This window comes from Streptomyces sp. NPDC028711 (genome assembly GCF_055565415.1).
In genome coordinates this window covers 167,661-223,840 of record NZ_JBVHUJ010000011.1, presented here as the reverse complement: position 1 = coordinate 223,840, position 56,180 = coordinate 167,661, and the positions used below count along the sequence as shown (strand labels likewise).

The window sequence follows — 56,180 nt, the reverse complement described above, 5'->3', positions numbered from 1 at the left end:
GGCCGGCCGTGCTGCGCGGGCTGCCGCATGAAGGTCTGCCAGGCACGCAGGTCGCCCTCGTGCTCGATGATCTCCTCGACCCGCTCCGTGCCCAGCGCGCGGATCAGCTCGTCCTCCAGGTCCGCCACGCACACGAAGAACCCCCCGGACGAGGCCCGGGCCCTCCGCAGGGCGCGGTCGTAGTAGCGCTGCTCGCGCTCGTCGCACAGCCCCGTCAGCCGCAGGCCGAGACCGGAAGGGCCGAGCAGGTCGGCGTACCGCCCCACGCTCATCGCCCCGCCGATCGACATCACGCACACCCCTTCGGCGGCGAGGTCCCGGCCGCGCCGCGCCGCGAGCGCCTCGACGGCCGCGAGGTCGCTCGGACCCTCCAGCATCACCGCTGTCCGCAGCCCCAGCCGCACCGCCGCCTCGTCCGCCGGTTCGCCGGGACCGCCGGCCGCCCAGCCATCCACCGCGTCCCGGAACGCAAACATGTCCACCATGGAGCGAGTCTCCCCGCCCACCGGCCGCCGCACCAGGGAATATCCCCCGGTGCGGCGGGCGGACGCGGCTCCCCGGCCGCCACGGGAACGGCCGGGCGCGCAGAGCATCACCACGCGTCGCCGCCGTGGAAGTGGGCATACGCGCATCGTCCCTGTCTCGCATCCGCTCACGGCCCCCGGGGCCGGCCGGCACCGCGGGGCTTCCCACGCAGAACAGGAGCGTCGATGCGCACGGTAGGTGTCGAGGAGGAGCTGATGCTCGTCGAGGCGAGGACGGGAGAGCCCCTCGCCGTCTCGTCCGCGGTACTGGCGTCAGCGGCCCTCCGGGGGGACGAGGCGGGCGACACCTTCGAGAAGGAGCTGCACCAGGAACAGCTGGAGTTCTCCACCCGGCCGATGACCGGCATGGACGAGCTGCGGCACGAGATCGTCCGCCTGCGCGGCGAGGCCCTGCGGTACGCCCGGGAGGCCGGCGCGCTCGTCGCCGCCCTCGCCACCTCGCCGCTCCCCGTGGAGCCCTCCCGCCACATGGGGCTCAGATACCGGTGGATGGCCGAGCAGTTCGCCCTCACCACCAGGGAACAGCTCACCTGCGGGTGCCACGTCCATGTGGCCGTGGACTCCGACGAGGAGGGGGTCGCCGTCCTCGACCGCATCCGGCCCTGGCTGTACCTCCTCAACGCGCTCAGCGGCAACTCACCGTTCTGGCAGGGGCAGGACAGCGGATACAGCAGCTACCGCAGCCGTGTCTGGAACCGCTGGCCGTCCGCCGGACCGTACGAACTCTTCGGCAGCGCCGAGCGGTACCACGAGCAGGTGGAGGACATGCTGGCGACCGGGGTCCTGCGCGACCCCGGCATGATCTACTTCGACGCCCGCCTCTCCGCCAGCTACCCGACCGTCGAGATCAGGGTCGCCGACGTCTGCCTGGAACCCGCCACGACCGTGCTCGTCGCCACCCTCGCCCGCGGCCTGGTGGAGACCGCCGCCCGCGCCTGGCGGAGCGGCGAGGCTCCCGCCCGCATCTCCGCCGGGCTCCTGCGGCTGGCCTCCTGGCGCGCCGCCCGGTCCGGGCTCGGTGGACCGCTCGTCCACCCCGTCACCATGCGGGAGACCAGCACCGAGGCGGCGTTCGACGCCCTCCTGCGGCACACCGAGGAGGCGCTCCGGGACACCGGAGACCTGGACGCGGCGCGCCAGGGCATCGCCGCCCATCTGACCCGCGGCGGCGGCGCGGACCGCCAGCGGGCGCTGCGCGACGAGGGCCTGGCCCTCGACGAGGTCGTACTGGCCTGCGCCCAGCTCACGACCGCCGCCCCCTGAGGTACGAGGGGCCGTACCGGCGAAGGGCGGGCCGGGGGCGCCGCCGCCCACCGGTCCCGCCCTCGACCGCAGAACGTCAGGCCCCGTCGTTCACGCCACTCACCCCGCTCGTCCCGCTCCCGTCGCCCCTGTCGCTCGTCCCCTTCCCGTCGTTCCCGTCGTTCCCGGCGTTCCCGAACCGGTCGACCGTGACCGCGAGCTCCGCGACCGTACGGGAGGTGAACACCGCGCGGAGGCTGATCGCGATCCGGAACCGGTCGCGGATCCGGGCGACCAGGCGGGTCGCGGCCAGGGAGTTCCCGCCGAGCTCGAAGAAGTTGTCGTGGACACCCACCCGGGGCAGCTCCAGGACCTCGCACCAGAGGGCGGCCAGCCGTTCCTCGGTCGGCGTCCGTGGCGCGACGAACCCCGGCGCGTCACCGGCCTCCCTGGGGGCGGGCAGCGCACGCCGGTCGATCTTGCCGTTCGCGCTGAGCGGCCAGCTGTCCACGGTCAGCACGTGGCCGGGGACCATGTGCGAGGGCAGCCGGTCACCCAGCCAGGCCTTGAGCCGCTCGGCGAGCGGCCCGGCCGGCTCGGCGGACGGCGCGGTGACACCCGGCACAGGCGCGTCGCGGTCCACACGGCCGCCGAGCAGGGAGTGCACGAGCACCTGGTTCTCGCCCAGCGCGAGCAGCGGCCCGACCGGCTCGAAGGAGAGCGCGCCGATCGGGCAGAGGCCGATCGTGGTGCCCGCGACCCGGTCCATGAGCAGCTGCCCCATGTACCCGGCTTCCAGCAGACAGAGATCGCGGGCGTTCCGGCCGTACATCGGCTCGATCGCGTCGAGGTCGGCGACGAGGAAGAGGCCGAAGCCGGCGGCCTCGAAGACGGCGCGGTTGTGCGCCGCGTGGATCCCCGCGTCGAGCGTCGCGCCCTCGTCGAGGGTGACCAGCGCGTTCTCCCTCGGGTCGAGGTAGTACGTCCCTCCCGGAAGCCCTGCCACCGCACCGGCCTTCGCATACAGATACGTCTGGACCGGATAGAGCCCGCCGCCCGACGGATAGCGGCACTTGACAAGGCCGTCCACCTCGTCCTGGCGCAGGGCGCCCAGGCAGTCGACCAGTTCGGCGAGGCTGATCGGCTCGGCGAGGAACACCCGGTCGCTGCGCCGCCGCCGCGGCTCGTCCGCCACCCGGGGGAGGACGAGCCGGGCCCGGTCCGGTTCGTGACGCAGGCCGTGGCGGGCGAGCTTGAAGGAGGCGCGGGCCAGGGGGTCGAGCAGGGTGACACCGTTGCGGCGGGCCTCCTCGACGTCGGTCGTGTCCGGCTGTGCGGTGCCCGCCGGCGGCCCGGCGATCACATAGGCGACCAGGCCGTCGTGGCCGGGCCCTTCGGCGCGGCCGGTGGCGGTGACGACGGCCGAGGCGACGGAGGGGTGTGCGAGCAGCGCCGTCTCGATCTCGCCGAGTTCGACGCGCCGGCCCCGGATCTTGACCTGGAAGTCGGCCCTGCCCATGAACTCGACGGTGCCGTCCGGCCGCCATCTGCCGAGGTCCCCGGTGCGGTACATCCGTTCCCCGGTGCCGGGACGGGAGAGGAACACGGCGGCGGTGCGCTCGGGGTCGCGCCAGTAGCCGTCGGCCAGGGACATGCCGGAGACGTACATCTCGCCGGTCACCCACTCGGGGCACTCCTGGAGCCGCTCGTCGAGCACGTGGTACCGGACGTTGGCGAGGGGCGTGCCGTACGGGATGCTCCGCCAGGAGGGGTCGATCTCGGTGACGGGGTACCAGATGCTCCAGACGGTCGTCTCGGTCGGCCCGCCGACGGACACGACCTCGACGCCCGGCGCGGCCGCGGCGAGCCGTCGCGGCACGGCCAGCGGGATCCAGTCGCCGCCGAGCAGGGCGAGCCGGAGCGAGGCGAGCGAGCCGTCGTCGCCCGCGGACTCCAGGAGCATCTCCATCATGGCGGGGACCGAGTTCCACAGCGTGACCCGGTGCTTGGCCACGAGCTCCGCCCAGTGCGCCGGTTCGCGGCGCTCGGCGGCGGCCGGTACGACCATCGCGCCGCCCGCGGCGAGCACCCCGAAGACGTCGAAGACCGACATGTCGTGGTGGAGCGAGGTCACCGCGAGGCAGCGGTCGCCCTCGCCGACACCGAACGCCTCCACGGTCTCCCGCAGACAGTTGACGACCGCCCGGTGGTTGACCATCACCCCCTTCGGATCGCCCGTCGACCCGGAGGTGAACATCGTGTACGCGAGGTCGCCCGGGTCGCCCCCGGAGGGGAGCGGTGTGTCGGTGTCGGCGGGCAGCGGCCGGTCGAGGCAGAGCCGGAGCGGTCCGGCCGGCCAGCCCAGGGTGTCGTCGAGCCGGGCCTGGGTGAGGACGAGGTCGACCTCGCCCCTGTCGAGCAGATGCCCGACGCGGGCGCCGGGCAGGTCCGGGTCGACCGGCAGGTACGCGGCACCCGAGAAGAGCACCGCGTACGCGGCGACCGCCTGTTCCCAGCCCTTGTCCATGACGATCGCGACGAGCCGGCCGGGACGGGCACCGTGCGCGCACAGCCAGCGGGCCACCCGCCGGGCGGTGGCGTCGAGCCGGCCGTAGGAGAGGGTCAGGTCCGGGGCGATCACGGCGGGGGCGTCGGGGCGGACGGCCACCTGCCGTGCGAACAGGTGCTGCACCTGGAGGTCGGGAACGGCGCGGACCTGGCCCGCGCTCGCCGCGCGCCGCTCCGCCTGTGCGGTCGGCAGGGCGATCGGATCGCTCCGCGACCAGGTGTCCTCGTCGGTCGCGAGCCGGTGCAGCAGCGCGGTGAGCGCGGCGAACATGTCGTCGACGAGCCCGGCGGGAAAGAGCTCGTCGACCGCGTCCCAGTTCAGGAGCAGTGCGCCCTCCTCTTCCTGCACCTGCTGGTCGAGGGAGACCTGAGGGGTCTGCGAGACGGCGAAGACGGGGGTGAGCAGTTTCTCGAGCGGCGTCTTCCCCGGGGTGGCGAAGGCGAGGTTGCTGGTCATGACCACCGGCATGAGCGCCTGGTCGAATCCGCCCTGCAGCCGCATCAGCTCACGGAGCACCTCGACGCCGCCGACGTCCTGGTGCCGCAGGTCGGTCAGCAGGCGCCGCTGCAGCCCGCGCGCCCGGTCGCGGAAGGTGGAGCCGGTGCGGAAGTCGACCTCCAGGAGGGTGAAGGACGCGAACTGGCCGATCACCTCGTCGTATCCGGGATCGTGCACGGGCCGGGTGAGGCGCGGCACGTTCAGGGTGAAGTGCCGTCCGGCGCTCCAGGTGGCGAGCACCTCGGCGTAGGCGGTGAGCAGCAGCCCCGTGGGCGTCAGACCGGCCAGGCGCGCCCGCTCCTTGAGGCCCTGCCACAGCTCGGCGGGCAGGGTGGTCTCCCGCCGGGTGAACCGCGGCCGGTCGACCGAGCGGGCGCGGGCGGCGGCGGGCAGCCGCGGCGCCGGGGGCAACTCCGGCAGCCTGCTCCACCAGTAGTCGCGCGAGCGCCGGTACGCGGCCCCGTCCCGGCGGTCCGCCTCGGCCCGCACATGGTCGCGGAAGGACTTCTCCGGCGCCGGCGGCCGGGCGTGCGGCTGCTCGTAGAAGCGGGACAGGTCGTCGAAGAGCAGTCGCCCGGAGGAGAAGTCGGCGATCAGCGAGTCCACGCTGAGATGGACGCGCAGGCCGTCGTCGAGCCGGGTGGCGGCGACCTCGAACAGCGGCCACCGGTCCGCCGGGCGCACCTCGTGCGACAGCCGGTCCCGGGTGGCGGCGAGCTCCGCCTCGGCCTCGTGCCGCGGGCGGCCGCGCAGATCGGTCACCCGGATCTCGTACGGCGGTACGTCGGGGAGGATCCGCTGTTCGTTGGTGTCGGGCAGCATGACGGCCCGCAGCATCTCGTGGCGGTCGATCACCCGCCGCCAGGCGTGCTCGAAGCGCGGCAGGTCGAGCGCGGGGGCGTCGAACTCCAGATAGACGTGGGTGGAGACGTTCCCCAGCTCGAAGGCGCCGGTGCGTCCGAGGCAGTAGGCCTGCTGGGTGTCGGTCTGGGGGAAGGGCGCGTGCGGGGCGGGGAGTACGTCGGTACCGGCGGCGGGAGCGGACGCGGTCGGGCTTCCGGCGTCCTCCGCTCCGGCGTCCGCTCCGGTGGTCGTCGCGGTGCCGGCTACCGGCGCCTCGGCCGGAAGCAGCTCGCCCCCGGCGGTGAGGGGGACTCCCGTCGGCCGCCGGTCGACGATGCCGACCGCGAGCGAGGCGATGGTCGCGTCGCCGTCGAACACGGCGTCGGAGACGTCCACGCCCAGGTCACGCTCGATCCGGCCGGCGAGCCGGAGCGTGGTCAGCGAGTCCATGCCGAGGTCGAGCAGCGGGCGCTCCCGGTCGGGGGCCTCCGCGCAGTCCGTCACCAGGGCCGTCACCAGCTCGCTCAGGTACGCCTCGACGGCGGGCCGGCGCGGGTCGCCGGGGGACGCGGCCGGGTCCGCGCCCGTGTCCGTGCCACCCGCGTCGTCCCTACCGTCCCCACCGTCCGTCCACTCCCCGACGATGGTGAGCGTGCCGTCGAGGAGGGCGTCCAGGGCGGCCCGGCGCCGGATCTTCCCGCTGGACGTCTTGGGGACGGTGCCCGCCCGGACGAGGACCAGACGGTGGAGGCGTACGTCGAACTCCGCGGCGATCGCCCGGCCGATGTGCCGTACGACCTCCGCCACCGGCGGCAGGTCCGCCCCGCGCCGGACCTCGGCGATGAGCACCAGCCGCTCCGCCCCGCCGTCGTCGACGGCGACCGCGGCCGAGGAGTTGGCCCCCAGGGCCGGGTGAGCCCGCTCGGCGCGGCGCTCGATGTCCTGCGGGTAGAGGTTGCGGCCCCGGACGATGATCAGGTCCTTGCTGCGGCCGGTGACGAACAGTTCACCGCCGCGCAGGAACCCCAGATCGCCGGTGCGGAGGAACGGCCCCTCGCCGCCGTCCAGTTCCGCCTCGAAGGAGGCCGGGCTCTCGTCCGGCCGCCCCCAGTACCCGTGGGCGACGTTCGGGCCGCCGACCCAGATCTCACCGACCCGGTCGGGGCCGCAGACGGTCCTGGTGGCGGGGTCGACGACGAGGAGCCGCTGCCCGTCGACGGCGGAGCCGCAGCCGACGACCTCCCGGCTCCGGCCGGGTCCGGCGTCGGCGGTGCCGGGGACGACACGGTGCGCCTCCAGGGCGGAGGCGTCGACGGTGACGGCGGTCGAGCGGCTGAGGTGCTCTCCGCAGGACACCATCAGGGTGCCCTCGGCGAGCCCGAAGCTGGGCCGCAGGACCTCCCTGCGCAGCCCCCAGCGCGCGAAGTGCCCGGCGAAACGGTCGAGGGTCGCGGCCCGTACGGGCTCCGCGCCGACGACGACCGTCTCCAGGGTGCTGAGGTCCAGCGGCTCGTGGACGTCCGGGTCGACCCGTTCGACGCAGAGGTCCAGGGCGAACGGGGGAGAGGGGGAGGCCGTCGCGCCATGGGTGGAGATCGCGCGCAGCCACTGGACCGGGTCCAGGACGAAGGTGCCCGGCGCCATCAGGATGCCGGGGCACCCGGCGACCAGGGGTTGCAGGATGCCGCCGATGAGCCCCATGTCGTGGTACGGCGGCAGCCAGCTCACGCAGACGGACTCCTCCGAGGTCCGCGTACGCCGCTGGATCTGGGCCGAGTTGTGCAGCAGGTTGCCGTGCGAGACCATCACGCCCTTCGGCGCGGCGGTACTGCCCGAGGTGTACTGCAGGAACGCCAGGCTGTCGGTGCCGACGAGCGGATCGGTCCACCGCCCGGCACCCACGGTGAGTGCCCCGGTCGGCAGCCAGGTCACGTCCCGTAGCTCGGGCGCGTCGAGAAGCCGCCCGCGGACGCCGGGGCTGATCCGGTCACCGGTCAGCGCGACGGTGGGTGCCGCGTCCGCCGCGACGGCCCGCAGCCGGGCCAGGTTCCGGGCGTGCGGCGGATAGCACGGGACGGCGACCGCGCCCGCGTACAGGCAGCCGAAGTACGCGCTCAGGTAGTCGGGGCCCGGCGGGTGCAGGATCAGGACCCGGTCCCCGGTCTTGGCCTCCTCCTGGAGGTTCGCTGCGACCACCTGGGCACGGTGGTCGAGTTGCGCGTAGGTGAGCCGGGACTCCTCCGCGCCGTGGCTGTCGAGGAAGACGTACGCGAGCCGGTCGGGCTGCCGTGCGGCCCGTGACCGCAGCAGGTCGACGAGGCTGCCCGGACGCCGTCCGTGTGCCCGGGGAAAGGGTGCGGAGAGGGTCATGACCGCAGCTCCCCGTCCAGGTCGTCGTCGTCTGGCTCGGCGGCGGGCTTCTCCGCGCTCACAAGCAGCGTCCGGACCCAGGGCCCGGACCACCACATCCGGGGGCCGGCATCGGTGCGGCGGACGTGGACGGCACCCGCCGCACGGAGGACGTCGACGTAGCGGGCGCCGTGGAAGACGTCGGCGACGAGCAGCCGCCCGCCCGGCTTGAGGACCCGGTAGGCCTCGCGCAGGGCGGCCTCACGGCCCCGCGCGTCGGTGATGTTGTGGATCGCCATACTGGACACCACGAGATCGAACGCGGCGTCCTCGAAGGGGAGTCGTCGCATGTCGGCGGTCACCAGGGCGACCTGGTCGGCGACCCCCTCGCGTGCGGCGTTACGGGCGGCGGCCAGCTCGTTGTTGCCGGACTGGTCGACCGAGCGCCAGACGTCGACCCCGGTGACCCTGCCCTTCGGCACCCGGCGCGCCACCGCGGTCAGCACCGCTCCGCGCCCGCAGCCCAGGTCCAGGACCTCCTCGTCACCCCGCAGGCCGAGCGCGTCCAACCGCTCCTCCCACACGAGGAACTTGCCCCGTGCGGAGGCGTGCAGATACAGCCCGGCCGGGGCCGCCACCATCGGCGGGACCCGCAGCAGCCAGCGGGGCGCCCCCGCGGCGACCGCGACCAGCGGAGCCACGACCCCGCCGCCGAGGGCAAGGAGCCAGCCCGGTCCGTCGACGCCGTAACGCCCTTGTCGTACCGCTTTGTTGCTCACGAATGACATTCCTTGACTCATCATGGACAGAACGGATGGGGTGCGGATCATCAGCGGGAACCGCAGGCGGCCGACACGAGGGAAAGGACCTGTTCGGTCGACTCGAAGGGGAAGAAGTGGCCGCCGGGGAGGACCCGGACCGTGACGTCGGTGCCCAGCTCCCGCCAGCGCTCGACCTCGGCCGGAGGGGCGGCGGGGTCGTCGGCGCCGCCAAGGGCGATCAGACGCACACCGGCCGACAGCGTGCGCCCGGTCCGGTAGGTCTCGGCCGCCTCGAAGTCGGCGCGAAGCGGCGGCAGGAAGAGCTCCAACCACTCGTCCTCGGCGAGCAGCTCCGGCGGGATCCCGCCCAGGGCACCGAGACGGACCCGGAACTCCTCGTCCGGCAGCAGGTGCATCGCAGGGGTGCGGCGGGGCAGGTGCGGCGGGACGCTGCCGGAGACGACCACCGCCGCCGGTGGCCGCGGGCCGTCCTGGAGGGCGAGGCCCAGTTCATAGGCGAGCAGAGCCCCCATGCTGTGACCGAAGAGCACATACGGAAGGCCCCCGGCCCGGCGGGCGACCGGCCCGGCAAGCCGCTCGCCGAGCCGGACGACCGACCTCTCGGCCGGCTCCTCAAGACGGATCCCGCGTCCCGGCAACTGGACGGGCACGACCTCGATCCCCGGCCCGACCCCGCTCTGCCACGGCCGGAACACCGATCCGTCCGCCCCTCCGTGCGGGAGGCAGAAGAGCCGGGCACCGGCACCGGCCAGCGGGCGTACGGGGGAGAACCACAGGTCTGGGGAGGTGGTGACACTCACGGACGGTACGTTCCTTCGACTCGCTGGTGACGGTTGGTCACCCCAATGGATCTTGGAGTGCAACGAACCACCCGGACCCGAAGAAACGGCGATCATCCGCCATGCACCGGCTGGTTCCCGCTCACACCGGACAGCGGAGCGTCCGGTGCGCGTGACGCTCGACGAGGCCCTGACCCGGCCGCCACCCGGGCGGCGGTCCCGGGCAGACTGGGCGGATGGAGACATGGACCCCGTCGCAGCGAGAACCCGCCCCGACCCTGTACGGGCGCCTGCGCGTCGAGACCGCGGACCTCGGGGCGGCCCAGTGGCTGACCGAACGCCGCGCCGGGCACGGGGACTTCGGCACCGTGGCCGGTGTCGCCGCGCCCGGCTTCCCGGCGTACGCGCGGGTGCTGCACCCGGCGGCTCTCGACGAGCGCCCGGTCCGCTGGGACAGCGTCGCCGCCGCCTGCGGTCGGCGGGTCGAAGCGCTGACGGACTGGCACGAGGTGATCGGCGTCGAGCGGTTCTACCAGAACGACGCGGAGTACGGCCTGCCCGGAGTCTGGGACGAGCACCCCGCCGAAGGCCCCACGCCCGGCGGGGTCGCACGCGCTCTGATCCCCGTCCTCGCGCGGCACACGGGCACGGCGGAGCGGTGCTGGTTCGGACTGTGGCACGGGTACGGCCGCTGGGAGTGGGACGGCGTCCCGACCTTCCCCACCCCGGAACGCGAGGAGATCCTGCTCTCGGGACGGCTGGCCGACGCCGTCTCTCCCGAGCTCCTGGACGCGTTCGCGGAACTCCCCGATCTGTGGTGGCCGCAGGACCGGGCCTGGTGCGTGGGCGGTGACGTCGACCTGGTCAGCACGTACGTCGGGGGCTCCGAGGCACTGATCGCCGAGCTGCTCGCCGCCCCCGGCATCGAGGCCCACCGGGTGGCGGCGACCGACGCGGTCGGCTGACCGGACGCCTGCCGCCCAGCGAGACGCCCCGGTCCTCCCCGTCGGGGGAGGCCGGGGCGTCAGGTGGCCAGGGGGTCAGGCCAGGAGGACCGGGAGGTCGAACAGGTCGTTCTGCGTGACGACCGGCTTGTTGCGGAGTTCCTCGCGCGGTACGGCGAGCCGGAGCACGGGGAAGCGCGCGTACAGGGCGGGGAGGGCCACCGAGGCCTCCAGGCGCGAGAGGGCCGCGCCCGGGCAGACGTGCGGGCCGTGGCCGAAGGAGATGTGACGGTTCGGCGTGCGGGTCACGTCGAAGTCGCCCGCCGTCGGTCCGTACTGCACCTCGTCCCGGCCGATCGCGCCGAACGACACGATCAGGGCCTCGCCCTTCGGCAGCACCCGGTCACCGACCTCGATGTCCTCGGCCGCGAAGCGGATCAGCACGTGCGAGGTGGGCGTCGACCAGCGGAGCGTCTCCTCGATGACGTTCTCCCACGGCACCTCGCCCTTGAGCACCAGCGCGCGCTGCTCGGGGTGGGTCTCCAGGGCGACGACGGCGTTCACGATCAGGCTGATGGTCGTCTCGTGCCCGGCCGCCACCATCAGCTGGAGGGTGTTGGTGATCTCCTCCGTGCTGAGCCGGTCGCCGTCCTCCGACGCCTCGATCAGCGCGCTGGTGAGGTCGTCCCCCGGGTTCTCCTTCTTGCCCGCCACGATGCCGGCGAAGAGGGCGCCGAGGTCCGCCATCATGCCCGGCACCTCCTCGGGCGGCGTCTGCGTCGAGAAGAACTTGTCGAACAGCGTCTTCATCCGCGGGTGGTCGGCCGCGTCGACGCCCATCAGCTCGCCGACCACGTTCATCGGCAGGGGGTACGCGAACTCCGCCTTCAGGTCCACGACCTCGCCGGCCGGGCGCTCCGCGAGCCGGTCGAGCATGCCCTCGGTCAGGGCCTCGATGCCCGCGCGCAGGCGCTCCACCCGGCGCGCCGTGAGCGCCTGCGCGACCAGGGTGCGCAGCCGCCGGTGCTCGTCGCCGTCCACGGTCAGCATGGACTTCCCGGGGTTGGCGAGGCCGATCAGCGGCCAGTCGAGGGGTATCTCGCCGCGCTGCCACGCCCCCCACACGTCGATGTCCTTGACGAGACGGGAGTCGGTGAGCAGCTTCCGCGCCTCGGCGTGCCGGGTGACGGCCCAGCAGGGCACCCCGCCGGGCAGGACGACACGGGCCAGCGGACCGGCCTCGCGCAGCCGCGCGCTCTCCCCGTCGAGGTCACCGACGAAGGGGTCCAGGGTGATCACATCGGTGCCGGACGAGGCGGTGTGGTCGTACGGGCAGCTCATGCGAAGGCTCCAAGGGCGGGGGTCGGGGTGTAGGTGACGGGGAGCGCGGTGAGGCCTCGCAGCCAGGGGGAGGGGCGGCGGGTGAGGGCGTCCTCGGCCACCGCGAGGTCCACGTCCGGCAGCCGGTCGAGCAGCACCTCGATCCCTGTCCTGGCGATGGTCTCGGCGACCTCCTGCGCGGGGAAGGGGCAGCGGTGCTCGCCGTGCCCGAAGGAGAGATGGGCGTTGTTGCCTCCGGTGAAGGCACCGGAGTCGGCCCGTACGTGCGGATCGGCGTTGGCGGCCGCGAGCCCGAGGAGGAGCAGGTCGCCCCGGCCGATCCGGCGGCCGCCGAGACGGGTGTCGCGCGAGGCCCACCGACCGGCGACGTTCTGGGTGGGGGTGTCCTCCCACAGGACCTCGTTCATCGCCTCGCCGACGCTGTGCCGGCCGCCGGAGAGGGAGGCCGCGAACCGGTCGTCCGTGAGCATCAGGCGGAGCGAGTTGCCGATCCAGTCGGCGGTGGGCTGGTGGCCGGCCGCCATCATCACCATGAGGTCCTGGGCGACCTCTTCGAGGGTGAAGCCGGCGGTGTTGGCGACCATCCGCGAGGCGACGTCGTCGCCGGGCGCCGCGGCCTTGGCCGCGAGCAGCGCGAACATGGACTCGGCCAGGTGGCGCTGGCCTTCGAGCGCGCCCTCCTGACCGTTGATCATGTCGTTGAGGGCGGTCACAAGTCCCGGCCCCTGCTCGTCGGCGAAGCCGTAGACGCTGGCGAGGACCCGTACGGGCAGCAGCATCGCGTACTCGGCGATGATGTCGCAGGCGCCCTTGCCGCAGAGGGCGTCGATGAGTTCGTCGGCGAAGCGCTCGGCCCGTTCCTTCAGGACGAACGGGTCGACGGCCTCCAGCGCGTCGGAGATGACCCCGGCCCGCTCGCGGTGCCGCTCGCCGACGGTGTAGAGGATGGACGGCTGCTTGCGGCCGATCATGGGCAGTAGCGGCCAGTCCGCCGGGATCGCGTCCCACTGGTTCCACAGCTCGGAGTCGCGCGAGAAGAGGACCGGGTCGCTGGTGACCTGGTGCAGTTCGCGGTAGCCGAGGACGAGCCAGGCGGGCACGTCGCCGTCGAGCACGACCGGGGCGACGGCGCCGTGCTCACGCCGTATCCGCCGGTACAGCTCCACGGGGTCGGTCTGGAACCGGGGGCCGCTCAGCGGGACGGGCTGGGGCTCGGGGTGGGTCACGGGGTGGGCTCCGGTATCGGCTGCGGGTCCGGGGCGACGAGGGTCTGCAGGTGCTCGACGAGCGAGATGAGGACCTGCTTGCTGGACTCGCGCGACCGGGCGTCGCAGAAGACCAGGGGGACCTCGTCGGCGAGGTCGAGGGCCTCGCGGATCTGGGCGGGGGTGTGGGCGGGGCCGCCGAAGTCGTTGCAGGCGACGACGAACGGGGTGCCGTGGTGTTCGAGCCGGTCGACGGCGTACCAGGAGTCGGCGAGCCGCCGGGTGTCGACGAGCACGACGGCACCGAGCGTCCCGGAGAAGAGCCGGTCCCACAGGAACCAGAACCGCTCCTGGCCGGGGGCGCCGAACAGGTACAGCACGTTGTGCGCGTCGAGCGAGATCCGGCCGAAGTCGAAGGCGACGGTGGTGGCCGTCTTCGCGGCGACACCGACCGTGTCGTCGATGTGCTCGCCGGCCTGCGTCATCGTCTCCTCGGTGTTCAGCGGACGGATCTCGCTGACCGAGCGGACCAGGGTGGTCTTGCCGACTCCGAATCCGCCGACGACGACGATCTTCAGTCCGTTGTCGGCGGTGCTGCGCAGGGTCTGGCGCTGTTCAGAGGCTACGGAGTCCAACGAGCACCTGCTCCAGGATGTCGTGATCGGGAAGGCGGTACGTGGGGCGGGGGTGGCGGGCGCTGATCCGGCCGGTGGCGTGCAGGTCGGCCAGGAGGATCCGGGTGATCGACACGGGCAGGCCGAGCTCCGACGCCACCTCCACCACCGCCAGGGGGAAGCGGCACATGCGCAGGATCGCGGCGTGCTCGGACTGCATGCCGGGGACGGGATCGCTCTCGGCGACCACGAGCGTCACCACGTCGAAGGCGTCGGATCCGGCACGGCTGCGACCACCGGTGACGGTGTAGAGGCGGTCGGGGGAGTCGTCCCGGCCCGGCCTGACCCGGCTCATCCCCGGGGCCTGGCGACGAGGTGCTCGCCCAGCTGCTCCACCAGTTCCGTCATGTTGTGACCGACGAGTCCCGCGTCGGCCTCCTCGTCGGCGACCAGGGCGAGGTGCGCACCGTCCCCGGCCTCCACGATGAACAGGATGCCGCCGTAGAACTCGGCCATCGCGGAGCGGACCCCGCCGGTGCCGTCGCCGAACTCCATGGAGGCGCCGTGCGAGAGGCTCTGGATGCCCGCGGCGATGGCGGCGAGCTGGTCGGCCTGGTCCACGGAGAGCCCGGAGGTACGGCAGAGCTTGAGGCCGTCACGGGAGAGCACCAGCGCGTGCCGGGTGGCCGGGGTGCGTTCCAGCAGGCCCTCCAGGAGCCAGCTGAGCTTCTCGTCGGTGGTGGTGCCGGTCATCGCGGATTGCCTTCCGAATACGGGGGGTTCGAGGACGGCGACGGGTGCGGTGCGGCCGCCGGGTCCTGCGGGTCGGACGGTACGGGGAGGTCGGCCGGGCGGTCGCCGGCCGTCCGGTCCTCCGGGGAGTCGGCGGGACGGGCCGCCTGGCTGACGGGGGTGTCGGCGGGGTCGGTCGCCCGGGCAGGGGTGTCGGCGGGGTCGGCGGCGGGGTCTCCGGCGCCGGGGCCGGTCGACGCGGGAGCGTCCTCCTGCGCGGTGCCGGCCGCGCGTACGGCCCGGTGGAAGCTGCCGAAGCGCGGCGGGGTCACGGCCGCACCGGTACGGGGAGCCTCCTCGCGGGGCTTCGCGGGTGCCTCCTCGTTCTTGAGCTGGGAGGCCAGGGTCTCGCCGCGGCGACGGCGCGGCAGGATGATCATGTCCGCCTCCGGCTCCGGTACGTCGCTGCCGTCGGCCACGGTCTCGTGCACGGCCTCCGGCTCGGCCGGCCGGGCCGGGGCGAGGGCGGACCGGGCCGAGGGCGTCCGGCCGGTGGCGGGGGAGGTCACGGCACGGCCGGAGACGGGGAGCGCCGGTGCGCCGGAGGCGCCGACCGGCTCCGCCGTGGCGTGGCTGACCAGCTCCTGAGGAACCATCAGGAGAGCGCCTGTACCTCCGCGCGCGGAGGGGCGGAAGGACACGGTCAGACCGTGCTTGCGCGCGAGGCGGCCGACCACGTGCAGGCCGAGGCGGGTGCCCGAGAGCCCGGCGAGGTCCTGGGCCGACGCGCCGACGGCGGCCTCGGCGCGCCTCAGCTGGACGTCGCTCATGGCCAGGCCGCTGTCCTCGACGGTGATGACGATGCCCGCGGGGACCTCCTCCACGTAGACGTGGACCTCCGCGCTCGGCGGGGAGAAGTTCGCGGCGTTGTCGAGGAGTTCGGCCAGCGCGTGCATGACGCCTTCGGCGGCGTGGCCCGCGACCGCCGCCTCGCTGCCGGAGTGCAGCCGCACCCGCTGGTAGCCGCCGATCCGGCCCATGGCGCCGCGCAGGATCGACTCCATGACGATGGGTCGCGCCCAGCGGCGGCCGGAACGGGCGCCGGTCAGCACCGCGATGGAGTCGGCGAGCCGTCCCGCCTGGGCGGTGCGGTGGTCGAGGTGGAGCAGGTCGGTGAGGACGTCCTCGTCGGCGTGCCGGTGCTCCATCTCCCGCAGGTCGGCCATCATGCTCGTGGCCAGCGCCTGCATGCGTCCGGCCGCGTTTGCCGCGGCGGCCATGGCCGCGGACCGGCCGGACTCCGCCCGGCGCAGCCGGCCGTCGAGACGTTCGACATCGGCGGCCCGTGCCTCGACGAGCCGGGCGGTCTCGGTCCTGTGGGCCCGGGTGAGCTCCTCGGTCCGTGCCGCGTGGTCGGCGGCAGAGACGGCGGCCTCCGCCTCGTACCGCTCCTTCAGCGCCGCCGCCTCGCGCTCGGCGGTGGCCTTGTACCGGGCGACGTAGGCCTCGCGGGAGGCGAGTTCCGCGGCGAGGACCTCGGCCCGCCGGCCGAGTGCCCGCGCGGTGCGCGCGTACCAGGTGACGGAGCAGGCCGCGGCGGACAGGAGCAGGACGCCGCAGACGGCGAACCAGCCGAGCGCGGGGCGTACCCCGGCCGGTGCCGCGGTCGTCGCCGCCGCGGCGAGCGCGCCGCCCGCGGCGGCTGTCAGCAACGCGGCGGTCAGGGCAGGACGGAACGGGGTGGGTGACGCCGACATCAACCAGACTCTCGGGAGCAGGCACGGGGGAAGGAGGTCGCAACGACGGAACTATAGAGGCGTTCTTGATCAGTTCGGAACGCTCTTGAGTCGATTGATATGCATGGGGTGAAGGAATCTTCCAGCCTTGCGCACAGGAAAGTCGCAATTCATGCGTTCTCTGACCAGTGCTCAGTTCGCCGGCCGCTCGGCCCGGCAGGTCGGGTGACGTCGTCACGCGCGCCGCAGTTCGTACCGCCGATCGACGGCCGCCGGGCTTACGGTCGCGCCATGGAAGATGAACGTCAGGGCCGGCTCCGGTGCCTCCTCGCCGGAGCGGTGTTCGTCGTGTGCATGGCCGGCACCACGCTGCCGACCCCGCTCTACCCCCTCTACCAGGAGGAGTTCGGGTTCTCCGAGCTGACGGTCACCGTCGTCTACGCCGTGTACGCCTTCGGGGTCATCGGCGTCCTGCTCCTGGCGGGCAACGCCTCCGACACCGTCGGCCGGCGACCCGCACTGCTCTGGGGCCTCGGCTTCGCGGCCGCGAGCGCGGTCTGCTTCCTCAGCGCCGACAACCTGGCCTGGCTGTACGCGGGCCGTCTCCTCTCGGGCCTCTCGGCCGGTCTCTTCACCGGCGCCGCCACCGCCTACGTGATGGAGCTCGCCCCGCCGGGCGACCGCTCACGGGCGACCTTCGTGGCCACCGCCGCCAACATGGGCGGCCTGGGGTGCGGACCCCTGCTCGCCGGGCTGCTCGCGGAGTACGCCCCCCGGCCCCTGCTCCTCCCGTTCGCCGTGCACCTCGCCCTGGTGGCCGTCTCCGCCGCCGTCCTGCTGCGGCTCCCCGAGACCGTGGCCGAGCGGCGCCCGCTGACCGCCGTACGACCCCGGCGGCCCGCCCTGCCGGCCCAGGTGAGGGCGGCGTTCGTGCCCGCGGCGATCGCCTGCTTCGTGGGGTTCGCGCTGTTCGGCGTGTTCACCTCGGTCAGCCCCGCGTTCCTCGCCCGCTATCTGCACGTGGACAACCACGCCGTCAGCGGGCTCGTCGTCGCGCTGGCCTTCTTCGCCTCGACCGCCGGACAACTGGCCGTCGGCCGCGTGGGGGTGGCACGCTCCCTCTCCCTGGGCTGCGCCGTGCTCTTCGCCGGCCTCGCGCTCCTCGCGGCGGCGCTCTTCACCGATCTCCTCGTGTTCATCGTCCTCGCAGCCCTCGTCGGCGGCGCCGGACAGGGACTCGCCTTCCGCGCGGGGCTGTCCTCCGTCGCGGCCGCGGCGCCCGAGGACCGGCGCGCGGCGGTCATCTCGACCCTGTTCGTGGTCGCGTACACCGGCATCTCGATCCCGGTGATCGGCGTCGGCCTGCTGGCCGAACCGCTCGGCCTCGAAGGGGCGGGCCTGGTGTTCATCGCCTGCATGCTGGCCCTCGTCGCCTCCGCCGCCGTCTACCTGCTCCGGCGGCCGGGCAGCGTGAAGGCAGGCTGACGGTGCGAGGGGGGCGAGTGGGTGAGCGGTCAGGGCGGCGAGGGCGGCCGCCCGGACACGCTGCCGGCACGAGCGGGCGCGGCGGCCGGGCTCAGGCGCGCGCCAGCTCTCCGAGCAGTGACCAGGTCCGCCGCCGGTCGGCCTCACCGCCGAGGTCGGTGGCCGTGACCACCACCTCCGTCGCACCGGCCCCGCGGTAGCGCCGTATCTCCGCGGCCACCTGCTCCTCGTCACCGATCACGGCCAGGTCGGCGGCCCGTGCGCCGCCGGACAGGCCGATCACGCGCGCGTACGAGGGGATGCCGTCGTACAGGGCGAGCGCCGACGCCGCGGCCTCCCGGACCTTCCCGGGGTGGGCGGTCACCACCCCGGGGACGAGGGCCACGATGCGCGGTGCCGGCCGGCCCACCGCCTCGGCGGCGGCCGTGACGGCCGGGACGATGTGCTCGGCGAGGGCACGCGGGCCCGCCAGAAACGGCAGGATCCCGTCGGCGAGTTCGCCTGCGACCCGCAGCGTCTGCGGTCCCATGGCCGCGACCAGCACCGGCACCGGCGGTTCCGCGCCGCCGGGCACCGCCGCGGGCAGCGGGGTCCTCGCGGTCAGCAGCTCGCCCTGGAAGTCCGCCTGCCCCGTGTCGAGCAGGGGCCGCAGCGCGGTGAGGAACTCCCGGAGCAGCGCGACGGGACGCTCGTGGGGAATGCCGAAGCCGCCCTCGGTCAGGTGCCGGGTGCCGAGGGCGAGCCCCAGGTGGTAGCGGCCGCCCGTCGCCGCCTGGGCCGTTTGGGCCTGGCTGGAGACCAGCAGGGGATGCCGGCCGAAGACGGGGATCGCGGACGTCCCCACCTGAAGCCCGGGAACCTCGCGGCCGACGATCGCGGCAAGCAGGGGCGAGTCGTACGCGAAGCTCTGCCCGAACCAGCCGGAGGTCAGTCCGGCGTCCCGTGCCTCCCTCGCGAGCCGGACGGTCGCGTCGATCGGGAGCTGTCGGGAGGTCGTACTCAGCGTCACACCGATAGTCATGCCGACGACAACCGGCGGGAACGCCAAGGGAATTCCGTTCCCGTGTGACGAGCGTGTGGCGGCTTCATGTCGGGGGCGGGCGTCGGACGAGCCGTGACCCGTGCCGCCACGTCAGCGGTGCGAGTCGCCGAGGTCCCGGTCCTCGTCGGGTGTGGTCCACGAGTCACGGTCCGGCGCGGCGTTCCCCCGGGTGGGATCACCGACCGGCCGGCGCCGCCGTGCGACCCGGCGGCTGCCCCACCAGAACGCGGAGAGCAGCAGGACGACGACCACCACGCCGATGGCCACGGCGAAGAGCACGGCGTTGGATCCGGCCGACGCGAGAGCGGGACCGGGCGTGAGCGCGTGCGCGGCTGCCAAGGTGGATGTGATCATGATCGCCTTTCTCATGGAGCGGAACGCACCGCGGCGCTCGGCCGGCGGGGCGCTGTGGCGCGATCGGCGTCTGTCCCGTCCCGACCGGCTCAAACGCGGCTCGCCGTCACCGCCGGCTCATACGCGGGTCGCCGCCGACGGGCGCCGCAGTGGTGCCGGGATCGGTGGGTATGACCGGGATCAGGGGGTACCAGGGTTCGTGCGAGCGAGGGAGGGAGCGGAGCGACGGAGGGTTCGACGTGAACGGTGCCGGACGCGAGGACGAGGACCGGGGCCCGGCCCCCGGGCAGGATCTGCTCGAAGGGCTCAGCGTGGACAACAGCCGGCCCGAGCAGCCCGTCCTGCTCAGCGCCGCCGGTGACTCCATCCGTACCTGGCGGGAGAACTATCCGTATCCCGTCAAGGTCCGCCGCCGCGAGTACGAGCGCCAGAAGCGGATCCTGCAGATCGAGCTGCTCAAGCTGCAGCGCTGGGCCAAGGACACCGGCGCCAGGATCGTCGTGCTCTGCGAGGGCCGGGACGCCGCCGGCAAGGGCGGCACCATCCAGCGGTTCACCGAGCGCCTCAACCCGCGCGGCGCCCGGATCGTCGCACTCGACAAGCCGACCGAGCGCGAGGCCGGGCAGTGGTTCTTCCAGCGCTACGTGGCTCCGCTGCCGGCCCCCGGCGAGATCGTGTTCTTCGACCGCTCCTGGTACAACCGCGCGGGCGTCGAGCGGGTGATGGGGTTCTGCACCGACGAGGAGTACGAGCTCTTCCTCCACCAGTGCCCCCTGTTCGAACGCATGCTGGTCGAGGACGGCATCCACCTCGTGAAGTTCTGGTTCTCGGTCTCCCGCTCCGAGCAGCGCACCCGCTTCGCGATCCGTCAGGTCGACCCCGTGCGGCAGTGGAAGCTCTCGCCCACCGACCTCGCCTCGCTCGACCGCTGGGACGACTACACCGAGGCCAAGGTCGCCATGTTCAGGGAGACGGACACCGCCCACGCGCCGTGGACCGTGGTCAAGAGCAACGACAAGCGGCGGGGCCGGCTCGAGGCCATGCGGAGCCTCCTGGCCCGTATCGACTACGCGAGCAAGGACGTGGACGCGGTCGGTACGCCCGATCCGCTCATCGTCGGCGCGGCGGACACCCTGCTCGAACCGGGGGAGGAGACGACCGACCTCTCGCCCACCCCGCTGGCCCCCGGCAGGGAAGGCCCGGGGGAGCACCCGGGCCGCTGACCCGCCCGCCCTGGCCCCCCAGGGGCCGCTGACCCGCCCGCCCTGGCCCCTCGGGCGTCGAGGTCAGGCGCATCTCAGGCCGGGTGGCCGGGCGAGAGGTCCACGACGTCACTGAACCGGAGGAGCGGTGGCCGGACGGGGCCGGGCGGGTTCTCCGCCACGGGAGCGAGCAGGAAGCCCCTGTGGTCCCCGCCGTCGACGACCTCCCGCACCCGTCCCACGAGCCAGGCGCGGCAGTCGGCCAGGACGGGGGCTCCTCCCTCACCCGGCGACCACGCCACCCGGTCGAACTTGTCGAGGTCGTCGCCGGTCCGCCCGCCGAACAGCTCGGCCGTCGCCCGCTGGTCGTCCCGCAGCGCGTGTACGGCGAGGTGGGAGGCGTGGCGGGCGACGCGGTAGGTGCGGTTGGCCGTGGAGAGCCACACCATGAAGCGGGGCGGATCGATCGAACACTGCGAGGCGAAGCCCACCAGACAGCCCGCCCGCTCGCCGCCGGCCGCCGCCGTCACGACGTACATCGGGTAGTCGAGCGCGTCGGCGAAGGCGTCGAGGCCAGCCACGGTCAGACCTCCTCCGGGCGGGGCAGGGGGCTGCGCAACGCGGAACCGCCCGCGGCCCAGGCCCCCAGGACGTGGGCGTCGAGCTTGTTCTCCAGGAGTACGGTCGCCGCGCATCCGAAGGCGATGTCGGGTTCGAGGGCGGGCTCGTCGGCGAGCAGTCCGCCGATCACCTCGCGCCGGACGATCTGCTCGTGGACGGCGTCGGCCTCGACGTGCTCGGCGTAGAACCGCTCGGCCGCCGGCCCCGCGCCACAGCGCCGCATGGCCTTGGCGAGCCTGCGGGAGCCGGGCGAGGAGGTGACCTCGACACAGGCGAAATGACCGACGAGGGCCCCGCGCAGGGCCCGGTGCAGCCCGAACAGGGACATCAGGTTCACGGTCGCGAGGACACGGGCGTCGGCGTGGTCCAGATAGTGGCCGTAGGTCGTGTCAAGGCCGAGGTCGGTCATGAGGTCCGCGAAGAGCCGCGCGTGGATGCGGTCGGCGTGACCGGCCCCGAACTCGTCGTACTCGACGGCCACCATCGCCGCCTTGGCCCGGCCGGTCAGCCGCGGGATGGCCCAGGCGTGCGGGTCCGCCTCCTTGAGGTGGTAGAGGGAGCGCAGGGCCGCGTACTCGCGCAGCTGCCAGAGCTCGCCCTCGGTCTCCAGGTAGTGGCTGACGCCGCCGCCGGCCGGGTCGACCGGCTCGACGAGCAGCGGAGCGAAGGCCTCCTCGACGGACCGGGGCCCGTCGGCGAGGGCGGTGCGCAGCGCGTGGAGGAACCGGTCCTCCAGCTCCCGCCGCAGCCGCAGCAGTTCCGGGTCCCATTCGCGTGCGTCGTCGACGCCCTCGAAACCGCGGTAGTGGAGCTCGTACAGCAGGTAGAGCGCGAGCTGCAGGTCCTCCCCCCAGGGGTCCACCCTCCGGAGGCTTCCCTCGGTGTACGCGGGCGGCCGGCCGGTCCGCAGGGCCCTCTCCACGGCACCCGAGAGATCGCCGCGCCCCTCGACGAGGCGGGGGCCGAGGGTCGTTTCCGGGGCGCTCGTGCTGGGCGGGGTCATCGCAGGCTCCTGTCATCGGGGCGGTGGCGGGTGCCCGTCGGCGGGGACGGGCGAGAACCCGCGTACCCGGTGTACGAGCGTGAAACTCGCGCCCCGCACCCGCCCACCCGGACACGAGCACGCACCCGCCTACCCGGTCTATACGGCACTATTCGGCCCCCGCACCCCGGACGCACGCCCGAGACCGCCGCCTGGCCCACCCCGCGTCGCCGTCCGGGCCTTCGAGCGCCGAAAGGTGAGATACGGACGCGACACGGGGGTAGTCGGTGGCCATGGACGCCACCGAAACCACACCACTGCGCGCAGTCGCCCTGGTCTGCACCCTGTCCCCGTCCCCGGCCCCCTCCAGCTCGCACCTGCTGGCCGAGCAGACGATGGCCGCCCTGAGCGACCACGGAGTGAGCGGCAAGGTCATCCGGATCGCCGACCACGACGTACGCCCCGGCGTGAAGACCGACATGGGCGAAGGCGACGCCTGGCCCGAGATCCGGGACACCATCCTCGGCTGCGACATCCTCGTCCTTTCGACCCCGATCTGGCTGGGCCATCCGTCGAGCATCGCCCAGCGGGTCCTTGAGCGGCTGGACGCCGAGCTCTCGGAGACCGACGACGAGGGGCGGATGCTCACGTACGGCAAGGTCGCCGCGGTCTGTGTCGTGGGCAACGAGGACGGGGCGCACAAGGTGAGCGCCGACCTCTTCCAGGGACTCAACGACGTCGGCTTCTCCCTCGCCCCGAACGCCGTCACCTACTGGGTCGGTGAGGCCATGCAGGGAACGGACTACCAGGACCTGGAGAAGACCCCGGAGAAGACGGCCACCACCACCGCGGCCCTGGCCGCCAACACCGCCCACCTCGCCCGCCGTCTCAAGGGCGCGCCGTATCCGGCCACGTCCTGAACGCGAGCGAAGCCCGACCCGTTCCAGCACCATGGAGGCCCCGATGTCCCCACAGGACCCCCAGGCAGACGTCCCCGACCCGGTGACCGGCCACCCCCGCCCGCCCTTCCCCGACCAGCACCAGGAGCATCCCGGTTCGACCGGGGAGATGCGTCCCCGACCGGACCACGGCGAAGTCTCCTACCGCGGTCACGACCTGCTCCTCGACCGGGTGGCGGTGGTCACCGGCGGGGACTCGGGGATCGGCAGGGCCGTCTGTCTGGCCTTCGCGCGCGAGGGCGCGGACGTCGTCCTCACCCACCTGCCCGAGGAGGCGGACGAGGCCGAGGAGACGGCGCGCCTGATCCGTGACGCGGGACGCGCGGCCCTGGCCGTCGCCTGCGACATCCGTGACGAGGACCAGTGCGACGCGCTGATCGACCGGGCGGTGAGCGAACACGGACGCATCGACGTCCTCGTCAACAACGCCGCCTACCAGATGGCGCAGCCGGACGGGATCGAGGCCATCACCACGGAGCAGTTCGACCGGGTGATGAAGACCAACCTCTACGGCATGTTCTGGCTCACCCGCAGGGCCCTGCCCCACATCCCGCGCGGCGGCTCCGTCATCAACACCACCTCCGTGCAGGGCTACCAGCCGAGCCCTCCTCTCCTCGACTACGCCATGACGAAGTCGGCGATCATCTCCTTCACCCACGGTCTGGCGCAGATGCTCGCCGAGCGCGGCATCCGCGTGAACGCGGTCGCGCCCGGCCCGGTGTGGACGCCGCTGATCCCGGCCACGATGCCGGACACGAAGGAGTTCGGCGCGCAGTCGCCCCTGGGCCGGGCCGCCCAGCCGGCGGAGATGGCTCCCGCGTACGTCTTCCTCGCCTCGCCGCAGGCCGGCTACATCACCGGAGAGATCGTCAACGCGACCGGCGGCACGCCCCTGCCGTGAGAACCGGCGCCGCGCCGTCGGTCCTCACGGCACCGGGCGGCCCTAGGCGGGGTATTCGATCGTTTGTTCGGTTCTGGGGTTACGCTGGGACCATGACCGCAGTACGACCGGACATCCCCGGCCTCCAGGGCTCCCTGTTCGACCAGGGTGACGAGCCGCGGCCCGGACCGCTGGCAGGCATCCGGCGGACCCCGCTCGCGGGCGGCGCCTGGATCGACCATCTGCCCGGGTGGTTCCAGGGTGCCGACGCGCTGTTCGAGCAGCTCGTCGAGCGAGTGCCGTGGCGGGCGGAGGAGCGCAGGATGTACGACGACGTGGTCGCCGTACCCCGCCTCCTCGCGTACTACCGCGAGGGCATGCCGCTCCCGCACGCCGCCCTCGACGAGGCGCGCACCGCGCTCAGCGCCCACTTCGCGCCCGAGCTCGGCGAACCCTTCGTCACCGCGGGCCTCTGCCTCTACCGCGACGGGCGCGACAGCGTCGCCTGGCACGGCGACAGGACCGGCCGCTCCTCCACGCGGAACACGATGGTCGCCATCCTCTCCCTCGGTGATCCGCGCGACCTCGCGTTCCGCCCGCGCGGCGGAGGCCCCGTGGCCCTGCGGCTGCCGCTGGGCCACGGCGACCTGGTGGTGATGGGCGGCTCCTGCCAGCGCACCTGGGACCACGCGATCCCGAAGACGAGCCGCGCGGTGGGTCCCCGCATCAGCGTCCAGTTCCGCCCGAGGGGCGTCGGCTGACCCTCAGGGGGTGCCCTGTCCATCAGGCCGGGCCCGCGGCCTGTTCGGCAGGGCGCCTTCCAGGGCCACCCTCTCCGGAGCCGGCCCTCACCCCTCCCGTACAGTGGGCCCGGGCCGTGACTGGCGCTTGAGGTGGATCACCACCGGGGAGCGGCCCTGCGGGAGCGCGCCCCACCGGCGCGGCCCGACCGATGCCGTGCGCCTGGGCGAACCATCCGCAGAGACGCAGCCCAGGAGTCGCCATGTCCACCAGCACCGCCACCCTCATGGACGGCACGGCCCTCGCCCGCCGCACGGTCGAGGAGACCGCCGTCCGCGCCGCCGAGATCACCCGCCGCACCGGCGTCACCCCGTGCCTCGCGACCGTGCTCGTCGGCGCCGACCCGGCCTCCGTGACGTACGTGAAGATGAAGCAGAACCGCTGCGCGAAGGCCGGCATCCGCTCCCGCCACGTCGAGCTGCCCGCCGCCACGACGACCGAGGAGCTCGTCGCCGCGATCACGGCGCTCTCCGAGGACCCCGAGGTCCACGGCATCCTTCTCCAGCACCCGGTCGGCCCGCACATCGACGAGCGTGCCGCCTTCGAGGCCATCGCCCCCGAGAAGGACGTCGACGGCGTCACCATGGCCTCCTTCGCGGCCATGGGCTTCGGTCTGCCCGGCTTCGTCTCCTGCACGCCCGGCGGCATCATGCGCCTCCTCGACGCGTACGACGTCGAGCTCCGCGGCAAGCGCGCCGTCGTCGTCGGCCGCAGCGCGATCCTCGGCAAGCCGGCCGGACTGCTCCTCCTCGGCCGCGACGCCACCGTCACCTACTGCCACTCCCGCACCGAGGACCTCTCCTCCGTCGTCCGCGAGGCCGACGTCCTCGTCGCCGCCGTCGGCAAGCCGAACTTCATCAAGGGCGCCGACATCAAGCCGGGAGCCGTCGTCGTCGACGCCGGCTACAACCCGGGGAACGTGGGCGACGTCGACTTCGCCTCGGCCGCCGAGCGCGCCTCCCTCATCACCCCCGTCCCCGGCGGCGTGGGCCCCATGACCATCGCCGTGCTCCTGGCCCAGACGGTCGAGGGCGCCGAGCGTCAGCTCGGTCTGTAGGGCAGCGACTCATGACGGGGCGTCGGCAGCGGGGGACGGGAGCGCGGTCGGCGATTGTCACGGTTCTGTACGGGGCGCGCCCGAGCCCCGAAAAGGGGTGGCCCCGGTTCCGCCGACGGGCGAACCTGGACCCCGTGCACCCGCCGACCGCCACCCCGCCACCGGACCACGGGCCGGACGCGCCGGCCGCGCCCGTCGAGGTAGACGCTTCCACCGCTTCCGCCGAGGCGGGGGCCGGATGGTCGCCGCCCCGACTCGTCCGGCTCGGTGCGCCCCGGCCGGGACCGGCCGCGCCGCGCGCGCACCGGTTCGGCGTGCCGCTCGTCCCGCTGCTCGTGGCCGTCCTGGTGGCGGGCGCCTTCCTGGCCGTCGGGAGCGGCGCCGAGCAGGACCTCTCCGCCGACGGCCGACCGGGCGGCGACCAGATCGGAGCGCCGGCGACCGCCGTCGGAGGCGACGGCGGCGACGCCAGCCCGTCGACCGGCGGAGGATCGGCCGACACGCACGGAAACGGCAGCGTGGCAGCCGGCACCCGCACGGACGACACGCCGACGGCCGACGTGGCGAAGGACGTCGCACCGCCCCGTACGGAGTCCGCGATCCCGTCAGCCCGCCCCGAGGGCAGCGCCTCCGGCGTGTCCCCGACCCCCTCCCGTACCGGCAGCGGCCTCCCCACACCCCGGCCGACCGCCACCACGACGCACGACAGTGCGCCGGCCCGGCCCGTCTCCTTCGAGGAACTGCGCGTCGGCGACTGCTTCGACATCGACCGCGACGCGCCGGGCACCGCCCTCCCGCGCTCCTGCGACACGCCGCACAACGCGGAACTCGTCGCCCGTCTCCGGCTCACCGGCGTCCTCGCCACCGACGCGGCGGTCCGGGAGGCGGCCACGCTGCTGTGCCGCGAACCGCTGCGCCGCAAGGCCGCGCTGCAACCGCTCGGCACGCGCTGGACCACCTTCGTCCAGTACCCGTACCGGACGAGCTACCTCCTCGGCTCGGACACCGTCGCCTGCAGCCTGGTCGCCCCCTCCGCCACCGGAGGCACGCTCACCGAGCGGCTCCTGTAGTACCCGTGGTACCGGCGCCTTCCGTGGCGCCCGCGGCGAGCGCCGTGGCGAGAGCCGTCGCCGGATCACGGTCGGCCGGGCCCACGGGGGCCCACCGGGCGCCGGACCTGAGGTACGGCCACCAGCGGCCGTCCTCGCTCAGGCGCAGCTGCGCCTCCGTGCCCACCGCCGTCCACCGGGCGCCGCCGGCCCGTCGCAGCACCGGCCGCTCGTCCTCCTCCCAGGCCTCGGCGAGCCGGGCCCCGGCCCACGTGAGCGCCTCGGCGTCCGGTGTCCACTCCTCCTCCAGTACGGCGAGGGCGGCGGCGCCCCCGAACCGCCACGCGCGCGTGGCCAGGTCCAGCTCCGCCGGTGTCCGGCCCGAACCGGCGGCGAGGCGCGCCGCGATCCCGGGCGCGGCGGGGCCGCCGTCCGCCGCGAGCCGCACGGCGTCCTGAGCGACCGTCAGGCCCGGCAGGGGCGGCGACACGGCGGATGCTGTCGACGCGTCAGGACCGAGGACCTCGACGAGCATCCGGTGCGCGCGGACCGCCGCGTCCGACGCCAGGAACTCCAGTGCCGCCGGGTCGACCCCGGGTCCTGGCTCCGTCTCCGTGTCCAGGGACGGCGACCCGCCCGGCGTGTCAGGGACGTCAGGAGCGGCGGGCAGCGGCGGCAGGAGGAACTCCGCCGCGTACGCCTCCTCGGCCGACACTCCGGGCATCCCGCCGACACCCCCCTCGGAGGCCGGCCCGGGCGTGTCGTCCGTTCCCGTGCCCCCGCGCGCGGCGCGCGAAGCGCTGCGCGACTGCAACTGGTCGAGCAGCGTGCGTTCCCCCCGCCCGCGCATGAGCAGGAGGACGAACGGGTCCTCGTCGATCAGGCGTGCCACCTGATAGCAGAGCGCCGCCGTGTGAGGGCAGTGGTCCCAGGCCTCGCAGCCACACTCCGGATCCAGGTCGCCGATCCCCGGCAGCAGGTCGAGCCCGGCCGCCGCCGCGTCCTCCACCAGGTGCGGCGGCATCTCGCGGTCGAGGAGCGCGGCGATGTGGCCCGCGCTGTCGACGGCGAGGCCGAGGAGCCGTTCCCACTCCTCCTCCGAGAACTCCCGCACCAGGACGTCGCTCCGGTAGGGCGTGCCGTCGTGGTCCTTGACCACCGCGGTGATGCGGCCGGGCCGTACCGACACGGCACCCACCGCCCCCGCGCGCGCGTGCCGGCGCCCCGCCTTCAGCTGCTGGCCGTCGAGCGCGGTGTCCTCGAGCGCCTTGAGCCAGGCCCGGCCCCACCAGGTGCGGGTGAAGGCGGAGCCCCGCGCGGGCGGCAGCGCGGCGAACGTCCGCTCGTCGCCCTCGTGTCCGTAGCCGCTCATCGTCCGTCCCCTCGCAGTCGTACGAGCTCCGCCAGTTCGGCGTCGGTCAGCTCGGTCAGTTCCGGTGGCGCGTCCCCGCCCGTCCCGAGGACGGTGTCCGCCAGCTCCCGTTTCCGGTCGAGCATCGTCGCGATCCGGTCCTCGATGGTCCCCTCGGCGATCAGCCGGTGGACCTGCACCGGCCGGTCCTGCCCGATGCGGTACGCGCGGTCGGTGGCCTGGGCCTCGACGGCCGGGTTCCACCACCGGTCGTAGTGCACGACGTGTTCCGCGCGGGTGAGGTTGAGGCCCGTGCCGGCGGCCTTCAGGGAGAGCAGGAAGACCGGCACTTCGCCGTTCTGGAAACGGGCGACCATCGCCTCGCGCGCGGCGACCGGGGTCCCGCCGTGCAGGAACTGCGTCCGCACGCCCCGCGCGGCGAGATGCGTCTCCAGGAGCCGGGCCATCCCCACGTACTGGGTGAAGACCAGGGTGCACGCGCCCTCGGCGAGGATCGTGTCGAGGAGTTCGTCGAGCAGTTCCAGCTTGCCCGAGCGGCCCTCGATCCTCGGCCTGTCCTCCTTGAGGTACTGGGCGGGGTGGTTGCAGATCTGCTTGAGCCCGGTCAGCAGCTTCACGACCAGGCCGCGCCGCGCCATGCCGTCGGCCTCGGCGATCGCGGCCAACGTCTCCCGTACCACGGCCTCGTAGAGACCGGCCTGTTCCGGCGTCAGGGAGACGGCCCTGTCGGTCTCCGTCTTCGGCGGCAGCTCGGGTGCGATGCCGGGGTCGGACTTGCGGCGGCGCAGCAGGAACGGGCGGACGAGCGCGGCGAGTCGCGCGGCGGCGGCCGGGTCCCTGCCCCCCTCCACGGCGGCGGCGAACCGGGTCCTGAACGCGCCCAGGCTGCCGAGCAGCCCCGGCGTGGTCCAGTCGAGGATCGCCCACAGCTCGGAGAGGTTGTTCTCCACGGGGGTGCCGGACAGCGCCACGCGCGCGCGGGCCCCGATGGTCCGCAGCTGCCTGGCCGTCGCCGAGTACGGGTTCTTGACGTGCTGCGCCTCGTCCGCGACGACGAGTCCCCAGTCCTCCGTGGCGAGCCGCGCCGCGTCGAGCCGCATCGTGCCGTACGTGGTGAGGACGAAACCGCCGTCGCCGAGGTCCTCCAGGTCACGGGTCGCGCCGTGGAAGCGGCGCACCGGCGTGCCGGGCGCGAACTTCCCGATCTCCCGCTCCCAGTTGCCCATGAGAGAGGTGGGGCAGACGACCAGGGTGGGCCCCGCGGACGCCGGGTCGGACTGACGGTGCAGATGCAGGGCGATCACGGTGATCGTCTTGCCGAGTCCCATGTCGTCGGCGAGGCAGCCGCCGAGGCCCAGGGAGGTCATCCGGTGCAGCCAGTCGAGTCCGCGCAGCTGGTAGTCGCGCAGGGTCGCGGCGAGCGCCGGGGGCTGGGTCACCTCCGGGCGGCCGCCCTCCGGGTCGGCGAGCCGCTCCCGCAGGCGCTCCAGCCAGCCGGTCGCGGCCACCTCGACCAGCTGTCCTCCGATCTCCGTGGTGCCGGTGAGGACGGCCGAGAGGGCGTCCACCGGCGTCAGCTTGTGGTCCTGCCGGGAACGGGCCCGGCGTACCTCGGCGGGGTCGACGAGCACCCAGCGGTCCCGCAGGCGTACGAGGGGCCGCCCGGCCTCGGCGAGCCGGTCGAGCTCGGCCCTGGTCAGCTCCTGATCGCCGACGGCGAAGCGCCAGTTGAAGCCGAGCAGCGCGTCGGCGGAGAGGAAGGAGGGCAGCCCGGAGGAACGAGCCCCCTCGGGCTCTCCCTCGGGCTCCCTCTTCGGTTCCCCGGCGGACCCGAGCCCACCCGGGGCGTCCGCCCCTTCCCGGGCCGCCGCATGCGCGTCCGCGCCCACCGGGCCGATCACGGCGTCGACGGTCAGCCGGTCGGCGAGTTCACGCGGCCAGTGCACCTGGACGCCCGCCGCGGCGAGCGACCGGCCCGCCGCGCCGAGGAGTTCCGCGACCTCCTCGTCGGCGAGTTCGACGGTGTCGGGTACCGCCGCCGTCAGGAGCGGGGCCAGCGGTGGCCAGGCGCGGGCGGCACGCCGCAGGGCGAGGAGGGCGTCCATCCGGACCCGGGGGCCGAAGGCCGTACCGGTCCGTCCGGAGCCCGCCCACACCTCCGCCGCGTCCGCGACCAGTGTCGGGTCGGCGACGGCGTGCAGCTGCGGCACCGCGCGGAACGCCGGCGCCTTCTCCGACCGGGCGTCGAAGCCCGGGAGTTCGAGCCGGAGCGACAGCCGGATGCCCGCGTCGTGCACCGCCGCCACGTCCGCCGCCCACGGCCGCTGTTCGGGAATCCTCTGCGGTTCCTCGGCCGTGAAGGCGGGCCCGCCGGCGACGAGCGGAGCAGCGGGGGTACGCGGCAGGGTGTCCGCGACGGCGTCGGCGAAGGCGCGGAGCAGCGCCTCGGGTTCCGGAAGCAGCGGCGGCTCGTCCGGCGAGAGCGGCACGGCGTGGGCCGTCGGCGGCATCGACGCGGCGAGCGTCCGCAGGTCCGCCAGCTCCTTGGGGCCGAGCGGACCGGCCCGCCACGCGTCGACGTCGCCGGAGGTGAGGCCGGGCAGCAGCAGACCCCGTGCGACAAGCCCGAGGGAGAGGAGCGAGGCGGCACCCCAGAAGGCCGAGGCGGGAGACGCGGTGCCGGAGAACCGGGCGCGGGCGAGCAGCGGCAGGGCGTCCCGTACGGGAAGGGTGAGGGCCGGGACGCTCACGGGGCGAAGACCCACACCGTCCACGACGGTGATCTCGGCGTCGACGGGCGCGAGTTGAGCGGCGCCGGCGGGTGCGAGTTGAGCGGCGTCGAGCGGCGTGGGCTGGGCGGCGCCGGCGGTGTCCGGGGCGGTCCGCACCTCCGGCAGCGGGTCGCCGTCCGGCGACCAGAAGGCGATCCGGCCCGCGCGCGGCGGATCGGCGGGGAGGAAGACGGCGGCGTGGCGGGTGAGTGCGAGGGAGGGATCCTGGGCGGTCTCGCGGGCGGAATCATCGGGTCCGTACGACAGCGACAACGCGTTCCTCAAATTTGACTACCTGGCGACTGAGCGGCCGAGGATACCTTGCGGGATGCCACCGGCGCGTACCCCTACGACGTGATCCGCACCACAGCGGTGAAGGGGGGTGGGGACCGCCCTACCCCTCGCCCCCGGCCACCCCCCGCCGTGGACGGGTGGTGACGCCATGGCCCGGGACGATCACGGATCCGTAGGTTCTGGGTAGGCGCTCACCGACCGCACCGCCCCGCATCCCGACCGACAGAATCCGGAGCCCCGCCATGTCCCAGGCAACCGTCCTGCCCCCGGCCGCCGCCCCAGCCGCGGCGCCCGCCCGTGTCCGGGGCGGCAGCGAATTCACCCCGCTCCTGCGGACGGTGAGGGAACAGGGCCTCCTCGAACACCGCCCCGGCTGGTACGCCCGGGGGATCGCCGTCAACCTCCTCGGCATCGCCGCCGTGGTGACCGGGCTTGCCCTGATCGGCCCCTCCTGGTGGGCGCTGCCGCTCGCCGTCCCCCTCGCACTGCTCTCCGCCCGCGTCGCCTTCGTCGGCCACGACGCCGGCCACGCCCAGATCACCGCGAACCGCAGGATCAGCCGGATCGTCCAGCTCGTCCACGCCAACCTCCTCCTCGGCATGAGCCGGGAGTGGTGGAACGACAAGCACAACCGCCACCACGCCCACCCCAACCACCTCGACAAGGATCCGGACGTCGCCGCCGACATCCTGGTCTTCGCCGAGCACCAGACGGCCGGCCGCAAGGGCCTGCGCGGCTTCCTCACCCGCCACCAGGCCTGGCTGTTCTTCCCGCTGACGACGCTGGAGGGCATCGCGCTGAAGGTGTACGGCGTCCAGGCGCTGCTGTCGAGGAACGGCCCCTGCCGCACCCGGCGCGAGCGGCTCGTCGAAGGCGCGCTGCTCCTCGCCCACTTCGCCGGCTACACGGCCCTGCTGCTCACCTTCCTCACCCCCGCCCAGGCCCTGGTCTTCGCCCTCGTCCACCAGATGCTGTTCGGCGTCCACCTCGGCATGGCCTTCGCCCCGAACCACAAGGGCATGGAGCGGCCGGACGAGCACGCGGACGGCGACAGCTGGGGCCATCTGCGGCGCCAGGTGCTCACCTCGCGCAACATCCGGGGCGGCGCCCTGACCGACTGGTTCCTCGGCGGGCTCAACTACCAGGTCGAGCACCACCTCTTCCCGAGCATGCCGCGCCCCCACCTCCGCCTCGCCCAGCCGGCCGTCCGCGCCCACTGCGCCGCCCTGGGAGTGCCGTACACGGAGACCGGTTTCGTGGACTCGTACCGGCAGGCCCTCGGCCATCTGCACGACGTGGGCGCCCCGCTGCGCTCCGAGTGGGCCGAGTAGGGTCGAGGACGATCACCCACGGTGTGATCATCGGTCCGGCGGTCGGGGATGCGGCCACCGGTGAGCGGAGAAGGGGAACTCCTCGCCATGAGCGTCGGCACGGTCACCGCGGTCAGCAGCAACGGCACGTACTCGTTCACCAAGCCCAACCGGGAGGGCATCACCCTCCTCGCCGGGCTCGGTGTGGAGGGCGACGTCCACGCGGGCGTGACGGTCAAGCACCGCTCCCGCGTCGCCCAGGACCCGACCCAGCCGAATCTGCGCCAGGTCCACCTCATCCACGCCGAACTCTTCGACGAGGTGGCAGGCGACGGCTTCGAGGTCGCCCCCGGCGACCTCGGCGAGAACGTCACGACCCGAGGTATCGACCTCCTCGGCCTGCCCACCGGCACCCGCCTGCACCTCGGCGCCGAAGCCGTCGTCGAGGTCACCGGACTGCGCAACCCCTGCGCGCAGATCGACGGCTTCCGGCACGGACTGCTCAAGCGGGTCATCGGCCGTGACGAGAACGGCGAGATCGTGCGCAAGGCCGGGATCATGGGCATCGTCCTCGCCGGCGGCGAGGTGCGGCCCGGCGACCGGATCCGCGCCGAACTGCCCGAGGGGCCGCACCGCCCGCTGGAGAAGGTCTGAGCCGAGAGCGGGCGGCGCGCGGGGCTCACTCCTCCAGAGCGCACGAGTCGACGAGGTCACCGCTCGCGGGCCGGGCGATCGTCCGGTCGGCGGGCGGCGGCGTACCGTCCTCGACCCAGCGGGTCAGCGCGTCGAACGCGGAGCGGTAGCACGGCAGGATCGGACGCAGTCGGTCCGGATACGTGTCGTACAGGCCGTCGGTGTGCGTCCCGTCCTCCACCCTGTAGTACCGGTGAAGGGCACCCAGGCCCCGCCCGTCGACCATCCGCGCGTAGACGTCGGAGCCGGTGGAGACGGGCAGCAGCGTGTCCAGGTCGCCGTGCAGCGTGATGAGCGGCTTGCCGATCCGTCCGGTGAGCGCAATCTTCGCGACCGCGCGATGGACGGACGCCGGCCGGGAGGTGTAGTCGTAGGAGGCGTCCGAGGCACAGGGCGCGAAGATCCGCTCCACCGTCCCGCCGGCCGTCGTACCGGGGCAGGACGGGTCGTACGAGGGGTCGAACTCGGCCCGGAAGATCTTCTGGGTCAGTCCCCAGTACGCCTTCTCGTGGTACGGCCACAGGAAACGCGACCCCGGCGCGAAGCCCGCCGCGACCATGTCCTCGTCCGTGGCCTGCCCGAGCGACCTGGCCACCGTCACCGGCAGACTCGTCAGGAGGTTGGGGCCCCGCGCCGTCCACAGCACGCCCTCCCAGTCGACCCCGCCGTCGTACAGCTCGGGCCGGTTCTCCAGCTGCCAGCGCGTCAGATAGCCGCCGTTGGAGATCCCGGTCATGTACGTGCGCTCCGGGGCCCGGCCGTAACGCTGCCGTACGGCCTTCTTGGCGGCCCTCGTCAGCTCGGTCACCCGCCGGTTCCACTCGGCGACCGCGTCGCCCGGCCCCCGGCCGTCGGTGAAGAAGTCCGGCCCGGTGTTGCCCTTGTCGGTGGCGGCGTAGGCGAAGCCCTGGGCCAGGACCCGGTCGGAGATCAGCGCGTCCGTGGAGTACTGACGCCGGGTGCCCGGCGCGCCGGTGACGACGAGCCCGCCGTTCCAGCGGTCGGGCAGCCGGATGACGAACTGCGCGTCGTGGGCCCAGCCGTGGGTGGCGTTGAGGCGTGAGTCGTCGGGGAAGTAGCCGTCGATCTGGACGCCCGGCACGCCCGAGGGGTTACGGGTCCCCCGGGCGGCGAGGCCGGCCTGGTCCGCCGGATCGGTGTACGGGGTGCCGGCGAGCCCCGCGGTCGTCAGATCGTCCAGGCAGGCGGACCGCTGGTGCTCGGCGCCGGGCACCCGGAGCCGGTCCTGCCGCGCGCAGTGCGCGGCGGTCCGCTCCTGCGCCCCGGCGGGGCCCGCGGGGGCGAGGACGGTGACTCCCGCGAGGAGCGCGGCGAACAGGGAGACGCCTGGCAACAGGCGCATGGTGGCCTCCGGGGGACGAGGGAAGGGGGTGCGGCGCCACATCATGCGGCGCACCCCCACCACCGGGCCATGGTCCCGGACCACACCTCGGGCCCTCGTCCCATGGGGGAACCGAGAGACGTTCAGGAAGGGCGTACGGCCATCGCGTCGAGCCCTTCGAGGAGCGCGGGAAGCCGCGGGCCCCGGGCCACCGGCAGCACCTCGCCCGGCAGTTCGTCGAGCAGCACGAAGGCCATGTCGTCCGCGCGGGCCACGAGCGACCAGCCGGGCCCGTCCACGCGCAGCGTCCGCACGCCCTCGTCCTCGCCGGCGTCGGACCGCACCCGCCCGACCGGCGGCGGCTGGTCCAGATAGCCCTGGAGCTCGTCGAGCACCCGGCGGACGCCGTCGTACGGGTCACGATGGGCACCGCCGGGGGCGGCGACCGCACCCTCGGTGCCGCTCGCGGCACGGTCGGGAGCCGCCCCGGCGGTCGGTGCCGTCGCCGGATCCGCGGGGGAGACGGGTGCCGTCGTCGCCGGATCCGCCGTCGCGGACGGGGGCTCCGCGGGGGACGGGTCCGCCGGCCGGTCCCCGGTCCCGGGCGCGTCGGTCACCTGGGCCCGCCAGGCCGTCCACTGCCGGGCCACCTCGTCCGCGCCGAGGCGGCGCTGGGCAGGTCCCCACTCCTCGCCGGACGGCGGTACGAGCGGGGCGGGATCGCCCTCCTCCGGCTCCGGGTCGTGCGGGGCGGGCACACCCGGAGCGCGGGTCACCACGTCGAGCGGCCACCCCGGCAGTCCTGTCACCACCGAGCGTTCGTCGGGGGAGAGGTCGTAGGCCATGCCGCAGTCCCAGGAGGAGATGGCGACCGCGACGAGCGACACGTCGTCGACCACGACCGTCCAGCGGGCCCCGAGCCCGTCCTGGCCGAACACGAGCCCGTACCCCTCGCCGTAGGGCTCGAGACCGAGCGCCGCGCAGGCGGCCGGGTAGTCGTCACCGAGCACGCTCGGGAAGCGCGCGGGCGTCAGCAGCGCCGCGGTCAGCACAAACAGCGCGTCGGCGTCGCCGACGGCCTCGGTGATCGGGTCCGTCCCAGCCACGCATGCCTCCCCATCTGGTTGTCGGCGCACCTTAACCAGTGAGGAGGGAGACGTGTCCATAGCCCGGCGCCGTGACCTGCGTCGCCGTACGCAAGCCTCCGTGTCTCCAGGGGGAGGCGTTCCACGCGCACGCGTGGCCGGGTCGGCCCGCCCCTACGCCTCGTCGCGCAGCCTGCCCGCCAGGGCGGTCAGCGGCTCGGCCTCCTCGGTGCGGCCGAGGGCGGTCAGTCGGGAGACCGCCGCGTCGACGCGGGCCAGGGCGGGGACGGGGCGTTCCAGATAGAGGCCCTCCACGGCACCCGCGAGCCGTACGCACTCGGCCCACTCGCCGGCGCGGTCGTCCTCAGGGCCCGGCTCACCGAGCAGGGCGAGGGCCTTCTCCAGGGCGGCCAGGGCGTCCTCGTACTCACCGGCGAAGGCGTTCACGCGTCCGTACTCGTAGGCCAGGGCGGTGTCCAGCGAACGGCCGTGGGCCTCGTACGCGGCGGCACGGGCCTCGTCGGCGACCCTGCCGGCGTCGGCGAGGAAGGCGAGGGCGCCCGGCAGGCCTTCGGGGCCGCCCTGCTGAGCCTGGAGGCGGGCCAGTTCGCGCAGGCAGTTGCTGAGCTGCTCGTAGCGCGGGGCCCTGGCGTGGGCGGCGAGTGCCTGGTCCACGACCTCACGGGCCCGGCCGAAGTCGCCGGACTCACCGAGGAGCGTGGCCGTCTCCCCGGCGATCATGGCGTGGCTTCCCGGGTCGTCGTCCCAGCCGGCCGACTCGGCAGCGAGGGCGACGAACTCCGCCGTGGCCGCCTTCAGGTCCTCCCCGGCGTGCAGCGCGCGGGCGCGGGTCAGGCGCAGCTGGGCGACGAGCCGGTCGTCCAGCTCCCCGGCGGCGACGTCCGGTTCCGCGAGGAGCGAGTCGAGCAGGGCGATGCAGTCCTCGATCCGGCCCAGGTCCAGGCTGAGCTGGGCCGCGTTGCTGTAGGCGCAGAACGCGTCCGTACGGTTGCCCCGGCGCAGCCCGAGCTCGGCGGAGCGGGTCAGATGCCGCAGCGCCTCCTCCGGGCGGCCCAGGTGCATGCAGGCCTCGCCCAGGTCGCCGAGGAGCCGGGAGGAGTCGACCGAGTCGGCCGGCCAGTCGGCGGCCAGGCGCAGCCCCTCGGACAGGTCCGCGTGCGCGGACTCGGCGTCCCGCAGGCCGAGCTGGAGGCGGCCGCGCAGCATGAGCGTGCGCGGCAGGTGCCAGGCGGGACCGTGGGTCTTCAGCCGGTCGAGCAGGGCGTCGATCTCGGTGACCGCGCCGGGCAGGTCCCCGGACATGGCGTGGGTGCTGGCCCGCAGCAGCAGGGCGTGCGAGACCCCCACGGCGATGTCGTGCCGGCCGGCGAACGCCTGGAGCAGGTCCACCTCGGCGAAGACCGGAGCGACGTGCTCCTCGCTCCTCGACGTCTGCAGGCGCAGGCCGAGCGCGGTGGCCCGCATGCGCAGCAGACGGGCCTCCTGGTGCGGGGCGAGACCGGGCGTCTCCTCGTGCAGGCGGACCACGGCCTCGTGGGCGGCGGTGAACGCGTCTGCCTTCGCCTCCGGCCCGGCGGCCCCCTCCGCGGCGTCGTCCACGCCCTTGTCCACGCCCTTTTCCACGGCGATCTCGGCGGCGGTGAGCAGGGCGGCGGCGTGCTCGACCGCCGCGTCCCCCGGCTCCCCTGCGTCCTCGTGGAGACCCGCGGCCTCCTCGTACAGGGCGGCGGCGAGCTCGCGGTCGTCGTCGCCCAACCGGCTCGCCTCGTCGGCCAGCAGATCGGCGCGCAGCCGTACGAGCGACCCGACGGCCGGGTCGTCGGGGTGGACGTACTCCCGGGCGGTGACGAGGGCGCGCAGCCGTGCCCAGCAGGCCTGCCCGTCCGGGTGGCCCTGCACCTCCAGGGCCCGTGCCCGGACGATGAGTTCGGGCAGGGACTCGGGCTCGGACGCGGCCGAGCGGGCGGTCGGCGCGGTCACCGGAGCCGCCGGGGCCACGTCGTCGAGGCCGCGGGTGCGCAGGGTCAGTTCCAGCGCGTCGAGGAGCGGGGCGCGGTCGAGGCGGACCCTGCGGCGGTCGGTGTGGGCCGTGGTTCCGTTCCGCGCGTCGAAGCGGGCGGCGAGGTCGTCGGCGCGGTTGCGGACCTCGGCGCGCAGACCGGTCACCGTCCAGGTGCGGCCCGTGTATCCGGCGGCGGGAAGGCCGCCGTGACCGAGTTCCTCCACGCGCCGCAGGAGGACCTCCACGCCGGTGAGGAAGTCGAGCACGTCCAGCGGCGAGTCGACCTCCTCGAACAGGTTCCGGTTCTCCGCGAGCAGCTCGAGACCGCGTGCCTCGTTGCCGGTCAGCGCGCAGAACTCCAGGTGCCGGCCGACCTCACCGGACATCGAGGGATTGCGGCGGCAGGCGCGGTAGCCGGCGAGGTGCAGCTCCCGGGCCCGGTCCGCGCGACCGGTGCGCAGCAGGGGCAGCAGCGCGTACGAGACGGAGCGGGCCGGCTCCTCCTGGCAGGACTCCGTCCCGGCGAGTACGGGCTCCCAGCCGCGCAGCGCCCGTTCGTCGTCGCCCGCCGCGAGGTGGTAGAGGGCGCGCTCGCAGATCTCACAGGCCTCGCAGTCGCTCAGCCGGGTACGGGTGCGGCCCGCCCACAGCTCGTACGCCAGGGTCGTGTCCTCACCGCGGTGAGCGGCCAGCTGGTACGCCTGTCCGTAGGAGGGCTGGAGGCCGAGGCCGGCCCGCTCGTACCGGTCGCGCATCTCCGTGAGCCACTGGCGCAGGCTGGTCAGCGGAACCTCGGGCAGCGCGCGCAGGGCGTTGGCCACCCACTTGAACCGCCAGAACAGGGTGTGGCGCATCCGCTCGTCGAAGACGTCGGGCTGCTCGTCGAAGAGGGTCAGCAGCCGGGCGAAGACGACGGGCGACTTCCGGGGTTCGGAGCCGTAGGTGTACGCCTCCTGGAGTTCGAACAGCGCGTGGACGAGCGGTACGGGCTCCGCGAACTGCTCGGCGGCGTCGACCAGTTCCTCGGCGGTGACGGTCCGGGTACGGCCGTAGGGGCGCTGGTCGTTCTCCTTGAGCGCCTGGTACAGCTCGTCCGTGCTCTGGGGATGGGGTGCGGTCGGCATCGTCAGCTGTCCTTGCGGAGGGCGTGGGCGAGAAGATCGAGGAATGAGCGGTTGATGAGGCTCGACTCGGCGGGCCTCAGCGGCCGCCGGGACAGCAGCGCGGCCTGCCCGTAGAGGGCTTCGGCGCTGGTGCGCGCCAGCTCGGGCTCGTCGATGGCGACGGCGGTGCGGACCAGCGGGTTCAGCTGGTTGAGGATCAGCTGGGCCCGCGGGGCCTCCTGGCGCAGGGCGCCGAGGATGTCGCCCCACAGACCGCCCTCCTGCTCACGGGCGAGCTGGGAGCGGGTGCGCTCGTGCCGGGCCTCGCGGCTGTCGACGAGGAGGGCGGGGGCCGAGGCGGGCTGGAAGGTGCGGAGCGCGACGTCGCAGTCGAAGACGGCGAGGGCGTCGCGCGCGAGCGCGAGATAGGCCGCGGCGGCCAGCTCCGTCTCCCGGTCGACGGGGTCCAGATGGGCGGTGATGGTCGCCGGGTCGAGGTCGGCGACATTGGCCTCGGGGCGGATCTCGGGCAGCCGGTGGACCAGCTCGCGGTCGTAGGTGTAACCGCCGTTGACGACGCCGAGCCCGGCGGCCGAGGCGATCGCCGCGACCTGCCGGAACTCCTCCACGCTCGACGTCACGAGCACCGTGCGGTGGGTGCGCGCGAACTCGTCCAGGGTGGTGTGCCCGTCGGTGGTCTCGAACGGCAGCCAGGGCAGCAGCATCCGAAGGATCTCGTCGTCGTGCACCGCGAGCGACTTCACGGCCAGGTGGTGGGCCTGGAGGAAGCGGGCGAGCAGGTCCGGATCGCTGGCGGCGGCCCGGGCGATCCATCCGCGCAGCCGCTCGGCGAGGGCGTCGCGGACGGCGGCGAGCGTGTCGTCCTCGTACAGGGACTCGCGGGACGCCGTCGGGCGGAGGCTCTCGGCATCGACGACGCAGCGCACGAAGAACGCCCACTCGGGCAGGATCTCCGCGGCCTGCTCCGAAAGGAGCATGCCCTTGACGTGCACGCGGTGGCCGTGTCGGCGCCCGGCCGGCACCGTCTCGGGCAGCACGCACGCGATGCCCTTCAGACCGACGGCCGGCAGGTCCAGCTCGATGGTGTCCAGAGGCGCGAACCCGAAGACCTCCTCGCCGTACGCGGCCAACGCGCGCGAGCGGGAGCCCGGGGTGGGGTACGTACGCGTCCAGGGCGCGGGCTCGGGGTTGACGGGCACGCCGGGGCCGCCCGTGCCGTCGTCGAAGGTCACCGGGTGGCGCAGCAGGGAGCCGAAGTGCCGGGCAAGCGCGTGCACCTGCGCCGGTTTGGTCCACTCGCCCGCGTCGGCGCGCGGCGTCAGCGTGACGGTGGTGCCGGGCCGGGGACGGGCGGAGGCGGGCAGGGTGCGGACGGTGTAGCTGCCGTCGCCGCGGCCGCGCCACTCCACGGCGGGTGCGTCGGGGGTCCGGGCGGAGCGGCTCAGGACGTGGATCTCGTCCGCGACCAGGAAGCAGGAGAGCAGGCCGATGCCGAACTGGCCGATGAAGTCGCCGCGCTGCTCGGTGATCCCTCCCCAGCCTCGTACGGGCTCGGCAGCGGAGGCCTCCAGGGCGCGCTTGCTGCTGCGGCCGATGGTGGCGAGGAAGGTGTGCACGTCGGCCTCGGTGAGACCGACGCCGTCGTCCTCGACGCGTACCGCCGAGCCGTCGGCGTGCAGACGGATGCCGAAGGCGTCGGCGGGGGCACCCGGTTCGAGACCGTGCCGGGCGGTGAGCGCGTCCACCGCGTTCTGCAGGAGTTCGCGCAGGTAGACGCGAGGGCTGGAGTAGAGGTGGTGGGAGAGGAGGTCGACGAGGCCGCGCAGATCCACCTGGAAGGTGCGGTCGGCGCCGGCCGGGGTCGCGGCGGTGTCGGAAGAAGTCATCGAGGCAGTCCGGGGTGGGAGAAGCGGCGGGTTGCGTGGGGGCCGGGCGGCATCGCGCTCGGGCGCGCCGGTGGTGGCGGGCGAGGCGTTCCGGCGGGCCGGTGGTGGCGGGCGAGGCGTTCGGGCACGCCCGTGGTGGTGGGAGAGGTGTTCAGGCGCGCAGGTGGTGATCGGCGAGACGTTCAGGCGCGCCGGTGGTGGCGGGTGAACTCCTTCTCGGGCTCCGCGAAGTAGGTCCAGGGCCAACTGGTGTAGGCACCGTCGAGCGCCTGGAACACACGCCGGACCGTGTGCCGTTCACCGGCCAGCGACAGGGCCATGGCGAACATGTTGAAGTCGTACTGCCAGCCCGGACGCCGTACGTAGGCGGGGTGGAGGATGCTGTGGTCGGCCGCGGCCCGCAGCTCGGCCTGGATCGCCGGGTCCACGAGGCAGTCCTCCTGGTCCGACTCGACCCAGTCCTCGATGTGCGCCATGGCGATCACACAGCCGAGCCGGTGCCCCTGCGGCGCGCGGGCCGACGCGTCCCGCGCGAACGCCATGGCCCGGCCGGGCTCGCCGCCCCAGCGGGGCTGCAGCTGCGACACCCACTCGAAGTGGCTCTCCACGTCCAGCGGGTCGCGGCGCAGCGCCGCGTCGAGCCGGGTCTCGTTGATCGCGGGGCCCAGCGACATGCCACGACCGGAGGTGAGGAGACGGCGCCACGGCGTGACCCACTCCGGCCGTGCCTCCGCGGCTTCGAGGAGCTGCTCCTCGGCGATGTGGAGCCGTTCGCGGAAGACCCGCCACTGCTCCTGCGTGACGTTCGCGGCACGCGCGGCGGTGCGCGCCTCCCAGCCCCAGGTGATGTGGCGCGCCCCGGAGATCAGGAGGGCGGTCGCCCGGTGTTCCTTGTCCTCCTCGACGGCACGGCCGATCCAGTCCTGCACCCCGTCCATGTCGGCGAGCTCGCCCAGGACATGGTGGTCGCGGCCGAGGTCGAAGGGGGCAAGGGCCTCCTTGACGGCCTCCCACTCACCCGCGTCGGCCGCCTCCACCAGGGCGAGGACCCGCGTGTCCCCGAGCGCGCGCAAGGTGTACACGCCGTTCCTCCGCCTGCGCGGGACGGGAAGGGCGTACGGATCCGCCGCCGGTCTCTCCGCACCCCTGCCGAACACCCTGCCGAACATCGCCGCGCCCTCCCCAGGCCCCGTGTATGAGTCCGGTGCAGCATAAGCGGGCCCACCGACACCGTTTCCACCGGGTTTCCACGGTTGCTTCACCCGTCGGGACGCGGGCCGGATCGTCCGGCAGGGGCCTCAGGCGTCACCCGCCGGCCGTTCCGCCCGGCCGTCCCTGAGGCCGAGCAGCGACCGGGCCACCGCGGTCGGCGACTCGTTTCTCTCCCGGGCCAGGGTGAGAACGGCCCGGCAGGCCAGCTCGTTGACGCCGAACGACAGCATGCCGGGGGAGACCCGGCCCGCCGCCTCCTCCGCCCGGGCCGCGTCGTCCTCGGCGCACGCGGCCACGTAGTCCGCCGCCGCCTCGAACAGGTTGTGCCCCTGCCGGGGCCGTGGTGGCGCCGCCGGTGGGGTGGCCTCGGGCGCCCGCCGGGCGGAGGGCAGCAGCCTGCGCAGTCTTTCCGGAATCCGTGCCACGCCGCACCGCCTCTCCCGGGCACGACTGCCCGGTACGCCCACCGTAGACAGTGAAGTGCCGGGACAGAAGGGTGCGTTGACCTGGAGTGGTCAGGAAGACGCGCCGGACACGGCGGACCAGTCGCGGGCCGGGGGAGTGGCCGTCCTCAGGAGCGGGAGGTTCTTCTCGACGGCCTGCTGCCAGGAGCCGTCGGCGACCATCTGGTCGAGCGCGGTCTGCACCTTGTTCCGCAGAGGGCTGCCCTTCTTGAGGCCGACGCCGTAGGGCTCGTCGCTGACGCGGAACCCGGCGAGCCTGAACCGCCCCTCGGACCCGTCCTGAGCGGCGATGCCGGCCAGCAACGCGTCGTCGGTGGTGACGGCGTCGACGGCGCCCGAGGCCAGGTCGTCGACACAGCGCGCGTGACTGTCGCGCGTCACGACGTTCGCCTGGGGCGCGAGTCGCGTACGGATCAGGAGCGCGGAACTGGAGCCGGTGGCCGCGCACACCTTCCTGCCGTTGAGATCCGCCGGACTCCTGACGGAGGTGTCGTCGGTCCGGAGCAGGACGTCCTGATGGGCCGTGAAGTAGGGCCCGGCGAAGTCGATCGTCGTCTTCCGCTTGAGGTTCATCGTGTACGTGGCGACGACGAGGTCGACGCCACCGCTGGTGAGGAGGGACTCGCGGGCGGAGCTCGCGGCCTCCTTCCAGGTGACCTCGGCCGGATCATGGCCGAGCGCGCGGGCGATGTAGGTGGCCACGTCGACGTCGAGGCCCGCGTACGTGCCGTCCGGCTCCTTCCAGCCCAGACCGGGCTGGTCGGACTTGATCCCGATGGTGATCCCGCCGCCGCCGGACGGGGGCGCCGTCGACGTACCCGTCGCAGGGGAGGAGGAGGCCTGTTCGCTCGGCTTGTCCGCGGTGCGGTCGCCTTCGCCACCCTCCTTCCCACCGAGGGGGAGGGTCCAGACGAGCACGCCGCTCAGCGCGACGGCGGCCGCCGCGGCGGCGTACACCCCGGTGCGAGAGGTGCGCGTCGCGGGCGGTCGCGCCGGGACCGCGTCCCGCGGCTCGTCGTCGGCGGCCCGAGCCTCGGTCCGCGCCTCCGCCTCGGCCCCCGCGAGCAGCAGGTCCAGTGCCTCGGCGTCAGGGCGCGCCCCCGGATCGCGTACCAGGACGTCCGTGAGGACGCGCGTCAGCGGTCCGGCGCGCAGCGGAGGCGGCACGTCCTCGCCGAGCACGGCCGCGAGTGTGGCGAGGGTGTTGGCCCGGCGCAGCGGGTGCCGGCCCTCCACCGCGACGTACAGCGTCATCGCCAGCGACCAGAGGTCGGCGGCCGGCCCGCCCTCCTCGCCGCTGACGCGTTCGGGCGCCATGTAGTCGGGGGTGCCGATGATCGAGCCGGCGGCGGTGAGGGCGGTGGCCCCGTGCATCGCCGCGATGCCGAAGTCGGTGAGGACGGGGCTGCCGTCCGGCCGGAGCAGGACGTTCGCGGGCTTGATGTCCCGGTGCTGGATGCCCGCCGCGTGGGCGGCCCGCAGCCCCGCCAGGATCCCCCGTCCCAGGGTGGCGGCCTCGCCGGGGCTGAGCGTTCCCCGGTCGAGCCGGTCCTGGAGCGAGCCGCCGGCGACCAGCTCCATGACGAGCCAGGGATACGAGTCCCCGCCGCCGTCCACGATGTGATGGATGGTCACCACCCGGGGATGCGCCACGCGCGCGAGTGCCCGCGCCTCGCGCAGTACCCGGCTCCTGAGCTCCCGGGCGCCCTCGGGGTCGTACGCGGCCATGGCCGGATCCGGCGGGCGCACCTCCTTGAGGGCCACCTCGCGGTGGAGTACGAGGTCCCGCGCTCTCCACACGGTCCCCATCCCGCCCCCGCCGAGCCGGGCCACCAGCTCGAACCGACCGTCGACCACCCGTGTCACCCACAGCCCCCTGACCCCGGAACGGCCCCGGCAGGGACCGGTCAGTCCCGCGGTGTCAGCCGTCACGCCGCCCCGACTCTGCCATATCCACGGCGTGCTCCCGGCCGGAAGCCGTGCGGCCTCAGCCCTCTCGGACAGCCATGGCCAGATATCGCGTGTCCTCGTCGACGTAGCTGACGAGCCGCCAGCCCGCTTCGGCGAGCACGAGGCGCAGCCGGGGCTCGGCGCGCAGGTCGTCCGGTGTGACCTCCCGGCCGTGGCGGGCCGCGAGGGCGGCTCGGCCGATCGGGTGGAAGAGGGCGAGCCGGCCGCCGGGCCGTACGACCCGGGCGAGTTCGCGGAGGCCCGCGACGGGGTCCGCGAGGTGCGAGATGAGCCCCGCCCCGAAGACGGCGTCCAGGGCGCCGTCGCGCACCGGCAGGCGGCCGACGTCGGCGAGGAGCAGCGCCGCGGTGCCGGCCGTTCCGCCGCGCCCGGCGCGGAGCGCCCGTTCGAGCATCTCGGGCGTGAGGTCGGCGCCGAGCACGGTCCCCGACGGGCCGACGGCGGCACGGAGCGGCGGCAGGGCCCGCCCGGTCCCGCAGCCGGCGTCGAGGACGGCGTCGCCGGGGTGCAGGCCCACCTCGGCGACGGCCGCCGCGTAGGCGGGACCGTCGTCGGGGAACCGGCTGTCCCAGTCCGCGGCTCGGGCACCGAAGAACTCTCGGACGTGTGTGGGGTCGTCGCTCATGCGCTCATGATTCCGTACTCGGAGGGGTGAACGTTCTGTGTGCACGTTCGAGCCCGGCGCGATCGTTCGGGACCATCTCTCTGTCATATTCCATCAGCTTTCGAAATGCGCCCCCGGTGCGCCCCCCTCTGCGCACTAGCGTCCGTGAGCCATGGGACACCTGGACCACGCCACCTTCGGCTGGCTGACACCTGCACTGTCGTACGCGATGGCCTGCGTCGGCGCCGCCCTCGGGCTGCGCTGCACGGTACGAGCGCTCGACGCGACCGGCCGCTCGCGGCGGAACTGGCTGCTCACCGCGGCCTCCGCCCTCGGCACCGGCATCTGGACGATGCACTTCGTGGCGATGCTCGGCTTCGGCGTGACCGGCACCGACATCCGCTACGACGTACCGCTCACCCTCCTCAGCCTCGTCATCGCCATGGCTGTCGTGGGCGTCGGCGTGTTCGCCGTCGGCTACGGACGCGACCGGGTCCGCTCGCTCCTGATCGGCGGTCTGACCACGGGCATCGGCGTGGCGAGCATGCACTACCTGGGCATGGCGGCACTCCGGCTCCACGGCGAGGTCCGCTACGACCCCGTACTCGTCGGCCTCTCGGTCCTCATCGCCGTCGTCGCCGCCACGGCGGCCCTGTGGGCGGCCCTCCACATCCACTCGCCCGCGGCCGTGGCCGTCGCGTCGCTCGTGATGGGCGCGGCCGTCAGCAGCATGCACTACACGGGCATGTTCGCCGTGCGGGTGGATGTGGTCCCCTCCGGAGCGCCCCTGCCGGGCGCCACGGTCATGCAGTTCATCTTCCCGCTCGCCGTCGGCCTCGGCTCGTACCTCTTCATCACCTCCGCCTTCGTCGCCCTCTCCCCGACCGCCGGGGAACGGGCCGCCTACGCCTCCGCCGGGCGCCTCACCGAGCCGGACGAGCGCGCCGTGGACGTGGCACCGCCCGGCTTCCGCACCGCCCGTACGCCCATGAACTGATCCCGCTCCGCCAGCCCCACCCCTTCCGCGGGACCCACCGAACCCCTGACAGCCGCAGCCGGAACGAGGAGGCCATGCGAACTCCCCGCAAGACCAAGGACGCCGAGGCGGCGGCGCCGCCGACGGGGGCCGCACGCGGGCGGCGCGCACACGCCGGGCGGCCCGCCGAGGAGCCGGGGGAACCCACCCCCGAGGCCCTTCCGCGCGCCGGACGGACGGCCAGCGGACGGACGGCGACCGGACAGGCGCCCACGGGGCGGACGGTCGCCGCCGACGCGCACCCGGCGCCGCCCGCCGCCCGCCGGAACCGCCCGGTACGTCACGGCCTCCGGCCCCGTACCGTCCGCGCCAAGATCGTCTCGCTCCTGATGGTCCCGGTCGTCTCGCTCCTCGCCCTGTGGGGATTCGCCACCGTCACCACCGCCCAGGACGTCGCCCGGCTCCGCCAGCTCCAGCGCGTCGACGCCGAGATCCGTGAGCCCGTGACGGCCGCCCGCACCGCCCTCCAGGCCGAACGGCGCGCCGCCGTACGGCAGGCGGCAGCCCCCGGCGCCACCCGGGCCGCCGAGCTCGAGGACCGGATCCGCCGCACGGACGAGGCCGTCGACCGGCTCCGCCTGGACGACACCCACACCGTCGGCGACACCGGGGACCTGCCCGGCGACGTCGGCGACCGGGTGGGCGTGTTCGTCGGGAAGGTCGAGGGCCTCGCCCGGCTCCGTACCGCCGCCGTCGACGGGCGGGCCGACGGCGACCAGCTGTACGAGGAGTACACCGCGGCCGTCTCCGCCGCCTTCGCCGTCGGCGGCGCCCTCACCGGCATCCAGGACACCCGGCAGGGATCCGACGCGCGCGTGCTCCTCGAATTCGGCAGGGCCGGCGAGATGCTGTCCCGCGAGGACGCCCTCCTCACCTCCGCCCACCTCGACGGCCGTCTCCCCGAGCACCGGCTCCGCGCCTTCTCCGGAGCCGTCGAGACCCGACGAACCCTCATCGCGTCGGCCACCGCCGACCTGCCGGCCGCCGAGCGCGCCGCGTGGACCCGGCTCGCCGAGGGCGGGGACCACACCCGGCTCACCCGGGCGGAGGACCTGATCCGCACCGCGAGCCCGGGGCGAGCCGCCGCCCAGGTGGTCACCTCCGCGGACTGGGACGCCACCCTCACCGCCGTGGGCAGCGGACTCGCCGCGATCGAGACCGACGCGCGCACCGCCGCGGCCGACCGGGCCGACCCCTTCGCCGGCGGTGTCCTCAGCGCGGGCGGCGCCGCGGTGGTCCTCGGCCTCGCGGCCGTCGCCGCCTCCCTCGTCATCTCCGTACGCATCGGCCGCGGCCTCGTCATCGAACTCGTCAGCCTCCGCAACACCGCCCTCGGCATCGCACGCGGCAAACTCCCCGCCGCCATGCGCCGGCTGCGCGCCGGAGAGGAGATCGACGTCCTGGCCGAGGCCCCGCCGGCACCCGTTTCCCAGGACGAGATCGGACAGGTCGGCGAAGCCCTCACGACCGTGCACCGCGCGGCCCTCTCCGCCGCCGTCGAACGCGCCGAACTCGCCAGCGGCATCTCCGGCGTCTTCGTCAACCTCGCCCGGCGGAGCCAGGTCCTCGTCCACCGCCAGCTCAACCTCCTGGACAGCATGGAACGGCGCGCCGACGACCCCGACGAACTCGGCGACCTCTTCCGGCTCGACCACCTCACCACCCGGATGCGCCGCCACGCCGAGAGCCTCATCATCCTCTCGGGCGCCGCTCCCGGCCGCGCCTGGCGCATGCCCGTCCCCCTCACCAACGTCGTCCGCGCCGCCGTCTCCGAAATCGAGGACTACGCGCGCGTGGAGGTCCGCCGGCTCCCCGAGACGGCCGTCGTCGGCGGCGCCGTCGCCGACCTCACCCACCTCCTGGCCGAACTCATCGAGAACGCCGCCCAGTTCTCCCCGCCCCACACCAAGGTGCGCGTCAGCGGCGAGCCCGTCGGCAACGGATACGTCCTGGAGATCGAGGACCGGGGACTCGGCATGGGCAAGGAGACCCTCGCAGAGGCCAACGCCCGCATCGCCCAGTCCGAGGCCCTCGACCTCTTCGACAGCGACCGGCTCGGCCTCTTCGTGGTCAGCCGGCTCTCCTCCCGCCACGACATCAAGGTCCACCTGCGGACCTCCCCTTACGGCGGCACGACGGCCGTGGTCCTGCTCCCGACGGACCTCCTCCAGGGTGCGCTGCCGCCGGGCCGCGTCACACCGGCGACCGGGCAAGGACCCGACACCGGCCACGCCGCACCGCCGCACGCGCGCGATCCCCGTACGGCCGCCCCCGACGGCAGCCGGAGCGCCGACAACCGTCCGAGCGTCCACGACCGCCGGAGCGGCGACGAGCACGGAAGCGTCGAAGAGCGGGGCCCCGACGGCGTCGGCCGCGACCGGTCCGGCGACGATCGGTGCGGTACCGACGGGTTCGACCGCGACCGGTCCGGCGGCGAGCGGTTCGGGGCCGGCCGATGGGGCCACGAGCGGTCCGGTGACGAGCGGTTCGGTGCCGGCCGGCGTACGGACGGCTCGCGTGCCGCACGCGAGCGCGAGGAGGCGCACCGCGCCGAAGCCCGCCGCTTCGGCCGCCCGGGACAGGCCGGTCCGCCCGGCCCCGTCGGCCCCGCCCCCGCGGGACCCGCCCCCACCGGCCCACCGTTCGGGGGATCCGCGCCCACCGGATCCGCACCGGAGCCCCACCGCACCGCCCCGCGACCGCCCGCCGGCGCGCGGCCGGGAGACCCGACCCAGGTGACCGGCGGACCTCGGCCACCGGCCCCGCCGACCTCCCGGCCCCGTCCGCTGCCACGCCCCACGGCCGTCCCCGCGCTCGCCGCGCCTCCGGAGCCCGGGCCGCCGCCCGCCGGGGTCACCGAGCTGCGCCGCCGCGGTCCCTCCGTACCGCCGACACATCGACAGGAGCCGCCCGGCACCCCCGCCGGACACGGGGACCCCGAGGCCGAACTGCCCCGTCGCGTACGGCAGGCCAGCCTCGTCCCGCAGCTGCGCGAGGCACCCGCTCCCGCACCGGCCGTCGTGCCGCCCGCGCCCGGCGCGGACGCCCGCACCCCGGAGCGGGTACGGGAGCGGATGACGGCCTACCGGGACGGCTGGCAACGCGGCGGAGGCGCGGCCCCCGGCACCAGGCGTCCACTCGGAACCGGCTTCGACGGCGACCCCGGTACGGACCCCTCCGCCCGGCCGCGTACGGACTCCCGTACCGAGACCGGCGGCGGAACCGGCCACGAGCTCGGCCATGCCACGACCCCCCTCGACGACCCACGTTCCGAAGGAGACCACGCATGATCGACCACGAGAGGATCTCCCACCACCGGTCCGGCGAGCTCGACTGGCTCCTCGACGACCTCGTCACGCGGGTCCGCGAGGTCCGCCACACCGTGGTGCTCTCCAACGACGGACTCGCCGTCGGCGCCTCCAGCGGACTCAGCCGCGAGGACGCCGAACACCTGGCCGCCATCGCCTCCGGTTTCCACAGCCTCGCCAAGGGCGCCGGACGGCAGTTCCACACCGGCGGCGTCCGTCAGACCATGGTCGAGATGGACGACGGCTTCCTCTTCGTCGCCGCCGCCGGTGACGGATCCTGCCTCGCCGTCCTCAGCTCGGTGAACGCCGACATCGGTCTCATCGCCTACGAGATGGCCCGCCTCGTCAAGCGCGTCGGCGAGCACCTGCACACCCCGCCACGGCTCACGGTGACCCCGCCGGCCACCGGCTGACCCGGAGAGACCCATGAACCAGGACAGCACCGGCGACGGCCCGACCCTGCCGGGCAGTCAGTGGTACGACGCCGACGCCGGACCGCTCGTGCGTCCGTACGCGATGACCGGCGGACGGACCAAGCCGGGGCCCAGCAACGTGAGGTTCGACCTCATCGCCCTCGTCGTCGTGGACGACGACCCGCCCGGACCGGCCGAGGAATCGCTCCTCGGCCCCGAACACCGTTCCCTGCTCGCCCTGTGCCGGGCCGAGACCCAGTCGGTGGCCGAACTCTCCGCCGACGCCGACCTGCCCGTCGGCGTCGTCAGGGTCCTCCTCGGCGACCTCCTCGAATCGGGCTTCGTACGCGTCAGCAGACCCGTACCGCCCGCACAGCTCCCTGACGAAAGAATCCTGAGGGAAGTAATCGATGGCCTACGAGCGCTCTGACAGCGGCGGCGCGGACGACGGCGGCGCGGACACCACCGCCCTCGCCCTGAAGATCCTGGTCGCCGGTGGATTCGGCGTGGGCAAGACCACCCTCGTCGGCGCGGTCAGCGAGATCCGGCCGCTGCGCACCGAGGAACGGCTCAGCCGTGCCGGGGAGTTCGTCGACGACACCGGAGGAGTCGACCAGAAGACCACCACGACCGTGGCCATGGACTTCGGTCGCATCACCATCCGCTCCGGGCTCTCCCTCTACCTCTTCGGGACGCCCGGCCAGGACCGGTTCTGGTTCCTCTGGGACGAGCTGTCACAGGGCGCGCTCGGGGCGGTCGTCCTCGCCGACACGCGGCGGCTCGAGGACTGCTTCCCCGCGGTCGACTACTTCGAGCACCGGAAGATCCCCTTCGTGGTCGCCGTCAACTGCTTCACGGGCGCGCGTACGTACGGCGCCGCGGACGTCTCCCGCGCCCTCGACCTGGACCGCGGCACGCCCGTCGTGCTGTGCGACGCGCGCGACCGCGACTCCGGGAAGGAAGTGCTCATCCGCCTGGTCGAGTACGCCGGCCGGATGCACACCGCCCGGCTCCTCGACACCGTCGGCTGAGCCGCAGGACGGCTCCTACGCGGACACACCGCCCTCGGCGATCACCTTGTGGATGCGCACCCGGACGAGGAGCTCGCCCGGGACCGCGTTGCGCTCGCCGAACTCGTCCGCGCGGTCCTCACCCATGTAGCGCCCGCCGATACGGCCGGCCCAGTGACGCAACGCGGCCGGATCCTCGTCGAGTTCGACGACTCCGGTCAGTGAGACGAACGCGAAGGGAGGGGTGTCGTCGTCGACGCACAGGGAGACCCGCCCGTCGCGAGCGAGGTTGCGGCCCTTCACCGTGTCCTTGCCGGTGGTGAACACGACGTCGTCGCCGTCCAGCAGAAACCAGACCGGAACGACGTGCGGACTGCCGTCGTCGCGGACGGTCGCCAGCTTGCCGGTACGGGTCCCCGCGGACACGAAGGCCCGCCACTGATCATCGGTCATCCTCGTCATGCCCCCATCGTGCGGCACGCGCGGGCGTGGTGCAGTGCTTGCCCTGTCCACGACAGTGCGTAAGGCTTGCGGGGATACGGCGACACGGCGGACCACGGCGGCACGGGACCACAGGACCAGGGGAATCCGGCCGGCGGGGACGCACCACCCAGGGGGAGGACCACTGATGGCGTTGGACAAGGAACTCGACTGGCTGCTCGACGACCTGACCCAGCGGGTCGGATTCATACGGCACGCGCTGGTGCTGTCGAACGACGGCCTCGTGACCGGCGCGAGCAGCGGGCTCGCACGCGAGGACGCCGAACACCTGGCTGCCGTCTCGTCCGGTCTGCACAGCCTCGCCCGGGGATCGGGCCGGCACTTCCGGGCGGGCAGGGCGCGGCAGACGATGGTGGAGTTCGACGAGGCACTGCTCTTCGTGACGGCCGCGGGCGAGGGAAGCTGCCTGTGCGTCCTGAGCGCGGCCGAGGCGGACGTCGGTCAGGTGGCGTACGAGATGACGCTGCTGGTCAACCGCGTCGGAGAACACCTCGGCGTGGCGGCTCGGCAGCCGGGCCGCCCGGGCGGCGGGGTGCTCTGAGGCCCTGGTTGTCCACAGGCAGTTATCCACAGCTCGTGCGGGTGTCGTCACTGTGCGTTACGTTCTCGGTGGGGCGGAACAAACCGCGCCACGAGGAACCACGGACGTACGGGGGAGGGTCACGGCATGACGGTGGACGAGGGGACGCGCACGGTGACACAGGGGCGGGCCGCGCAGGAACTGGAACTGAGGCGCGATGAGTTCCGGCTCGCGGTCCAGCTCGGCCTGGTGAGGACGGTGCCGGTGGGAGGCGGCGGCGGACAGCGGCGGATCGAGCGGTCCGAGATCGACCGTCTCAGGGCCGCACCGGACTTCCCGGCCGGTCTGCGAGAACGGGTGCGCGCGGTCGGAACCGGGGAGGCCGCCGCACTCCTTGAGATCACCCCGGACCGGTTCACCAGGCTGGCCAGGACCGGACACGTCAACCCGGTGCGGTTCTCCCTGAACCGCTACCGGGCGGTGGTGTGGACGTATCTCGCCGAGGAGGTCGCCGAGTTCGGCCTCACCTGCCCGGCGCTGCTCACCGGCCGGCTGCCCCTGGACCTTCGCGAACGCCTGGACGCCCGTGAGGACCTGCGGCCCAGGAACTGGCGGGCACGGCGACTCACCGTACTGCTCCGCACCGCCGACGGCCCCTGGGCACGAGCCGCGGCCATCGCCTCGCTGCTCGACCCGGTGCAGGTCGCCGAGGTCGTCGACGATCCCTACGAGCGCCTGCACCTCGACCGGCTTCGGCCGGCGCCACCGCCCGGGATGCCGGTGGGCGCCGCCGCACGGGAGATCGCCGAGCGGCTCACCCGGGCCGACGACCCGGACGAGATCCTCTGGCAGCGGATGAGCCTGGCGCTTGCCCTGGACGAGGCGCGCGCCGAGCGACCGGCTCCGTATCCCGGCGAGACCGGTGCGGCCGTGCCGGGTGGCGCGGCGGAGGCGTGGGCCGGTGGCCTGACAGCGATGGCGCCAGGGCCGCGAGTCCTGACCCTGACGCCCGCGTCCGCCCTCCGGCCCACACCTGCCGTATGGCCGGAGCCTGCCGCACGGCCTGCACGTGCTGTACAGCCGGAGCCTGCCGCACGGCCTGGGCCTGCCGTACGGCCCGCACCTGCCCTCAGGTCCGTGCCGTCAGCGCAGCCCGGGGCCGAGGTTCCATCCGCGCCGCCGCTCCCGGCCTCGCCGCCGACGGCCCTACCGGCCCCGGCGGGGCGTCCGGAGGGGGCCGATCGTCCGCCGGGTCGGGTGGCACGCACCAGGCTTCTCGACCGGTTCCGCCGCAGGAGGGCGGAGGCCGGGCGGGGCGGCGGACGGAGGCGTTCGGCGTCCTGGCCCTGACAGCGACGCCCACGCCGGCGCCGTCGCGATGGTGCCGGCGTGCGGCGGTCGAGAGGTGTGGGGAGGATGGGCCCATGCTGCTCGCCCGTGTCGCGGAGGTGTCCCGGGAGGTCACCGCCGCCTCCGCGCGCTCGCGCAAGATCGGCCTCCTGGCCGAGCTGTTCGCGGAGGCCGCGCCGGAGGAGAGTCCCCTGGTCATCGCGTACCTCTCGGGCCGGCTTCCCCAGGGAAGGATCGGGGTCGGCTGGAGCGTCCTCAAGGAGGTGGTCCCTCCCACCGTCCCTCCCGCCGAGCAGCCGATTCTCACGCTCGGACGGGTCGACGAGGTGATGACGGAGCTCGCCGAGGTCTCCGGCGCCGGCGCCCGCGCCGCGCGGACCCGGATCGTCCACGCCCTGTTCGCCGCGGCCACCCTGGACGAACAGCATCTCCTGCTGCGGCTGCTCACCGGGGAGGTGCGGCAGGGAGCCCTCGACGCCATCGCCCTGGAGGGGGTCGCCCAGGCCGCCACCGTGCCCGCCGCCGCCCTGAGGCGGGCCGTGATGCTCGAAGGCGCGCTGCCCCCGGTCGCCCAGGCGGTGCTCGCCGAGGGTGCCACCGCCCTCGACCGGTTCACCCTGCGGGTCGGCAAGCCCGTACAGCCGATGCTGGCGCACACCGCCGCCTCCGTCACCGAGGCGATCGCCGCCCTCGGGGCCTGCGTCGTGGAGGAGAAGCTCGACGGCATCCGCATCCAGGTGCACAGGAGCGGGGAGGAGGTCCGCGTCCACACCCGTTCGCTCGACGACATCACCGACCGGCTCCCCGAGGTCGTGGCGATGGCCCGCGCGGTGCCCGCCGACGGATTCATCCTGGACGGCGAGGTGATCGCCCTCGACCCGGGAACCGGACGCCCCGTGTCCTTCCAGTCCATCGCGTCCCGGGTCGGCTCCCGCACGGATGTGGCCGGGGCGCGGGCCGTGCTGCCCCTCACCCCCGTGTTCTTCGACGTTCTCGCGGTCGACGGGGAGGGCCTGATCGACCGGGCGGGCCGCGAACGGCACGAGGCCCTCGCCCGGCTGCTTCCCGAGTCCCAGCGGGTCCGCCGCCTCGTCGTCACCGATCCGGCCGACCCGGCGCAGATCGCCGCGGCCGAGCGGTTCCTCACCGACACGCTGGCCCGCGGGCACGAGGGCGTCCTGGTCAAGGCCTGGGACGCGCCGTACGTCGCCGGCCGCAGAGGACGCACCTGGCTGAAGGTGAAGCCCGTCCACACCGTCGACCTCGTCGTCCTCGCCGTCGAACGGGGCCACGGACGCAGGACCGGGCTCCTCTCCAATCTGCACCTCGGCGCCCGTGCCGCCGACGGCGGCTTCGTCATGCTCGGCAAGACCTTCAAGGGGCTCACCGACGAGATGCTGCGCTGGCAGACCGAACGGCTGGGTGAACTCGCCGTGGAGGACGACGGATTCACCGTCCGTGTGCGGCCCGAGCTCGTCGTCGAGATCGCCTACGACGGGCTCCAGACCTCGACGCGCTACCCCGCCGGTGTCACCCTCCGCTTCGCCCGAGTCCTGCGCCACCGCCCCGACAAGCCGGCCTCGGAGGCCGACACGGTCGAGGAGATCACCGGCCGTCGCTGAGCCGCCAGGGCGTGTCTTGCCGAGGCCGGGCTCGCGGGGCCGGCGGGCCTCGCGCGATGGCGTCCGGCGAGGGATGCTGGAGTCGAGGCACGACGAGTGCCCCGGTACGACGAGCGCGGGTGCCCCTGAGCGACCGGCGGGCCGCGAGGAGATGAGCGACGTGTACGACTTGCACATCGACACCGACGTCACCGTGCAGCTGTGCGACTGCAGCCGGGAGGACGCCCAGGCCGTGTTCGACGTCCTCGGCGGCGTCTACCAGCTGGAGGACACGACGGCCCCTGGCCCGAAGGCTGCCACGGGACCTTCCCCCACCGTCTGGACGGCCACCTTCGACACGGCCGGAGGACGGCATCAGGAGGTGCGTCCGACGCCTCTCAGCTCCCCGGTCGGCGCCACGCTCACCGGTGGCTACCACGCCGTCGACGAGGTCGAGAAGGTGCTCGCCGCCGGTTTCGACATCCAGTCCCTGCAGTCCGTCTCCGGTGACCAGGAGACCGAGGCGCGACTGCTGCTCGCCTCCCGCTGAGCGGAAGACGCGAACTCCCCGGACGGAGCGGACGGGCGCCGTCCGGGGTTCACGCGTGCCCGTGCGGCGGAGGGACCCCGCCGATCTCCCCGGTATACACCGTGTGTAGAGTGCTTGATCGGCCGTGAGTACGCCCTGACCAGGCGATGTCCGGCCGTATCGACGACACCACCGGGAAAGCGGGTTCCACCATGTTCCGATCCAGGCTGGGCCGACGCAGGGGGACGACGGCCATGGTCCTGCTCGCCGCCGCGTCGCTGATGATGACGCTCGGCGGCTGCGGAGTCGACACCGTCACTCCGCAGGACGCCAGAGGAGACGGCGGAACGGACGACAAGGCGGGCTCCACGGCCCGCCGTGTCGACTGCGCCGAGGTCAAGTGCATCGCGCTGACCTTCGACGCGGGACCGGGCAAGGACACCCCCCGGCTCCTCGACATACTCAAGGAGAAGGAGGTCCCCGCGACCTTCTTCCTGCTCGGCCGCAAGCACGTCGACCGCTATCCCCAGGTGGTCAAGCGCATCGCCGACGAGGGGCACGAGGTCGCCAACCACACCTGGACCCACCGGATCCTGACCGATCTCGACGAGGCGGAGGTCCGTGACGAGCTGTCCCGCACCCAGGACGCCGTCGAGAAGATCACCGGCCGGAAGCCCACCCTCATGCGCCCGCCGCAGGGCCGTACCGACGGCATGGTGTCCGACGTCAGCCGGGAACTCGGGCTCGCCCAGGTCCTCTGGAGCATCACCGCCAAGGACTACTCCACCACCGACTCGGCCCTCATACGGCAGCGCGTGCTCGAACAGGCGCACGGCGACGGGATCATCCTGCTCCACGACATCTACGACGGCACGGTCCCCGCCGTGCCCTCGATCATCGACGAGCTCAAGCGGCGCGGCTTCACCTTCGTGACGGTGCCGGAGCTCCTCGCCCCCGGCACCGCCGAGCCGGGCGCCGTCTACCGTCCCGAGAAGGACTGACAAGACGACCGAAACCGGGTGAGGTGCCTCACATCACCCACTGGGGAACGCTCGGAACATTCGGGAAAGGTTTACCGTTCATATGTACGTGACGGCGAAGGGGCCCGGTCCCCAAGGTCCCCCCCAAGAGGTGACCGCCCTTCGTGTCA

Annotated in this window: 46 protein-coding genes and 1 riboswitch (1 of these 47 only partly in view); of the genes, 21 read left to right on the top strand and 25 right to left on the bottom strand. The window is 73.9% G+C overall.

Going from position 1 to position 56,180, the window contains the following annotated elements:
• Nucleotides 1-485: the 5' portion of a TOPRIM nucleotidyl transferase/hydrolase domain-containing protein gene (locus ACZ4VK_RS29635; RefSeq protein WP_468358592.1), read on the bottom strand. The gene continues 133 nt to the left of window position 1, outside the view; 485 of the gene's 618 nt are visible here — the first part of the coding sequence; it begins with the start codon at nt 483-485; its stop codon lies beyond the left edge, outside the window.
• A gap of 225 nt (nt 486-710) precedes the next feature.
• On the opposite strand from ACZ4VK_RS29635, the gene ACZ4VK_RS29630 reads away from it, so the two are divergent.
• Nucleotides 711-1,808, top strand: a complete 1,098-nt coding sequence (locus ACZ4VK_RS29630) for a glutamate--cysteine ligase (protein ID WP_468358589.1) — start codon at nt 711-713, stop codon at nt 1,806-1,808.
• A gap of 76 nt (nt 1,809-1,884) precedes the next feature.
• On the opposite strand, the gene ACZ4VK_RS29625 is transcribed toward ACZ4VK_RS29630, so the two are convergent.
• Genes ACZ4VK_RS29625 through ACZ4VK_RS29615 form a run of 3 tightly spaced genes read right to left on the bottom strand, consistent with a single transcriptional unit; the run spans nt 1,885 to nt 9,628 of the window.
• Nucleotides 1,885-8,067 carry an amino acid adenylation domain-containing protein gene (locus ACZ4VK_RS29625; RefSeq protein ID WP_468358586.1) on the bottom strand — a complete coding sequence of 2,061 codons (6,183 nt, stop codon included), beginning with the start codon at nt 8,065-8,067 and terminating at the stop codon, nt 1,885-1,887.
• A complete protein-coding gene (locus ACZ4VK_RS29620; RefSeq protein ID WP_468358584.1) occupies nt 8,064-8,825 on the bottom strand; it encodes a class I SAM-dependent methyltransferase in 762 nt (253 codons plus the stop codon). Before ACZ4VK_RS29620 ends, ACZ4VK_RS29625 begins: the two co-directional genes overlap by 4 nt.
• Before the next feature lie 50 nt (nt 8,826-8,875).
• Nucleotides 8,876-9,628, bottom strand: coding sequence for a thioesterase II family protein (locus ACZ4VK_RS29615; RefSeq protein ID WP_468358581.1), 753 nt, complete (start codon nt 9,626-9,628; stop codon nt 8,876-8,878).
• 215 nt (nt 9,629-9,843) lie between these two features.
• Between ACZ4VK_RS29615 and ACZ4VK_RS29610 the strand changes: the two genes are divergently transcribed.
• The gene (locus ACZ4VK_RS29610) at nt 9,844-10,572 is read left to right on the top strand and encodes a hypothetical protein (RefSeq protein WP_468358578.1); all 729 of its coding nucleotides are present in this window, start codon (nt 9,844-9,846) and stop codon (nt 10,570-10,572) included.
• A gap of 75 nt (nt 10,573-10,647) precedes the next feature.
• Here ACZ4VK_RS29610 and ACZ4VK_RS29605 read toward each other — a convergent pair whose 3' ends face one another.
• From ACZ4VK_RS29605 to ACZ4VK_RS29580, 6 genes are read right to left on the bottom strand one after another with little or no spacing between them, the layout of a single operon-like run.
• Nucleotides 10,648-11,892: a cytochrome P450 family protein gene (locus ACZ4VK_RS29605; protein WP_468358575.1), complete on the bottom strand. Its 1,245-nt coding sequence runs from the start codon at nt 11,890-11,892 to the stop codon at nt 10,648-10,650.
• The gene (locus tag ACZ4VK_RS29600) at nt 11,889-13,118 is read right to left on the bottom strand and encodes a cytochrome P450 (protein WP_468358572.1); all 1,230 of its coding nucleotides are present in this window, start codon (nt 13,116-13,118) and stop codon (nt 11,889-11,891) included. Before ACZ4VK_RS29600 ends, ACZ4VK_RS29605 begins: the two co-directional genes overlap by 4 nt.
• A complete protein-coding gene (locus ACZ4VK_RS29595) occupies nt 13,115-13,732 on the bottom strand; it encodes a GTP-binding protein (protein WP_468358569.1) in 618 nt (205 codons plus the stop codon). Before ACZ4VK_RS29595 ends, ACZ4VK_RS29600 begins: the two co-directional genes overlap by 4 nt.
• Complete coding sequence (locus tag ACZ4VK_RS29590; RefSeq protein ID WP_468358566.1) at nt 13,713-14,066, bottom strand: DUF742 domain-containing protein; 354 nt, start codon at nt 14,064-14,066, stop codon at nt 13,713-13,715. Before ACZ4VK_RS29590 ends, ACZ4VK_RS29595 begins: the two co-directional genes overlap by 20 nt.
• Nucleotides 14,063-14,464 carry a roadblock/LC7 domain-containing protein gene (locus ACZ4VK_RS29585; RefSeq protein WP_468358562.1) on the bottom strand — a complete coding sequence of 134 codons (402 nt, stop codon included), beginning with the start codon at nt 14,462-14,464 and terminating at the stop codon, nt 14,063-14,065. The genes ACZ4VK_RS29590 and ACZ4VK_RS29585 overlap by 4 nt, the downstream gene beginning before the upstream one ends.
• On the bottom strand, nt 14,461-16,200 hold the full coding sequence (locus ACZ4VK_RS29580; RefSeq protein WP_468358560.1) for a sensor histidine kinase: 1,740 nt from the start codon (nt 16,198-16,200) through the stop codon (nt 14,461-14,463). The genes ACZ4VK_RS29585 and ACZ4VK_RS29580 overlap by 4 nt, the downstream gene beginning before the upstream one ends.
• Nucleotides 16,201-16,470: 270 nt before the next feature.
• Here ACZ4VK_RS29580 and ACZ4VK_RS29575 point away from each other — a divergent pair, with 270 nt between their 5' ends.
• Nucleotides 16,471-17,664: an MFS transporter gene (locus tag ACZ4VK_RS29575; protein ID WP_468358557.1), complete on the top strand. Its 1,194-nt coding sequence runs from the start codon at nt 16,471-16,473 to the stop codon at nt 17,662-17,664.
• 91 nt (nt 17,665-17,755) lie between these two features.
• On the opposite strand, the gene ACZ4VK_RS29570 is transcribed toward ACZ4VK_RS29575, so the two are convergent.
• Both ACZ4VK_RS29570 and ACZ4VK_RS29565 read right to left on the bottom strand, forming a co-directional pair.
• Nucleotides 17,756-18,685 (bottom strand): TIGR03564 family F420-dependent LLM class oxidoreductase, encoded by a 930-nt coding sequence (locus ACZ4VK_RS29570; protein ID WP_468358554.1) that lies wholly within the window; start codon nt 18,683-18,685, stop codon nt 17,756-17,758.
• Nucleotides 18,686-18,796: 111 nt separating this feature from the next.
• Nucleotides 18,797-19,060, bottom strand: a complete 264-nt coding sequence (locus ACZ4VK_RS29565; RefSeq protein ID WP_468358551.1) for a DUF6479 family protein — start codon at nt 19,058-19,060, stop codon at nt 18,797-18,799.
• Between the two features lie 170 nt (nt 19,061-19,230).
• Between ACZ4VK_RS29565 and ppk2 the strand changes: the two genes are divergently transcribed.
• Entirely contained in the window at nt 19,231-20,283 is a 1,053-nt protein-coding gene (ppk2, locus tag ACZ4VK_RS29560) for a polyphosphate kinase 2 (RefSeq protein WP_468358549.1), read from the top strand.
• A gap of 74 nt (nt 20,284-20,357) precedes the next feature.
• Here ppk2 and ACZ4VK_RS29555 read toward each other — a convergent pair whose 3' ends face one another.
• Together ACZ4VK_RS29555 and ACZ4VK_RS29550 are read right to left on the bottom strand one after the other, a co-directional pair.
• Entirely contained in the window at nt 20,358-20,843 is a 486-nt protein-coding gene (locus tag ACZ4VK_RS29555; RefSeq protein ID WP_468358546.1) for a flavin reductase family protein, read from the bottom strand.
• Nucleotides 20,844-20,845: 2 nt separating this feature from the next.
• Complete coding sequence (locus tag ACZ4VK_RS29550; RefSeq protein WP_468358543.1) at nt 20,846-21,886, bottom strand: iron-containing redox enzyme family protein; 1,041 nt, start codon at nt 21,884-21,886, stop codon at nt 20,846-20,848.
• Between the two features lie 272 nt (nt 21,887-22,158).
• Here ACZ4VK_RS29550 and ACZ4VK_RS29545 point away from each other — a divergent pair, with 272 nt between their 5' ends.
• The 5 genes from ACZ4VK_RS29545 to ACZ4VK_RS29525 all read left to right on the top strand — a co-directional run bounded on the left by ACZ4VK_RS29545 (nt 22,159) and on the right by ACZ4VK_RS29525 (nt 26,632).
• Nucleotides 22,159-22,785 (top strand): flavodoxin family protein, encoded by a 627-nt coding sequence (locus ACZ4VK_RS29545; protein ID WP_468358540.1) that lies wholly within the window; start codon nt 22,159-22,161, stop codon nt 22,783-22,785.
• Nucleotides 22,786-22,828: 43 nt separating this feature from the next.
• Complete coding sequence (locus ACZ4VK_RS29540; protein WP_468358538.1) at nt 22,829-23,725, top strand: glucose 1-dehydrogenase; 897 nt, start codon at nt 22,829-22,831, stop codon at nt 23,723-23,725.
• A gap of 92 nt (nt 23,726-23,817) precedes the next feature.
• Nucleotides 23,818-24,465 (top strand): alpha-ketoglutarate-dependent dioxygenase AlkB, encoded by a 648-nt coding sequence (locus ACZ4VK_RS29535; RefSeq protein WP_468358535.1) that lies wholly within the window; start codon nt 23,818-23,820, stop codon nt 24,463-24,465.
• 106 nt (nt 24,466-24,571) lie between these two features.
• Nucleotides 24,572-24,680: riboswitch (ZMP/ZTP riboswitch) on the top strand.
• 27 nt (nt 24,681-24,707) lie between these two features.
• The gene (locus tag ACZ4VK_RS29530) at nt 24,708-25,562 is read left to right on the top strand and encodes a bifunctional 5,10-methylenetetrahydrofolate dehydrogenase/5,10-methenyltetrahydrofolate cyclohydrolase (protein WP_468358532.1); all 855 of its coding nucleotides are present in this window, start codon (nt 24,708-24,710) and stop codon (nt 25,560-25,562) included.
• Between the two features lie 134 nt (nt 25,563-25,696).
• Nucleotides 25,697-26,632, top strand: a complete 936-nt coding sequence (locus ACZ4VK_RS29525; RefSeq protein ID WP_468358529.1) for a hypothetical protein — start codon at nt 25,697-25,699, stop codon at nt 26,630-26,632.
• Here ACZ4VK_RS29525 and ACZ4VK_RS29520 read toward each other — a convergent pair.
• Nucleotides 26,613-27,983, bottom strand: coding sequence for an SWIM zinc finger family protein (locus ACZ4VK_RS29520; protein WP_468358526.1), 1,371 nt, complete (start codon nt 27,981-27,983; stop codon nt 26,613-26,615). The genes ACZ4VK_RS29525 and ACZ4VK_RS29520 overlap by 20 nt on opposite strands.
• Nucleotides 27,980-31,021 (bottom strand): DEAD/DEAH box helicase, encoded by a 3,042-nt coding sequence (locus ACZ4VK_RS29515; RefSeq protein WP_468358831.1) that lies wholly within the window; start codon nt 31,019-31,021, stop codon nt 27,980-27,982. The genes ACZ4VK_RS29520 and ACZ4VK_RS29515 overlap by 4 nt, the downstream gene beginning before the upstream one ends.
• A gap of 269 nt (nt 31,022-31,290) precedes the next feature.
• Here ACZ4VK_RS29515 and ACZ4VK_RS29510 point away from each other — a divergent pair, with 269 nt between their 5' ends.
• Both ACZ4VK_RS29510 and ACZ4VK_RS29505 read left to right on the top strand, forming a co-directional pair.
• On the top strand, nt 31,291-32,379 hold the full coding sequence (locus ACZ4VK_RS29510; protein ID WP_468358523.1) for a fatty acid desaturase family protein: 1,089 nt from the start codon (nt 31,291-31,293) through the stop codon (nt 32,377-32,379).
• Between the two features lie 87 nt (nt 32,380-32,466).
• A complete protein-coding gene (locus ACZ4VK_RS29505; RefSeq protein ID WP_468358827.1) occupies nt 32,467-33,012 on the top strand; it encodes an MOSC domain-containing protein in 546 nt (181 codons plus the stop codon).
• A 25-nt stretch (nt 33,013-33,037) separates the two neighbouring features.
• Here the strand turns inward: ACZ4VK_RS29505 and ACZ4VK_RS29500 are convergent, their stop codons facing one another.
• The 8 genes from ACZ4VK_RS29500 to ACZ4VK_RS29465 all read right to left on the bottom strand — a co-directional run bounded on the left by ACZ4VK_RS29500 (nt 33,038) and on the right by ACZ4VK_RS29465 (nt 44,783).
• Entirely contained in the window at nt 33,038-34,414 is a 1,377-nt protein-coding gene (locus ACZ4VK_RS29500) for a tannase/feruloyl esterase family alpha/beta hydrolase (protein WP_468358520.1), read from the bottom strand.
• Between the two features lie 122 nt (nt 34,415-34,536).
• Nucleotides 34,537-35,499, bottom strand: a complete 963-nt coding sequence (locus tag ACZ4VK_RS29495) for a hypothetical protein (protein ID WP_468358517.1) — start codon at nt 35,497-35,499, stop codon at nt 34,537-34,539.
• A gap of 153 nt (nt 35,500-35,652) precedes the next feature.
• A complete protein-coding gene (locus tag ACZ4VK_RS29490; RefSeq protein WP_468358514.1) occupies nt 35,653-38,625 on the bottom strand; it encodes a hypothetical protein in 2,973 nt (990 codons plus the stop codon).
• A gap of 2 nt (nt 38,626-38,627) precedes the next feature.
• Entirely contained in the window at nt 38,628-40,511 is a 1,884-nt protein-coding gene (locus ACZ4VK_RS29485) for an HSP90 family protein (RefSeq protein ID WP_468358511.1), read from the bottom strand.
• A gap of 182 nt (nt 40,512-40,693) precedes the next feature.
• Nucleotides 40,694-41,680 carry a hypothetical protein gene (locus ACZ4VK_RS29480; RefSeq protein ID WP_468358508.1) on the bottom strand — a complete coding sequence of 329 codons (987 nt, stop codon included), beginning with the start codon at nt 41,678-41,680 and terminating at the stop codon, nt 40,694-40,696.
• 129 nt (nt 41,681-41,809) lie between these two features.
• Complete coding sequence (locus ACZ4VK_RS29475; RefSeq protein ID WP_468358505.1) at nt 41,810-42,148, bottom strand: hypothetical protein; 339 nt, start codon at nt 42,146-42,148, stop codon at nt 41,810-41,812.
• A gap of 90 nt (nt 42,149-42,238) precedes the next feature.
• The gene (locus ACZ4VK_RS29470; protein WP_468358824.1) at nt 42,239-43,996 is read right to left on the bottom strand and encodes a bifunctional serine/threonine-protein kinase/glutamate ABC transporter substrate-binding protein; all 1,758 of its coding nucleotides are present in this window, start codon (nt 43,994-43,996) and stop codon (nt 42,239-42,241) included.
• A 178-nt stretch (nt 43,997-44,174) separates the two neighbouring features.
• Nucleotides 44,175-44,783 (bottom strand): class I SAM-dependent methyltransferase, encoded by a 609-nt coding sequence (locus tag ACZ4VK_RS29465; RefSeq protein ID WP_468358503.1) that lies wholly within the window; start codon nt 44,781-44,783, stop codon nt 44,175-44,177.
• Between the two features lie 151 nt (nt 44,784-44,934).
• Between ACZ4VK_RS29465 and ACZ4VK_RS29460 the strand changes: the two genes are divergently transcribed.
• The 5 genes from ACZ4VK_RS29460 to ACZ4VK_RS29440 all read left to right on the top strand — a co-directional run bounded on the left by ACZ4VK_RS29460 (nt 44,935) and on the right by ACZ4VK_RS29440 (nt 50,550).
• On the top strand, nt 44,935-45,759 hold the full coding sequence (locus ACZ4VK_RS29460) for an MHYT domain-containing protein (protein WP_468358500.1): 825 nt from the start codon (nt 44,935-44,937) through the stop codon (nt 45,757-45,759).
• 74 nt (nt 45,760-45,833) lie between these two features.
• Nucleotides 45,834-49,088, top strand: coding sequence for a sensor histidine kinase (locus tag ACZ4VK_RS29455; RefSeq protein WP_468358497.1), 3,255 nt, complete (start codon nt 45,834-45,836; stop codon nt 49,086-49,088).
• Complete coding sequence (locus ACZ4VK_RS29450; RefSeq protein WP_468358494.1) at nt 49,085-49,519, top strand: roadblock/LC7 domain-containing protein; 435 nt, start codon at nt 49,085-49,087, stop codon at nt 49,517-49,519. The genes ACZ4VK_RS29455 and ACZ4VK_RS29450 overlap by 4 nt, the downstream gene beginning before the upstream one ends.
• A 13-nt stretch (nt 49,520-49,532) precedes the next feature.
• A complete protein-coding gene (locus ACZ4VK_RS29445) occupies nt 49,533-49,949 on the top strand; it encodes a DUF742 domain-containing protein (protein ID WP_468358491.1) in 417 nt (138 codons plus the stop codon).
• Nucleotides 49,930-50,550, top strand: a complete 621-nt coding sequence (locus ACZ4VK_RS29440; protein WP_468358488.1) for a GTP-binding protein — start codon at nt 49,930-49,932, stop codon at nt 50,548-50,550. The genes ACZ4VK_RS29445 and ACZ4VK_RS29440 overlap by 20 nt, the downstream gene beginning before the upstream one ends.
• Before the next feature lie 15 nt (nt 50,551-50,565).
• Here ACZ4VK_RS29440 and ACZ4VK_RS29435 read toward each other — a convergent pair whose 3' ends face one another.
• Nucleotides 50,566-50,991, bottom strand: coding sequence for a PPOX class F420-dependent oxidoreductase (locus ACZ4VK_RS29435; protein WP_468358485.1), 426 nt, complete (start codon nt 50,989-50,991; stop codon nt 50,566-50,568).
• Nucleotides 50,992-51,157: 166 nt separating this feature from the next.
• Between ACZ4VK_RS29435 and ACZ4VK_RS29430 the strand changes: the two genes are divergently transcribed.
• The 5 genes from ACZ4VK_RS29430 to ACZ4VK_RS29410 all read left to right on the top strand — a co-directional run bounded on the left by ACZ4VK_RS29430 (nt 51,158) and on the right by ACZ4VK_RS29410 (nt 56,031).
• Nucleotides 51,158-51,571, top strand: a complete 414-nt coding sequence (locus ACZ4VK_RS29430; protein ID WP_384105365.1) for a roadblock/LC7 domain-containing protein — start codon at nt 51,158-51,160, stop codon at nt 51,569-51,571.
• Nucleotides 51,572-51,697: 126 nt separating this feature from the next.
• Nucleotides 51,698-52,900 (top strand): DUF6397 family protein, encoded by a 1,203-nt coding sequence (locus ACZ4VK_RS29425; protein WP_468358481.1) that lies wholly within the window; start codon nt 51,698-51,700, stop codon nt 52,898-52,900.
• 74 nt (nt 52,901-52,974) lie between these two features.
• Nucleotides 52,975-54,522, top strand: coding sequence for an ATP-dependent DNA ligase (locus ACZ4VK_RS29420; protein ID WP_468358478.1), 1,548 nt, complete (start codon nt 52,975-52,977; stop codon nt 54,520-54,522).
• A gap of 151 nt (nt 54,523-54,673) precedes the next feature.
• Complete coding sequence (locus ACZ4VK_RS29415; RefSeq protein WP_468358475.1) at nt 54,674-55,051, top strand: hypothetical protein; 378 nt, start codon at nt 54,674-54,676, stop codon at nt 55,049-55,051.
• A gap of 191 nt (nt 55,052-55,242) precedes the next feature.
• Nucleotides 55,243-56,031: a polysaccharide deacetylase family protein gene (locus ACZ4VK_RS29410; protein ID WP_468358472.1), complete on the top strand. Its 789-nt coding sequence runs from the start codon at nt 55,243-55,245 to the stop codon at nt 56,029-56,031.
• Nucleotides 56,032-56,180 lie beyond the last annotated feature (149 nt).

Excerpts from the sequence above, each read along its gene's own strand:
- ACZ4VK_RS29505 (WP_468358827.1), top strand. The coding sequence starts at position 32,467 with ATGAGCGTCGGCACGGTCACCGCGGTCAGCAGCAACGGCACGTACTCG.
- ACZ4VK_RS29440 (WP_468358488.1), top strand. The coding sequence starts at position 49,930 with ATGGCCTACGAGCGCTCTGACAGCGGCGGCGCGGACGACGGCGGCGCG.
- ACZ4VK_RS29625 (WP_468358586.1), bottom strand. The coding sequence starts at position 8,067 with ATGACCCTCTCCGCACCCTTTCCCCGGGCACACGGACGGCGTCCGGGC.
- ACZ4VK_RS29580 (WP_468358560.1), bottom strand. The coding sequence starts at position 16,200 with ATGTCGGCGTCACCCACCCCGTTCCGTCCTGCCCTGACCGCCGCGTTG.
- ACZ4VK_RS29415 (WP_468358475.1), top strand. The coding sequence starts at position 54,674 with ATGAGCGACGTGTACGACTTGCACATCGACACCGACGTCACCGTGCAG.
- ACZ4VK_RS29425 (WP_468358481.1), top strand. The coding sequence starts at position 51,698 with ATGACGGTGGACGAGGGGACGCGCACGGTGACACAGGGGCGGGCCGCG.
- ACZ4VK_RS29535 (WP_468358535.1), top strand. The coding sequence starts at position 23,818 with ATGACCGCAGTACGACCGGACATCCCCGGCCTCCAGGGCTCCCTGTTC.
- ACZ4VK_RS29465 (WP_468358503.1), bottom strand. The coding sequence starts at position 44,783 with ATGAGCGACGACCCCACACACGTCCGAGAGTTCTTCGGTGCCCGAGCC.
- ACZ4VK_RS29420 (WP_468358478.1), top strand. The coding sequence starts at position 52,975 with ATGCTGCTCGCCCGTGTCGCGGAGGTGTCCCGGGAGGTCACCGCCGCC.
- ACZ4VK_RS29610 (WP_468358578.1), top strand. The coding sequence starts at position 9,844 with ATGGAGACATGGACCCCGTCGCAGCGAGAACCCGCCCCGACCCTGTAC.
- ACZ4VK_RS29590 (WP_468358566.1), bottom strand. The coding sequence starts at position 14,066 with ATGAGCCGGGTCAGGCCGGGCCGGGACGACTCCCCCGACCGCCTCTAC.
- ACZ4VK_RS29490 (WP_468358514.1), bottom strand. The coding sequence starts at position 38,625 with ATGCCGACCGCACCCCATCCCCAGAGCACGGACGAGCTGTACCAGGCG.
- ACZ4VK_RS29550 (WP_468358543.1), bottom strand. The coding sequence starts at position 21,886 with ATGACCCCGCCCAGCACGAGCGCCCCGGAAACGACCCTCGGCCCCCGC.
- ACZ4VK_RS29630 (WP_468358589.1), top strand. The coding sequence starts at position 711 with ATGCGCACGGTAGGTGTCGAGGAGGAGCTGATGCTCGTCGAGGCGAGG.
- ACZ4VK_RS29575 (WP_468358557.1), top strand. The coding sequence starts at position 16,471 with ATGGAAGATGAACGTCAGGGCCGGCTCCGGTGCCTCCTCGCCGGAGCG.
- ACZ4VK_RS29445 (WP_468358491.1), top strand. The coding sequence starts at position 49,533 with ATGAACCAGGACAGCACCGGCGACGGCCCGACCCTGCCGGGCAGTCAG.
- ACZ4VK_RS29470 (WP_468358824.1), bottom strand. The coding sequence starts at position 43,996 with ATGGGGACCGTGTGGAGAGCGCGGGACCTCGTACTCCACCGCGAGGTG.
- ACZ4VK_RS29585 (WP_468358562.1), bottom strand. The coding sequence starts at position 14,464 with ATGACCGGCACCACCACCGACGAGAAGCTCAGCTGGCTCCTGGAGGGC.
- ACZ4VK_RS29605 (WP_468358575.1), bottom strand. The coding sequence starts at position 11,892 with ATGAGCTGCCCGTACGACCACACCGCCTCGTCCGGCACCGATGTGATC.
- ACZ4VK_RS29565 (WP_468358551.1), bottom strand. The coding sequence starts at position 19,060 with ATGATCACATCCACCTTGGCAGCCGCGCACGCGCTCACGCCCGGTCCC.
- ACZ4VK_RS29520 (WP_468358526.1), bottom strand. The coding sequence starts at position 27,983 with ATGAGCGGCTACGGACACGAGGGCGACGAGCGGACGTTCGCCGCGCTG.
- ACZ4VK_RS29435 (WP_468358485.1), bottom strand. The coding sequence starts at position 50,991 with ATGACGAGGATGACCGATGATCAGTGGCGGGCCTTCGTGTCCGCGGGG.
- ACZ4VK_RS29480 (WP_468358508.1), bottom strand. The coding sequence starts at position 41,680 with ATGTTCGGCAGGGTGTTCGGCAGGGGTGCGGAGAGACCGGCGGCGGAT.
- ACZ4VK_RS29530 (WP_468358532.1), top strand. The coding sequence starts at position 24,708 with ATGTCCACCAGCACCGCCACCCTCATGGACGGCACGGCCCTCGCCCGC.
- ACZ4VK_RS29510 (WP_468358523.1), top strand. The coding sequence starts at position 31,291 with ATGTCCCAGGCAACCGTCCTGCCCCCGGCCGCCGCCCCAGCCGCGGCG.
- ACZ4VK_RS29570 (WP_468358554.1), bottom strand. The coding sequence starts at position 18,685 with ATGACTATCGGTGTGACGCTGAGTACGACCTCCCGACAGCTCCCGATC.
- ACZ4VK_RS29430 (WP_384105365.1), top strand. The coding sequence starts at position 51,158 with ATGGCGTTGGACAAGGAACTCGACTGGCTGCTCGACGACCTGACCCAG.
- ACZ4VK_RS29540 (WP_468358538.1), top strand. The coding sequence starts at position 22,829 with ATGTCCCCACAGGACCCCCAGGCAGACGTCCCCGACCCGGTGACCGGC.
- ACZ4VK_RS29500 (WP_468358520.1), bottom strand. The coding sequence starts at position 34,414 with ATGCGCCTGTTGCCAGGCGTCTCCCTGTTCGCCGCGCTCCTCGCGGGA.
- ACZ4VK_RS29450 (WP_468358494.1), top strand. The coding sequence starts at position 49,085 with ATGATCGACCACGAGAGGATCTCCCACCACCGGTCCGGCGAGCTCGAC.
- ACZ4VK_RS29460 (WP_468358500.1), top strand. The coding sequence starts at position 44,935 with ATGGGACACCTGGACCACGCCACCTTCGGCTGGCTGACACCTGCACTG.
- ACZ4VK_RS29545 (WP_468358540.1), top strand. The coding sequence starts at position 22,159 with ATGGACGCCACCGAAACCACACCACTGCGCGCAGTCGCCCTGGTCTGC.
- ACZ4VK_RS29485 (WP_468358511.1), bottom strand. The coding sequence starts at position 40,511 with ATGACTTCTTCCGACACCGCCGCGACCCCGGCCGGCGCCGACCGCACC.
- ACZ4VK_RS29410 (WP_468358472.1), top strand. The coding sequence starts at position 55,243 with ATGTTCCGATCCAGGCTGGGCCGACGCAGGGGGACGACGGCCATGGTC.
- ACZ4VK_RS29455 (WP_468358497.1), top strand. The coding sequence starts at position 45,834 with ATGCGAACTCCCCGCAAGACCAAGGACGCCGAGGCGGCGGCGCCGCCG.
- ppk2 (WP_468358549.1), top strand. The coding sequence starts at position 19,231 with ATGACCGGGATCAGGGGGTACCAGGGTTCGTGCGAGCGAGGGAGGGAG.